Origin of the sequence: Streptomyces sp. NPDC005302 (assembly GCF_040607345.1) — a bacterium.
GTDB lineage: Bacteria > Actinomycetota > Actinomycetes > Streptomycetales > Streptomycetaceae > Streptomyces.
Genome location: NZ_JBEXGN010000024.1, coordinates 56,084 through 109,274 on the forward strand (window position 1 = coordinate 56,084; position 53,191 = coordinate 109,274).

A 53,191-nucleotide genomic window follows, 5' to 3' on the forward strand; every position below is an offset into this window, starting at 1 on the left:
GGGCGCCCAGCCGTCCGCTCATCCACTGGAGCGCCGCCGGGATCTCCCGCCGCCACGTGTTGAAGTTGTGGCCGCCGCTGTCGAGGATGATCGACGAGATCCGCGTCCGCCGGGTCGACTTCACGAGGTCTATGAAGCCCAGGGTGTTCTTGTAGTTGGACTCGCCCATCCTGCTGCTGCTGACGAGCAGTGAGGTGTCGGGCGCGGGCCGGTTCTTCAGGTACCAGCGCAGGTCGGCGCTGTCGCGCAGTTCCTTGTCGCCGTGGAAGAGGTCGCCCGTCGTGCGGTCGATGGGCGCTGTGTAGTACGGCGAGAGGCCCGCGCCCGCGGCGTACACCCCGGGGTGGTGGACGGCCAGCTTCAGCGCGCAGTAGCCGCCCGTCGAGTCGCCGATGACGCCCCAGCTCCCGGGCTTCGTGCCGACCCGGTAATGGGCCGAAACGGCCTCGGGCAGGTCCTTGGCGAAGAAGGACTCGGCCTGCGGTCCGCCGGGGACGTCCACGCACTCGGTGTCCCTCGGAGGCGCCACGGTCGGCCGCAGCATGACCAGGATCATCGGCTGGATCCTGCCGTTCTTGGCCAGCCGGCTCACGGTCTGCGGGTAGTGCAGCCCCTTGACGAGCGCGCCGGCGGTCCCGGGGTAGCCGGTCAGCACGGTGACGGCGGGGAACGTCCGCGTCCGGTAGCGCGGCTGGAAGTACTCGGGCGGCAGATAGACGTACGCCGGTGTGGCGATCCGGGTCGCACGGCCGACGATGTCGATCTTCTGGATCTGGCCGCCGGTCCAGGGCCGGGAACCGCCCGAGATGTTCACCCGCTGCGTGTCGACCACTTGGAGGGGACCGCCACCCGCACCGCGCGCGCCGTTGTGGTTCACGACCACACCCTCGCCGTGCTCCTGGCCGAGCAGGTCGGCCCAGCTGGCGTAGAACCCGAACGCCTGGTTGGTGCCGAGCCCGACGCAGGCGAACAGCGCCAACTGGGTGGCCAGCAGCAGGCCCACGCGTCCGCTGACGGCCCGCCAGGTGCGCCGCGCCAGCCGCGGCCACCACCACACCGTGCCCGCGAACAGCAGGACGGCGAGCACGACCGCCAGTACCAGCACCTTGTTGCTCGTGAGACCCATGAGCTGCTCCGCCCGCGCTTTCCGCCCCGGGCCGTCCCGCTCCTTCGCGAGGCCTTGCCCTGGACTTTCCTTGCCTTTTGAACCGGCTTTCCGGAGACGAGTGAACCTGTGTCCCCAAGACACCGTCCTAGAGGGCGCAATGTCGCCGGATGCCGGAATGGCACCGGATTCAAGGTCTCTCGCAGAACTACGGGATGCGATGTCTGTCAGGATAGATGGGGAATTGTCGGGCGAGGTTCCGAGCCGAACAGGACGGACGCGGCGCATACTTCGCGGTCCGAGCCCCGACGCCGTCCCCGCCCTGATCGCCAGGGCCTGCACGCTCGTCGGTCTCCTGGACATCGCCGCGGGCGTCTTCCCGCGCTTCCGTCACAGCCGTATGCACGCCCTCGCCGAGGTGCTGCCCGGCTCGTTCGGCCCGTTCGCCGCGGCCCTGTCGCTCAGCGCCGGCGTACTCCTGCTGCTGCTCGCCCACGGGCTGCGGCGCCGCAAGCGCCGGGCCTGGCGGGCCGCGGTGGTCCTGCTCCCGCTGGGAGCCGTCGCGCAGTTCGCGTACCGGCACTCACTGATCGGCGTCGTCATCTCGGCGGCGCTGCTCGCACCGCTGCTGCGCCACCGCGACGAGTTCGCGGCCCTGCCCGATCCGCGCAGCCGGTGGCGCGCGCTCGCCAACTTCGTCCTCATGGGCGCCGGTTCCCTCGTCCTCGGTCTCCTCATCGTCAGCGTCCACGAGAACCGCATGATCGGCGACCCGAGCCTGGCCGACCGCATCAGCCACGTCCTGTACGGCCTCGTCGGCTTCGAGGGCCCCGTGGACTACGCGGGACCCACCACCTGGACGGTCGCCTTCTCCCTCGGCGCCCTCGGCTGGCTGACCGCCGTCACCACCGTCTACCTCGCCTTCCGCCCCGAGCACCCCGCCGCCCGTCTCACCGAGGACGACGAGGTCAGGCTCCGCGCGCTGCTGGACCGGCACGGCAGCCGTGACTCCCTCGGCCACTTCGCGCTCCGCCGCGACAAGGCGGTCGTCTTCTCGCCCAGCGGCAAGGCGGCGGTGACCTACCGGGTGGTCTCCGGCGTGATGCTCGCCAGCGGAGACCCCATCGGTGACGTGGAGGCCTGGCCCGGCGCCATCGAGCGCTTCATGGACGAGGCCCGGGCCCACTCCTGGACCCCCGCCGTCATGGGCTGCTCCGAGACGGGCGGCGAGGTGTGGACCCGCGAGACCGGCCTCGACGCCCTCGAACTGGGGGACGAGGCGGTGGTGGATGTCGCGGATTTCTCCCTGGCCGGGCGCGCGATGCGGAACGTGCGCCAGATGGTGAAGCGCATCGAGCGGGCTGGTTACGAGACACGGGTACGGCGCATCCGTGACCTCGGCGAAGGCGAACTGGACCGGATACGGCGCGCCGCCGAGGACTGGCGCGGCACCGACACCGAGCGCGGTTTCTCCATGGCACTCGGCCGTATCGGTGACCCGTCCGACGGGGACTGTCTGATCGCCACCGCCCACAAGGCCGACGACCGGCCCGGCCCGTACGGCGACCTGAAGGCCGTCCTGCACTTCGTCCCCTGGGGCACCGACGGCGTCTCCCTGGACCTCATGCGACGCGACCGCGCGGCTGACCCCGGCATGAACGAACTGCTCATCGTGGCCGCGCTCCAGGCGGCCCCCCGCCTCGGCGTCGAACGGGTCTCGCTCAACTTCGCCATGTTCCGCTCGGCACTCGCCCGCGGCGAGAAGATCGGCGCCGGACCCGTACTGCGCGCCTGGCGCGGACTGCTCGTGTTCCTCTCCCGCTGGTTCCAGATCGAGTCGCTGTACAAGTTCAACGCGAAGTTCCGCCCCCGCTGGGAGCCGCGCTTCGTCGTCTACGCCTCCTCGCGCGACCTCCCCCGCATCGGCCTCGCCGCCATGCAGGCCGAGGGCTTCGTGAACCTCGCCCTGCCCCGCCTCATGCGCCGCCGCCCCCGGACCCGGCGCCCCTGCGCGCACGCGCCGTCGGAACGCGGCGTCAGAGCCGCATAGCCGTGACGCCGCCCCCGCCCCCGTCCGTACGCGTCCGGGGGCGCCACGCCCGGCCCGGGCCGATCCGGTCGGTCCGGTCCGGGCACAGGCTGGGCGTACCAGGCGTCGGCGGGCAGACGAGGCGGTGCGGACACGCCCTAGGCTGGGCGTATGAGCATTGAGCGCGGGCGCGGCCGAGTCGCGGGACTGCCGACGTGGGACCGCTGCGCGGTCATGGGGGTCGTGAACGTCACCCCCGACTCCTTCTCCGACGGCGGGCACTGGTTCAACACGACGGCAGCCGTCAAGCACGGCCTCGACCTGGTCGCCGAGGGCGCCGACCTGGTGGACGTGGGCGGCGAGTCCACCCGCCCCGGAGCCACCCGCGTCGACGAGGCGGAAGAGCTCAAGCGCGTCATCCCCGTCGTCCGCGGCCTCGCCGCGGAGGGCGTCACCGTCTCCGTGGACACCATGCGCGCCTCCGTCGCCGAGCGGTCCCTCGCCGCCGGAGCCGCCCTCGTCAACGACGTCAGCGGCGGCCTCGCCGACCCCGCGATGCTCCCGGCCGTCGCCGCGGCGGGCGCGCCCTTCGTCGTCATGCACTGGCGCGGCTTCCTGGCGGGCGGGAACGTGAAGGGGGTGTACGAGGACGTGGTCTCCGAAGTCGTCGACGAGCTGCACGCACGCGTGGAGGCCGTCATCGACGCGGGCGTCGCCGCCGACCGGATCGTCGTCGACCCCGGGCTCGGCTTCTCCAAGGACCCCGAGCACGACCTCGCGCTCCTCGCCCACCTCGACCGCCTCCACGCGCTCGGCCACCCCCTGCTGGTCGCCGCCTCCCGCAAACGCTTCCTCGGCCACGTCCTGGCCGACCCGAAGGGCGCACCGCCACCCGCGCGCGAACGCGACGCCGCCACAGCCGCCGTCTCCGCGATCGCCGCCCAGCACGGCGCCTGGGCGGTCCGTGTGCACGAGGTCCGCGCCACCGCCGACGCCGTGCGGGTCGCCCGCGCCGTCGAGGGTGCCCGCACCGGCGGGCCGTCCGGCACCGCCGGCCGTCCGGCCGCGGAGGGAACCCGGTGAGCACACCACAGACCGACGTCGAGCAGGTCGAAGGCGCCAACACGGCCTTCTACGAGGCGCTGGAGCGGGGCGACTTCGAGGCCCTCTCCGGCCTGTGGCTGGCCCCACTGGACACGTCCGACGACGACTTCGAGGGCGACGGCGCGGTCGTGTCCTGCGTCCACCCGGGCTGGCCCGTCCTCAACGGCCGCGGCGAGGTCCTCCGCTCGTACGCGCTGATCATGGCGAACACGGAGTACATCCAGTTCTTCCTCACCGACGTGCACGTCTCCGTCTCCGGCGACACCGCGCTCGTCACCTGCACGGAGAACATCCTCAGCGGGGGCCCGGCACCCGACGACGGCGAGGAACTCGGCCCGCTCGTCGGCCAGCTCGTCGTCGCCACGAACGTCTTCCGCCGCACCCCCGAGGGCTGGAAACTCTGGTCCCACCACGCCTCACCCGTGCTCGCCGAATCCTCCGAGGAAGAGGACGAGGACACCGCCGGTTGAGTGGGTACGGGCCCCGCAGGGACCAAGAAGTGGTTGGAATCACCACCTCGGGGTAGGGGCGGCTACCAACCCGTGAGCCGCCGCGTTCCCCAGGGGAAACGTCCGGTGAAGCCTCCTCGCCTTCGCCCGGACGCCCGCCCCCGAGGGCGAACGTTGTCAGTGCCCGCAGGTAGATTCGCCTGAGGCTGGTGTGCCGACCGCACTCGGTGCACGACGGCCGTTACCGACGATTGCAGGAGTGATTCGCGTGGATCGTGTCGCGCTGCGCGGCCTCAAGGCCCGCGGGCACCACGGCGTCTTCCAGAGGGAACGCGAGGAGGGCCAGACCTTCATCGTGGACCTGACGCTGGGCCTGGACATCCGGCCGGCCGCGGCCGACGACGACCTGGCGAAGACCGTGCACTACGGCATCGTGGCCGAAGAGGTCGTCGCCGTCGTCCAGGGCGAGCCCGTCGACCTCATCGAGACGCTCGCCGAGCGCATCGCCCAGACGTGTCTCAAGCACGACGGGGTCCTGGAGGTGGAGGTCTGCGTCCACAAACCGGACGCGCCGATCACGGTCCCCTTCGACGACGTGACCGTCACGATCACCCGGAGCCGAGTATGACCGCCGCGTCCTTCACCGAGGGTCAGAGCGACCCGACCGTACAGCCGGTGCCCGCCTCGGTCGTCGAGCGCGTGGACGCCGCCGACTCGACGCTGCAGAACCCCCGGCGCGCCGTGATCTCCCTCGGCTCGAACCTGGGCAACCGGCTGGAGACCCTCCAGGGCGCCATCGACGCCCTGGAGGACACCCCCGGCGTCCGGGTCAAAGCGGTCTCCCCGGTCTACGAGACGGAGCCGTGGGGCGTCGAACCGGACAGCCAGCCCTCGTACTTCAACGCGGTCGTCGTCCTGCGGACCACCCTGCCGCCGTCCTCGCTCCTGGAGCGGGCGCACGCGGTCGAGGAGGCCTTCCACCGTGTCCGGGACGAGCACTGGGGCCCCCGCACCATCGACGTGGACATCGTCGCGTACGCCGACCTCGTCTCGGACGACCCGGTGCTGACCCTCCCTCACCCGCGCGCCCACGAGCGGGCCTTCGTCCTCGCCCCCTGGCACGACGTCGACCCCGAGGCGCAGCTTCCCGGCCGCGGCGCCGTCGCCCAGCTCCTCACCACGGTCACGCGGGACGGCGTCGCTCCCCGCGCGGACCTGGAACTCCGGCTGCCCGAGTAGTCGTTAAGGTCAGGACGACCACGGGCCGGCCCGGCACAGGGCCGGCCCCGACGGGCTACCGAAGGGGCATCGTGAAAGAGCTGCGCATCAGGACACTGGCCGCGGTGTTCGTCGTGGCCGGAGTGCTGTCCTGGGCGGGAGCCCGCCTGTGGGCCGCGGTGGGCACGCTGCCCCGGGTCCCGCTGGCCGCCCCCATCGTGCTCGCCCTGATCGCGATCGTCCTCCTCGCGACGGCCCTGTCGCTGCGCGCCCGCCTCAAGGCCCAGCGCGAGCGGCGCCCCGGCGCGAAGGGCGTCGACCCGCTGATGGCGGCCCGCGCGGTCGTCTTCGGCCAGGCGAGCGCTCTGGTCGCCGCCCTGGTGGCGGGACTGTACGGCGGGACCGGTGTCTTCCTCCTGGAGTCCCTTGAGGTCCCCGCCCGCCGCGACCAGGCCATCTACGCCGGCTTCTCCGTCCTCGCCGGCATCGCCGTCATAGCGGCCGGCTTCTTCCTGGAGCGCGTCTGCAAGCTCCCGGAGGACGACGACGAACACCACGGCGGAGCGGCCCCGGCCGCCTGACGACGAGTCGCGCCACGGGCCCCGGCCCCGCCTGTGAGGGCGGGGCCGGGGCCCGTGGCATACAGCGACCGACGGCGGGGACGGCCAAGACAGAACCGGAGGCAGCAGACGCCGCTACGCGCTCTCTCCCGCGCTAGCGGGCCATGATGAGGCTCATCGCCTCGTTGCGGGTCGCCGCGTCCCGCAGCTGTCCGCGCACCGCCGAGGTGATGGTCTTCGCGCCGGGCTTGCGGATGCCGCGCATCGACATGCACATGTGCTCGCACTCGACGACCACGATCACCCCGCGCGGCTCCAGGATCTCCATCAGCGAGTCGGCGACCTGGGTCGTCAGCCGCTCCTGCACCTGCGGGCGCCGGGCGAAGACGTCGACGAGACGGGCGAGCTTGGACAGGCCGGTGATCTTGCCGCTGGCCGCCGGGATGTAGCCGACGTGGGCGACGCCCCGGAACGGGACCAGGTGATGCTCACAGGTGCTGAAGACCTCGATGTCCTTCACCAGGACCATCTCGTCGTGGCCCAGGTCGAACGTTGTCGTCAGCACGTCCTCCGGCTCCTGCCGCAGCCCGGCGAAGATCTCCTTGTACGCCCGCGCCACGCGCCCCGGCGTCTCTCTGAGTCCCTCGCGGTCCGGGTCCTCGCCGACGGCTATCAGGAGCTCGCGCACGGCGTTCTCGGCGCGCTTCTCGTCGAACTCGCCGATCACGGCCTCGCCGCCCAGCGTCACGGGGTCGGTCATCTGGTCCTCGTTCCTGTGGATCCTGCGCGTGCCGTCGACGCGTCCAAAAGGTGCGGGCGTACGAAAAAGCCGCGCCCCCCAAGGCTAGAACCTGGGGGGCGCGGCATGCATTCCGGCCCTGGTGGGAGCGCCGGGAGCCGAACGATGTCAGCTCTCGGTGCGGTCCTCCGGGCTGGTCTCCGTCGCCGGGACGGACTCCGTCGCGGTGGCGATGGAAGCCGTCGAGCCGTTCGCGCCGTTCGTCAGTGACAGCTCCTTGGGGGAGAGCACCGGCGGGCGGGTGGACGGAGTACGGCGGGAGGAGCCGGTCCACGCGGGGCGGGCCGGGCGCTTCACGATGGGAGCGAAGACCTCGGCGATCTGCTCCTTGCTCAGCGTCTCCTTCTCCAGCAGCTGGAGCACCAGCGCGTCCAGAACGTCGCGGTTCTCGACCAGGATCTCCCAGGCCTCGTTGTGCGCGTTCTCGATGAGCTTCTTGACCTCTTCGTCGACGAGCGCGGCTACCTCTTCCGAGTAGTCACGCGGGTGCGACATCTCCCGGCCCAGGAAGGGCTCGGTGTTGTCGCCGCCGAACTTGATCGCGCCCAGACGCTCGGTCATGCCGTACTGCGTGACCATCGCGCGAGCGGTGGTCGTGGCCTTCTCGATGTCGTTCGCCGCACCGGTGGTCGGGTCGTGGAAGACGAGCTCCTCGGCCGCGCGGCCGCCCAGCATGTACGCGAGCTGGTCCAGCATCTCGTTGCGCGTCGTGGAGTACCTGTCCTCGTCCGGCAGGACCATCGTGTAGCCGAGGGCACGGCCACGCGACAGGATCGTGATCTTGTGAACCGGGTCGGAGTTCGGGGAAGCCGCGGCGACCAGGGCGTGTCCGCCCTCGTGGTACGCGGTGATCTTCTTCTCCTTGTCCGACATGATCCGGGTCCGCTTCTGCGGGCCCGCGACCACACGGTCGATCGCCTCATCCAGCATGTCGTTGTCGATGAGCTTCTTGTTGCTGCGCGCGGTGAGCAGCGCAGCTTCGTTCAGCACATTCGCCAGGTCGGCACCGGTGAAGCCGGGAGTCCGGCGGGCCACCGCGGACAGGTCGACGCCCGGGGCGACCGGCTTGCCCTTCTGGTGGACCTTGAGGATCTCCAGACGGCCCTGCATGTCCGGGCGGTCGACCGCGATCTGGCGGTCGAAGCGGCCGGGGCGCAGGAGGGCCGGGTCGAGGATGTCGGGCCGGTTCGTGGCGGCGATCAGGATGACGCCGCCCTTCACGTCGAAGCCGTCCATCTCGACGAGCAGCTGGTTGAGAGTCTGCTCGCGCTCGTCGTGACCACCGCCGAGGCCGGCGCCGCGATGGCGTCCGACCGCGTCGATCTCGTCGACGAAGACGATCGCCGGGGCGTTCGCCTTGGCCTGCTCGAAGAGGTCACGGACTCGGGAGGCACCGACACCGACGAACATCTCGACGAAGTCGGAACCCGAGATCGAGTAGAAGGGAACGCCCGCCTCGCCCGCGACAGCACGCGCGAGCAGGGTCTTGCCGGTACCAGGAGGCCCGTAGAGCAGGACGCCCTTGGGGATCTTGGCGCCGACGGCCTGGAACTTGGCCGGCTCCTGGAGGAACTCCTTGATCTCGTGGAGCTCCTCGACGGCCTCGTCCGAACCGGCGACGTCCGCGAACGTCGTCTTCGGGGTGTCCTTGGTGATGAGCTTCGCCTTGGACTTCCCGAAGTTCATGACCCGGGAGCCGCCACCCTGCATCTGATTCATCAGGAACAGGAAGACGACGACGATGAGGACGAAGGGCAGCAGAGACAGCAGGATGCCCAGGAACGGGTTCTGCTTGGACGGCGAAATGGTGTAGCCGTCCGGGATCTGCTTGTTCTCGTACTTGTTCTGGAGTGTGTTGGCCAGGGTCACGCCCTGGTCGCCGATGTAACTCGACTGGATCTTCGAGCTGCCGTCAACCTTCTCGCCATCCTTCAGCGAGACCTTGATGACCTGCTCGTCGCCGGTGGTGATCTTTGCCGACTCGACCTTGTTCTGGTTGATCGCCTGAACGACCTGGCCGGTGTCCACCGTCTTGTAGCCGCCGGACGAACCGACGACCTGCATCAACACGACCACGGCAAGGACGGCCAGCACGATCCACATGACCGGCCCACGGAAGTATCGCTTCACGTCCATCCATACGGAGCGGTGCCGCCCCGTCCCTCCTGCCATAGTGAGTTTGATAAAGACTGTTCTTCGGACGGTACCCCAGCATTGTCACCCGAAGCCGCAGGGGACTGCTGGCAATCCCGCCCACGCATGCTCCAACGGCGCGAACGCCGCTGGGGTTCCCGAACGTCTTACGAGGACTCAGCCGCCCTCGCGGAGAGGGTGCTCAGCCGCCGTAGACGTGGGGCGCGAGCGTACCGACGAACGGGAGGTTGCGGTACTTCTCGGCATAGTCCAGGCCATACCCGATGACGAACTCGTTCGGGATGTCGAAGCCGACCCATTCCACGTCGATCGCGACCTTCGCCGCGTCCGGCTTGCGCAGCAGCGTGCACACCTTCAGCGAGGCGGGCTCGCGCGAGCCGAGGTTGGACAGCAGCCAGGACAGGGTCAGTCCCGAGTCGATGATGTCCTCGACGATCAGGACGTGCTTGCCCTTGATGTCGGTGTCGAGATCCTTGAGGATCCGCACCACACCGGAGGACTGGGTGCCCGCGCCGTACGACGACACGGCCATCCAGTCCATGGTGACGGGGGTGGACAGCGCACGCGCGAGGTCCGCCATGACCATCACGGCGCCCTTGAGCACTCCGACGATCAGCAGGTCCTTGCCCGCGTACTCCGCGTCGATCTTCGCGGCCAGCTCTGCCAGCTTCGCGTCGATCTCTTCCTTGGTGATGAGCACCGACTTGAGGTCGGTGCCCATGTCTTTCGCGTCCACCCGCATCACTTTCGGTCGTCCGTCCCACTTTTTTGGGCTCGCGCGGCCGGTCGGACCGCCCGGGACCCGGTACTGGGGTCCCGTGGAACCGCGTGAGCGGCCCCGGCGGAGGGTCCGGTTTTCAGCCTTGCCGAATCACCAGTCTGCCACCCTGGCGCTGAGCGACGACTTTGCCCGGGAGATTGATCGCTCCCTGGCCTCGCCAGCCGGTGATCAGCCGGTCGATCTCCTCGATGTGACGGGCGAACAGCGAACCGGCCGGGGCGCCCGCCTCGATGGCCGCGCGACGCAGGATGCGGCGCCGTACGGCGGGCGGCAGCGCGTAGAGCTTGGCGCACTCCAGGAGGCCCGCCGCGTCGCGTACGGAGGCCTCGGCCTGGCTGGCCCAGGCGTCGAGGGCGTCGGCGTCGTCCCGGGACAGCTGGGCCGTGCGGGCGAGTGCCTCCACGACTCCTTTGCCGAGGGCCTTCTCCAGGGCGGGCAGCCCTTCGTGGCGGAGCCGGGAGCGGGTGTACGCAGGGTCGGTGTTGTGCGGGTCGTCCCAGACGGGCAGCGACTGGACCATGCAGGCCTTGCGGGCCGTCTGCCGGTCCAGGTGCAGGAAGGGACGCCGGTAACGGCCGTCGGCCCCCGAGACCGCGGCCATGCCGGACAGGGAGCGGATGCCGGAGCCGCGGGCGAGGCCGAGCAGGACGGTTTCGGCCTGGTCGTCGCGGGTGTGGCCGAGAAGGATCGCGGTGGCGCCGTGGCGCTCGGCGGCGGAGTCCAGAGCGGCGTACCGGGCGTCGCGGGCGGCGGCCTCGGGGCCTCCGTCGCGGCCGACGGTGACGGCGATCGACTCCGCGGGGGCCAGGCCGAGTTCGGTGAGGCGCAGGACGACCTCGTCGGCGCGCACGTCGGAACCGGGCTGCAGACCGTGGTCCACGGTGATGCCACCGGCGCGGATGCCGAGTTTGGGGGCCTCGAAGGCGAGGGCGGAGGCGAGCGCCATGGAATCGGCGCCGCCGGAGCACGCCACGAGGACGAGGGGCGCGAAGGGTGCCGGGGGCGCGTCGCCGCCCTGACGCGGCCGGGGAGAGGCCGCGGGGGGCTGTTCGAGGGGAGCGCCGGCCGGCACGGTCATACTGCGGCGCGTTCCGGGGGCCGGGACGCGCTCGGCGTCGGGCACGCAGGAGCGCGCGGCACCGCGGGCGGGCGTACGCCGGGTGTCGGGGGTGGGCGGATGCTCGGTGAGGATGTCGTGGAGTACGCGGCGGACCGCCAGGCGTATCGCCGCGACCGCAGGATGGGGACCCATGTCCGGTTCCCTTCATGAAGTTTTCGGGGGGTTAGCCCGGGATCGGTCACTCAGAGTGTGTAGATGGTGACAGAACCGGGGCGTTCCCCGAGCATTGCACGCCTACCCATGCTCCACGGTCCCTCGGACGGGTGATTGGAGGGGCGTTTGCCTGCCGTCGGCCGGATCCGGCTCACGACCGTCCCGTAAGGTTCACGACTCCGCCTTGCGGTGCACCCGCGTGACCCAGTCCGCCGGTTTGGCGATCTCGGCCTTGGTCGGGAGGGTGTTCGGGGAGGTCCACACGCGGTTGAACCCGTCCATGCCGACCTCGTTGACGACCGCGCGGACGAAGCGCTCGCCGTCGCGGTACTGCCGGAGCTTGGCGTCCAGGCCGAGCAGCTTGCGCAGGGTCAGGTCGAGGCGGGAGGCACCCTTCGCCCGCCGCTGCTGGAACTTCTCGCGGATCTCGGCGACGGAGGGGACCACGGCGGGTCCGACGCCGTCCATCACGAAGTCAGCGTGTCCCTCCAGGAGGGACATCACGGCGGTGAGCCGGCTGAGGATCTCCCGCTGGGCGGGGGTCTGCACGATTTCCACAAGGGAACGGCCGCCGTCGTCCTCCTCGGTGTCGGGGCGCGAGCCGGCGAGCGACTGCGCGGCCTCGCGGACGCGCTCCAGGACGGTCATGGGGTCGACCTCGGTCTCCCCCAAGAACGACTGGATTTCGCCCTCCAGGTGGTCGCGCAGCCAGGGCACGGCCGAGAACTGGGTGCGGTGCGTCTCCTCGTGAAGGCACACCCAGAGGCGGAAGTCGTGGGGCTGGACGTCGAGTTCGCGCTCCACGTGCACGATGTTCGGGGCGACGAGCAGGAGCCTGCCACCGCCGTTGCCCGAACCCGCGGGGCCGCCGGCGGGCAGGTCCCGGGTCGCGGGCGCGAACGTCTCGTACTGCCCGAGGACCCGGGAGGACAGGAACGACAGCAGCATGCCCACCTCGACACCGGTGACCTTGCCGCCGACCGCGCCGAGGACGGCTCCGCCGGGAGTGTTGCCGCGCCGCTCCTGCATCTTCCCCAGGAGGGGCTTGAGGATCTCCCGGAAACCGGCGACGTTCGCCCGCACCCAGCCGGGGCGGTCGACGACGAGGACGGGGGTGTCGTGCACGACGTCGTCACCCATGCGGGTGAAGCCGCGGACGTGCTCCTCCGAGGACTTCGCGTGCCTGCGCAGTTCGGCGACGATGGCCCTGGCCTCGTCACGGCTCACTTCGGGGCCCGGCCGCACGAGCCGGGTCGCGGTCGCCACCGCGAGGTTCCAGTCGACCATCCCAGTAGATGCAGCACCACCGATGCTCGTCATGCGTCAACCGTACGTGAGCGGGTCCGCGTGCGGTGAGGGGTACGGCACCGGATGCGGCCGGGTGGGGGGCCGGTGGTGCTGGTGATGCCGGTGGGACGGAACGGGTCCGACACCGTCCGGGCGGCCCCCCGTTCGCTCGTCCTGGCGCCGTGGCGGGCCCCGTCCGTCCCGCCGCGTCGCGGCTACCGGCAGCCGCAGGACGCCAGCGCCGTCGCCGTGTGGTCGAGGGCGGACCGCGCGGCGAACGGATTGGGCGGGTTCGCCTCGTCGGACGTCATGAAGGCGAAGGCGAGGAGGCGGCCGTCCGCGTCGACGACCGTTCCGGCGAGGGTGTTCACGCCCGTCAGGGTGCCGGTCTTGGCGCGGACGACGCCGGTGGCCGTGGGGGCGTCGGCGTACCGGGTGCTGAGCGTGCCGGTGAAGCCGGCGATGGGCAGGCCGGTGAGGACCGTACGGAGTTCGGGGTGGTCCGGGTCGCCGGCCGCGGCCAGCAGGGCGGTGAGCAGGTCGGCGGAGACCTTGTCGGCGCGGTTCAGGCCGCTGCCGTCCGCGAAGTGCGCGCCGGCGAGCGGCAGTCCGAGCTTCTTCAGCCGGGCGTGGATCGCCTTCGCGTCGCCGTCGAAGCTGGGGTCGGCGCCGGTGGCGAGGGCGACCTGGCGGGCGAGGGCCTCGGCGATGTCGTTGTCGCTGTTGGTCAGCATGCGCTCGACGAGGGCGGACAGCGGCGGCGAGGAGACGGACGCGAGGGGCTTCGAGCGGCCCGTCGCCTTCGAGAGGCCCGGTGAGGTCGTGTCGATGCCGCGGGCGTGGAGCAGGTCGGCGAACTTCCGTGCCGCGTCGGCCGCCGGGTCCGGGGCACGGACGGCCGTACCGCTCGTGGTGTCGTCCAGACGGCCCTCGTCGACCATCAGGGGCGTCACCGCGGCGATGTTCTCGTTGACCCCGATGGGGTGAAGTACCGGGCCGGTGTAGAGCGAGGTGTCGTAGGAGAGCGTCACGTGCTTCATGTGACGGGACTTCAGCGCGGCGGCCGTCCGGTCGGCGAGGGTGCGCAGGCTCGCCCAGCCGTCGGTGACCTTGCGGGCGGTCAGCGTCGGGTCGCCGCCGCCGACCAGCACGACCTCCTTGGTGTCGGGCTCCAGGACCGTACGCGTGGTGATGCGGTGGTCGGGGCCGGGTGCCGCGAGGGCCGCGACGGCGGTGGCGATCTTCGTGGTGGAGGCCGGGGTCTGGACCTCGTCGGCGCCCTTGCCGTAGAGCCGCTTGCCGGTCGCCACGTCGACGACGACGGCGGTGCGCCGGGCGCCGAGGACGGGGTCGTCGAGCAGCGGGTCGAGGACGCTCTTGAGGGCCTTCTCGGCGGGGGCGGGCACGGCGCCCGTGGAGCGGCTCAGGCCGGCCAGGACGGAGGCGGCACTGGGGGCGGGCCGGGGTGCCGTCGCGGCGGCACCGGCCGCGCCCGCGTGATCTGTGCCACCCTCCGGTGCCCGCGATGCGGCCCAGTCGTGCTCCGCCGTACGCTGGCCGGTGGAGTCCCAGGGACCGGCCACGGTCACCGCACCGGCCGCGAGCGCCAGGCCCACGGTGGCGGCGACCGCTGTGAGCTGCGGTGTCGTGAATCGCACGGCGCCGGGCCGCACGGCTCGGGTGACCCGCACCACATGCGGTTTCACCGTCCGCGCGACCCGCACCAGATGCGGTCTCGCGGTCCGCCAAGCCCTCAGCTCTGGCACGATCACCAGCCCCTTTCGCGATCACCCACCTGCGTGAGGGACACTTAACCACCAGAACTATGTGCTGATCATGGAGGAGCCACCGGTGGAGTTCGACGTCACGATCGAGATTCCGAAGGGTTCACGGAACAAGTACGAGGTGGACCACGAGACCGGTCGGATCCGTCTGGACCGTCGACTCTTCACCTCGACCAGCTACCCGGCCGACTACGGCTTCGTCGAGAACACTCTCGGCGAGGACGGCGACCCGCTGGACGCCCTGGTCATCCTGGACGAGCCGACGTTCCCCGGCTGCCTCATCCAGTGCCGCGCGATCGGCATGTTCCGGATGACGGACGAGGCCGGCGGCGACGACAAGCTGCTGTGCGTCCCGGCGCACGACCCGCGTGTGGAGCACCTGCGCGACATCCACCACGTGTCGGAGTTCGACCGCCTGGAGATCCAGCACTTCTTCGAGGTCTACAAGGACCTCGAGCCCGGCAAGTCCGTCGAGGGCGCCGACTGGGTCGGCCGCACGGACGCCGAGGCCGAGATCGAGCGTTCCTACAAGCGCGCCAAGGAGTCGGGCGGTCACTGACCTGCCGTGGGCGGCCCCGGCCGCCCCGATTCCGAACGGGCCGTGCGATCCCCCCGGGGGCCGCGCGGCCCGTTCTCGTATCCGTACGCATACTGAGGCATACGGAGGTTAGAAGAAGATCCACAGACAGGCGAAAGGCGAGGCGGGAGTTGGTGGCGGACCCGGAAGCGGAAGACCGCAAGCCGCAGTCGGACGAGGCGAGGAGCGCCTTCAGTCCGCCTGTCGGTCTCGCGGCGACGGGATCGGCCACGGTGGACGACGAGTCGTCGACCACCTCGGAGTTCGCCCTCCCCAAGGGGCTCGACGTCGCACAGGCGCCGGCGCCCGAGCAGGAGGGTTCGGCGTTCAGCCTCCCGGCCACGTACAGCGCGCGGCAGGCCCCTCCCGCCTTCACCCCGCCGAACGGCACCCCCTCGGTCAGCCTGACCAAGGACGCCCCCTGGCAGGACCGGATGCGCACGATGCTGCGTATGCCGGTGACCGAGCGGCCCGCGCCGGAGCCCGTCCACAAGGGGGACGACTCGGGCCCCGCCGTCCCGCGTGTGCTCGACCTGACGCTGAGGATCGGCGAGCTGCTCCTCGCGGGCGGTGAGGGCGCCGAGGACGTGGAGACGGCGATGTTCGCGGTCTGCCGCTCCTACGGCCTCGACCGCTGCGAGCCGACCGTCACCTTCACGCTGCTGTCGATCTCGCACCAGCCGTCCCTGGTGGACGACCCGGTGACGGCGTCACGGACGGTCCGCCGCCGGGGCACCGACTACACCCGCCTGGCGGCCGTGTACCGGCTCGTGGACGATCTCAGCGACCCGGAGACCGCGATCTCCCTGGAGGAGGCCTACGGGCGCCTCGCGGAGATGCGCCGCAACCGCCACCCGTACCCCGGATGGGTGCTCACGGCGTCCGGCGGGCTGCTGGCCGGTGCGGCCTCCGTGCTCGTCGGCGGTGACGCGATCGTGTTCGTCGCGGCGGCGCTCGGCGCGATGCTCGGCGACCGGCTCGCGTGGCTGTGCGCCGGGCGCGGGCTGCCGGAGTTCTACCAGTTCACCGTCGCCGCCATGCCGCCCGCCGCGATAGGGGTGGCGCTCACAGTCGCGCACGTCGACGTGAAGGCGTCCGCCGTGATCACCGGTGGGCTCTTCGCGCTGCTGCCGGGGCGGGCGCTCGTCGCGGGCGTGCAGGACGGTCTGACCGGCTTCTACATCACCGCGTCCGCGCGCCTGCTCGAAGTCATGTACTTCTTCGTCGGCATCGTCGCCGGCGTCCTGCTCGTGCTCTATTTCGGCGTGAAGCTGGGCGCGGAGCTGAACCCGGACGCGGCGCTGAACATCTCCGAACGGCCGCTGCTGCAGATCGCCGCGTCCATGCTGCTGTCGCTGACCTTCGCGGTGCTGCTCCAGCAGGAGCGGTCCACCGTGCTGGCCGTGACCCTCAACGGCGGAGTGGCCTGGTCGGTGTATGGGGCGATGCGCTACGCGGGCGACATCTCCCCGGTGGCCTCCACGGCCGTCGCCGCGGGCCTGGTCGGGCTCTTCGGGCAGCTGTTGTCGCGCTACCGGTTCGCCTCGGCGCTGCCGTACACCACGGCCGCGATCGGGCCCCTGCTGCCCGGTTCGGCCACCTACTTCGGGCTGCTGTCGATCGCGCAGAACAACGTCGACAAGGGGCTGGTCTCGCTCACCAAGGCGGCGGCCCTCGCGATGGCCATCGCGATCGGCGTGAACCTCGGATCGGAGATCTCGCGGCTCTTCCTGCGGCTGCCGGGCGGCTCCGCCGGCGGCCGTCGGGCCGCCAAGCGGACGCGCGGATTCTGAGGTCCGCGGCCGCCGCGAGGGCGGCCCGGCGGCCTCAGTTCCGGCCGTTCCCCTGGCCGTAGGGGTACTGCTCCGAGCCGTACTGCTGCTGGGACGGGTCCTGCGGGTACGGCCGGCGCCTGCCCTGACGCGGGTCGTAGCCCTGCTGGGGCTGCTGGGGCTGCTGGGACTGCCCCTGGTCGTAGCCCTGCTGGTAGCCCTGATCGTACTGCTGCTGGTCGTAGCCGCCCTGTCCCTGGCCGTACTGCTGCTGCGGCTCCTGGTACTGCTGCTGCGGGTAGCCGTAGGCCTGGTGCTGGTTCTGGTGCTGGTTCGCGTAGGGGTCCTGGCCCTGGTTGCCGTACGGGTCGTGGCCCTGGGCCTGACCCTGATGGCCGTACGAACCGTCGTGGCCGTTGTTCCCGTACGCCTGGTCGTGGCCCTGGTAGCCGTACGGGTCCTGGCTCTCCTGGACCGGCGGTACGCGCAGCGGCCGGGTCGCGTCGTCCATGACGGGCGCGGCGGGGCGGGTGTGGGCGGCCGGGGGCAGGTCCTGCTCCCGCGGCGGGTTCTTCTTGGCCTTGGACCGGGCGCGCAGGAACTCGATGGCGATCGGGACGACCGACACGAGGACGATCAGGATGAGGATCGCCTCGATGTTCTTGTGCACGAACTCGATGTTGCCGAGCCAGGAACCGAGCAGTGTGACACCCGCTCCCCACAGGACGCCGCCGATGACGTTGAACGTGATGAAGGAGCGGTACTTCATACCGCTGACGCCGGCGATGATCGGCGTGAACGTGCGCACGATGGGCACGAAGCGGGCCAGCACCAGGGACTTGGGCCCGTACTTCTCGAAGAACTCGTGGGCCTTCACCACGTTCTCCTGCTTGAACAGGCGGGAGTCCGGGCGGGTGAACAGGGAGGGACCGACCTTCTTGCCGAAGAGGTAGCCCGCCTGGTCGCCGAGGATCGCGGCGACGCAGATCAGCAGGATCGCCGCCCACAGCGGGAAGTCCAGGGTGCCCGCCGTGATCAGCAGACCGCAGGTGAAGAGCAGCGAGTCGCCCGGCAGGAAGAAGCCGATGAGCAGACCGGACTCGGCGAAGACGATGAGCAGCAGACCCCAGATGCCGAAGTTGTCCAGGAGCGTGTTCGGATCCAGCCAGCTTGGACCTAGGGCAAGCGTCGTCACGGTTCCGGGCTCCTGAGGGGTGAAGGGAGGTGCGGCGGTCCTGTTCGGCCGACCAAAGCTATCAACGCAATGGGTCCACCCCAGGTTCCACCCGTGGCTCCAGGATGCACTGTGCGCCGACTGCGACAAAGCTGTGAGCCATGGGCATCGAAGAATACGGAGGCGGCCAGGGTCCCCAGTCGGACATTCTGGTCGTGACGACGAACGACGTACCCGGTTACCGCGTCGAGCGGGTCATCGGTGAGGTCTTCGGCCTCACCGTGCGCTCGCGTCATCTGGGCAGCCAGATCGGCGCGGGTCTGAAGTCGATGATCGGCGGTGAGCTCAAGGGGCTCACCAAGACGCTGGTCGAGACCAGGAACCAGGCCATGGAACGGCTCGTCGAGCAGGCACGCACGCGTGGCGGCAACGGCGTGCTGATGTTCCGTTTCGACGTGAGCGAGGCGGCGGACGTCGGCACGGAGGTGTGCGCCTACGGCACGGCCGTGGTCCTCGTGAAGGAGTAGCGCGGGAGTAGCGCGGGAGTAGCGCGGGAGTAGCGCGAACGCCGGCCGCGGGAAACGCGGACGGCGGGTACGGGTAAGGGGCGGCCGTCATGGACGGTCACCCCTTACTCGTCTTCGTACGGCCGGACCGCACCTCTCTGCCGGCGGCCGGACCTCGCCCGTGCGCCTATGGCCGGTCCGGCGCCCGTGTGGCTACGGCCGGTCCTCGCCCGTGGCCCCTGTGCCCGCGCCCGGTCGTCACCCGTGTCCTCACCCGCCGGCGCGGGCCGCGTTCGCCGCGATCGCGGTCCTCAGGTGCTCGGCCAGCCCCGGCCGCATGGAGTCGTAGAACTCCTTGAAGCGCTCGTCGGCGACGTACATCACGCCGAGCCCCTGGTGGATCTCGTAGGTGCAGTCGTAGAACCACCGGGTGATGTGCTGCCGGTGCTCCTCGGCCAGGTCCATGGCCCGCTCGCCCTCGGGCAGTTCACCGGCCTCCATGAGGGCGCCGTACCGCTCGCCCCACGACGCCACCTCCGCCTGCATGCGTTTCCAGTCGTCCTTCGTGTAGCGGGCCGCGCGGCGCTGCGACTCGGCGTAGGTGTCCGTGCCTCCCCAGCGGCGTTCGGCCTCCTCCGCGTGTGCCTCCGGGTCCTTGTCCCCGAAGACCTCGAACCGCTCCTCCGGCGTCAGGTCGATACCCATCGTCCGTGCCTCCATGGCGTGCTCCACGGCCGCCGCCATCCTCTGCAACTTCTCGATCCGGGCCGTCAGCAGGCCGTGCTGACGGCGCAGGTGGGTGCGCGCGTCGGCCTTCCCGTCGGCCTGATCGTCGAGCAGGGCGGCGACCTCGTCGAGCGGAAAGCCGAGCTCCCGGTAGAACAGGATCCGCTGCAGCCGGTCGAGGTCGGCCTCGCTGTAGCGCCGGTGCCCCGCGTGGCTGCGTCCGCCGGGTGCGAGCAGGCCGATCTCGTCGTAGTGGTGCAGCGTGCGCACCGTGATCCCGGCGAAACCGGCGACCTGGCCCACTGAGTAGCTCAACGTCCGCTCCTTCCTCGGTACGCGCCTCACGATGGGGCCTCACGCGACGTGAGGTGCAAGCCCCGGCCCACCGTCCGGTCCGGGCCCTCCCCGTCGCCCGCTCGGCCGTCACACCCCGCCGACCGCTCGGGATGTTATGTCCGTTTCGCGCGCTTAGGGTGAGCCCGTGACCGACGAAGCGGCTCCCCCGGGGCCCGCCCCCTCCCGGGCGATGCGCGCACGGACCCTGCTGCCGTTGTTCCTCCCGGCCGTCGTCGTCGGCGCGGTCGCCAGTCTCCTCTTCGTGGGCGTGAGCGAGCTGGCCGACCAGCTCAAGGACGTGCTGTGGTCGACGCTGCCGGACGCGCTCGGCGTCGGCCGCTACTCCTCCCTGTGGATGATCGTCATGCTCACCGCCACCGGCGTCCTGGTCGGCCTGGTCGTGTGGAAGGCCCCGGGGCACGCGGGCCCCGACCCGGCGACCCTGGGGCTCCAGGCCTCCCCGATGGCCCTCGTCATCCTCCCGGGGCTCCTTGTGGCGACGGCGCTGATGCTGGCCGGCGGTCCGAGCCTCGGCCCGGAGAACCCGATCATCGCGGTCAACGTGGCGCTGGCTTTCTGGGCGGGCCGCAGATTCGCGCCGGCCGCCCCGGGCGAGCTGTGGGTGACCCTGGCCGAGGCCGCGACCATCGGCGCCTTGTTCGGTACGCCGGTCGCGGCGGCGCTGGTCATCTCGGAGGCGCTCGCCGGACGCCAGGTGAAGGGCATGCTGTGGGACAACCTCTTCGCCCCGCTGACGGCGGCGTCGGTGGGCTCGATGACGACGGCGCTGATCGGCCATCCCAGCTTCGACCTGGATCTGCCCCCGCTCGGTGACCCCGGCTGGACCGACGTCCTGTCCGCGCTGGTGATCGCCTCCGCCGCTGCGGTGCTGGGCATGGCCGGGGTCTACGTCTTCCCCTATGTCCACAAGGTCTTCAGGCGCCTGCGTCACCCCATGGTGGCGCTTCCCGTCGGCGGCCTCGTCCTCGGCCTGCTCGGCTGTCTGGGCGGCTCCCTGACCCTGTTCAAGGGCCTGGACCAGGTCGCGGAGCTGGCCAAGAACCCGGACGGCTACTCGGCCGGCCGGCTGGCGCTGATGACCGTGGTGAAGCTGGCGGCCCTGGTGGTCGCGGCGAGCTGCGGTTTCCGCGGCGGCCGTATCTTCCCGGCGGTGTTCGCCGGCGCGGCGTTCGGGCTGTGCGCCCACGCGCTCGTGCCCTCGGTCCCGGCGTCGCTGGGCCTGGCCGCCGGGGTGCTCGGCATGCTCCTCGCGATCACCCGGCAGGGCTGGGTCAGCCTGTTCACGGCGGCCGTCCTGGTGTCCTCGCCCTCGATCATCGCCCTCCTGTGCATCGCCTCCCTGCCGGCCTGGCTGCTGGTGACCGGCCGGCCCCAGATGCAGCTGCGCGAGGACGGGACCGCGATCCGATGACCCGATCCGTGAACCGCGGGAGTGCCCGCATCCGATGAACGAAGGGGACGCTCCGTCCCGCAGAACGATGGGAGAAGCCCATGCCGCTCCACAAGGGCCACCAGGCACACGAGGAAACCCCGATGTCCGTCAACCCGTTCTACGGGGAGACCAACCCGGTCAGCGGCATGGTCGAGGCGCCGCCCAAGCACCGCCTCCCGGACGGCCCGCTGCCGCCCACCACCGCGCTCCAGATCGTGCACGACGAGCTGATGCTGGACGGGAACTCCCGGCTGAACCTGGCCACCTTCGTCACCACCTGGATGGAACCGCAGGCGGGGATGCTGATGGCGGAGTGCCGCGACAAGAACATGATCGACAAGGACGAGTACCCGCGCACGGCCGAGCTGGAGCGGCGCTGCGTGGCGATGCTCGCCGAGCTGTGGCACGCGCCCGATCCGTCGACGGCGGTCGGCTGCTCGACGACCGGGTCGAGCGAGGCGTGCATGCTCGCCGGCATGGCGCTCAAGCGGCGCTGGGCGCAGCGGAACGCCGACCGCTACCCCGGCGCCCGGCCCAACCTGGTGATGGGGGTGAACGTCCAGGTCTGCTGGGACAAGTTCTGCAACTTCTGGGAGGTCGAGGCACGCCAGGTCCCCATGGAGGGCGACCGGTTCCATCTCGACCCCCAGGCGGCGGCCGAGCTGTGCGACGAGAACACCATCGGGGTCGTCGGCATCCTCGGCTCCACCTTCGACGGGTCGTACGAGCCGATCCAGGAGCTGTGCGCGGCGCTGGACGCGCTCCAGGAGCGCACGGGCCTCGACATCCCCGTCCATGTCGACGGCGCGTCCGGCGCGATGGTCGCGCCCTTCATCGACGAGGACCTCATCTGGGACTTCCGGCTGCCCCGGGTGTCGTCGATCAACACCTCGGGCCACAAGTACGGCCTGGTGTACCCGGGTGTCGGCTGGGCGCTGTGGCGGACCCCCGAGGACCTGCCCGAGGAGCTGGTCTTCCGGGTGAACTACCTGGGCGGTGACATGCCGACCTTCGCGCTCAACTTCTCGCGCCCCGGAGCACAGGTCGTCGCGCAGTACTACACGTTCCTGCGCCTGGGCCGCGAGGGCTACCGGACGGTGCAGCAGACCACCCGGGACGTGGCGCGGGGTCTGGCCGAACGGGTCGACTGCCTGGGCGACTTCCGGCTCATCACCCGGGGCGACGAGCTGCCGGTCTTCGCGTTCACGACCGCCCCCGAGATCACCTCGTACGACGTGTTCGACGTGTCCCGGCGGATGCGTGAGAGCGGCTGGCTGATCCCGGCGTACACGTTCCCCGAGAACCGGCAGGACCTGTCGGTGCTGCGTGTGGTGTGCCGCAACGGCTTCACCTCCGACCTGGCCGAGCTGTTCATCGACGACCTGAAGCGGCTGCTGCCCGAACTGCGCCGCCAGTCCCACCCGTTGCCCCAGGACAAGAGCACGGCGACGAGCTTCCACCACTAGGGCGAGCCGCTCGCGCTCACCCGGTCGGGCCGCCGGGGCGGGTCAGCGGGTCGGGTCAGCGGGCGTCCTCCGGGTGCCGCTCGCCCGTCGCGTACGGGTTCTCCTCGCCCTGCGCGAGGATCCCGACGAACGGCGCGCCCTCCCCGGCGAAGGTGTACGCGCCGGCCTCGACGCGGGCGATCAGGCCGCGGGTCCACGCCGCGTCGGCATCGGCGGAGTGGACCCACAGGTTCATGATCTCGCCGATGTGGCCGAGCTGTTCGGGGCCGCCCTCGGGCACGTAGTGCCCGGTGACGGCCGCCCGCCACTCCTCGATCCTCCCGACGCGCTCCTTCAGAAGGGCCACGGCCTCCGCGCGCGGGAGGTCGACCATGAAGCCGATGCCCGCCGACCGCACGTCCATCTTCTGGTCGTACGCCGTCAGGGAGGCGCGCAGCAGCGCCAGGAACTCCTCGGTGCCGCTGTCCGTGATCTCGTACTCGGTGCGGGGCGGGCCGCCGGCCGTGGACGGCGCGATCTCGTGGGCGTGCAGCAGTCCCTGCTTGGCCATCTGCTTGAGCGCGTGGTAGATCGAGCCGGGCTTGGCGTTGGACCACTCGTGCGCGCCCCAGTACTCCAGGTCGTTGCGCACCTGATAGCCGTGGGCCCGCCCGTGCTGGCGCACCGCGCCGAGCACGAGGAGACGGATCGCTGACATGCCGCCCAGCCTAAGGCGGCCGGGGAGGTCAGCCCCAGGAGGTGCCCTGCTCCTGCGCGACCAGTTCGAAGGCCGTCTTCCCGTCCAGCGACTCGCGGATGATGTCGGCGTGACCCGCGTGACGGGCCGTCTCGCGGATCAGGTGCAGGGCCACCCAGCGCATCGAGACGCGGCCCTCGGGCGGGAACCAGGGGTCGTTCGGGAGCGCGAAGGTGTCGTCGAGGCTCGGCACCGAGCGCAGGAACGCCTCGGTCTCGGCGGCGACCTTCTCCCAGTAAGCGAGCTGCCCGGCGATGGTCTCCCCCTCGGCCAGGACGAAGCACTCGTGCCAGTTCGACTCGTCGCGCCGCACGGCGGGCGCCTCGCCCCGGGCGCGCGCGATCCATGTCTGCTCGACCTCGGCGACATGCTTGAGCAGCCCCGACAGGGACAGTTCGCTCGCGCTCGGCCGGCTCGCGGCCTGTTCCTCGGAGAGTCCGAGGAGCGCCCGGCGGACACCGCCCCGCTGCTCCTCGATGAAGGCGAGCAGTGCCCCGCGCTCGTCGCCCTGCTCCTCGGCTCGCACATGCGTGACCATGACCGGCCCCTCTCGTCCCATCGGGTCCTCTTGCCTGACACCGATGGACGCTACGGGCCCTTGCGGTCAGGTTCTGTCCGCAAGGGCCCGGGTGCGCGAGAAGGAGCGTCCCGCGGTCAGAAGGGGAAGCGGCTGCGGCCGTGCTGCACGGAGATCCACTTCGTGGTGGTGAACGCGTCGACCGTCGTCTCGCCGTTCAGGCGGCCGGTGCCGGAGTGCTTCTCGCCACCGAACGGGACGAGGGGCTCGTCGTGGACGGTGCCGTCGTTGACGTGGAACATGCCGGTGTCGATCTGCTTGGCGAAGTTCACGCCGCGCTCGATGTCGGCGGTGTGGACGGCGCCGGACAGCCCGTACGGGGTGTCGTTGACGAGGCGGACGGCCTCCTCCTCGCCGTCGAAGGGGACGAGGAAGACGACGGGCCCGAAGACCTCCTGCCGCAGCAGCGCGGAGTCGGCGGGCAGACCGGTCAGGACGGAGGGAGAGACCAGGTTGTCCGTGGTCGTGCCGTGCACCAGAGCGGTGCCGCCCTCCGCGATCGCCTGCTCGACGGCACCCGCCAGGGCGTCCGCCTGCGAGGAGTTGATGACCGGGCCGATCACCGTCTGCGGGTCGCTCGGGTCGCCGACCTTCAGGGCCCGCACCTTGGCGACGAACTTCTCGGTGAACTCGGCCTCGACGGAGCGATCCACGAGGACACGGTTCGCGGCCATGCAGACCTGGCCCTGGTGGACGTAGCGGCTGAAGACCGCCGCGTCGACCGCGTAGTCGATGTCGGCGTCGTCCAGCACCACCAGGGCGCTGTTGCCGCCCAGTTCGAGGACCGAGCGCTTGAAGTTCGCGGCGCAGACCGTGGCGACGTGCCGGCCGACCTTGTCGGAGCCGGTGAAGGAGATGACCTTCGGCACCGGGTGCTCGATGAAGGCGTCGCCTATCTCGGCTATGTCGGTGATGACGACGTTCAGCAGGCCGCCCGGCAGCCCCGCGTCCTCGAAGATCTTCGCGACCAGGGACCCGCCGACGATCGGCGTGTTCTGGTGCGGCTTGAGGACCACGCCGTTGCCGAGCGCGAGGGCCGGGGCGACGGACTTGACCGACAGCAGGAAGGGGAAGTTGAAGGGGCTGATCACGCCCACGACGCCCACCGGGACGCGGTAGAGGCGGTTCTCCTTGCCGTCGACCGGCGAGGGGATGATCTTGCCTTCGGGACGCAGCGCCAGTTGGACCGACTCGCGCAGGAACTCCCGGACGAGGTGCAGCTCGAACGCGGCCTTGAGGCGGGTGCCGCCCAGTTCCGCGATGATCACCTCGGTGATCTCGGCCTCACGCTCGTCGATGAGGGCGAGAGCCTTCTCGAAGACGGCGCGGCGCGCGTACGGGTTGGTGGCGCCCCATTCCTTCTGGGCGCGCTCGGCGGCGCGGTAGGCGTCGTCGACCTCCTCCACCGTGGCGATGGTGATCGAGGCCAGCTTCTCGCCGTCGTACGGGTTGAAGTCGATGATGTCCCAGGAGCCGCTACCCGGGCGCCACTCGCCGTCGATGTACTGCTGGGCCAGGTCGGTGAAGTAGGACGACATGCGCTCCCTCAATCCCTGTGCTGCCGAGGCAGGCTCCAGGCCCGGGGCAGCGGACATCCGATCACGGTCTGATCACACGTCATCGTACTTGTGTTTCAAGGGAGTTGAAGGTGACCTGGCAAGTCCGTGGCGGCGATCAGGAGAGCTGGAGGAGACCCCGCAGCAGATCGCGGCTCTCGGACGGCCCGGGGCTGTCCTGCTGGAGCTGCTTGAGCGCGCTCTCGTACTGCGTGACGTCCTCGCGCTTGTCCAGGTAGAGCGCGCTGGTCAGCTGCTCCAGGTAGACGACGTCCGAGAGGTCGGACTCCGGGAAGCTGAGGAGGGTGAAGGAGCCGCTCTCGCCGGAGTGCCCGCCGAAGCTGAACGGCATCACCTGGAGCCGGACGTTGGGCTGTTCCGAGACGTCGATCAGGTGCTGGAGCTGTCCGCGCATCACCTCGCGGTCGCCGTACGGGCGGCGGAGCGCGGCCTCGTCGAGGACGATGTGGAATTCCGGGGCGTTCTCGGCGACGAGGTACTTCTGCCGCTCCAGACGCAGCGCGACGCGGCGGTCGACGTCGGCCGCGGAGGCGCCCTTCATGCCGCGCCGGACGACCGCGTGGGCGTACGCCTCGGTCTGCAACAGGCCGTGCACGAACTGGACTTCGTAGACGCGGATCAGGTGCGCGGCGCCTTCGAGGCCCACATAGGTGGGGAACCAGCTCGGCAGGACGTCGGAGTAACTGTGCCACCAGCCCGCGACGTTGGCCTCCTTGGCGAGCGAGACCAGGGAGGTGCGCTCCGCCTCGTCGGTGATGCCGTAGAGCGTCAGCAGATCCTCGACGTCGCGCGTCTTGAAGCTCACCCGTCCCAACTCCATGCGGCTGATCTTCGATTCGGAGGCGCGGATCGAATAGCCGGCCGCTTCACGGGTGATGCCGCGCGCCTCACGCAGGCGCCGCAGATGTGACCCCAGCAGCATGCGCCGCACCACCGAGCCGCTCGACTCACCAGCGCTCACGTTCGTCCGCCTCCCCAACCGTCTTCCAGACGCCGCAGTCTGCCACTAAAACACTTCAAGCAGTACTCGTTCGGTTACGGAAACGGAAAGGAGCCAAAGGAGGCGCGCAATAACAGATCAACAGAGCGTCAACAACGGGAATTTTGCGCCAGAAGAAATGCACAGGAACCAGGAGAGGAAGGTCCAATCCGGGCGCGTGCACGTGCATCTGCCCTTGCATCTGCTGTGCGCATTCGGAACCATGGTCCCCGCGCCACCGCTGCATCGCAACGACCGCGAACACCCGGGAGTGCCTCGCATGGGGACGAATGGATCGACCATGCTCGAACCCTTACGGCAGGGACTTCCGCCTCTCGATCCCGCGGCCGTGTGCAGCGCTGCTTCGTGCGCTCTGCCCGCCCGCTTCGAAGCGGTCCGCGAGGCGCGGCAGTTCACGCGCAGGACGCTGGAGCAGTGGGACATCGGCGAACGGTTCGACGACGTCTGCCTGGTCGTCTCCGAACTCGTCACCAACGCACTGCGTCACGCCCTGCCCTCGGACACCCCGCGTGACGACCAAGGGCCGCCCGTACGGCTGCACTTGATGCGCTGGACCTCACGACTGGTGTGCGCAGTGCGCGACCCCAGCCACGAGAGTCCGGTCGCCGGCGACTCGGACGACTTCTCCGCGGAATCCGGCCGCGGCCTCTTCCTCGTCGACTCGTTCGCCGACGGCTGGGGCTGGCACCCGCTCGCCGGGACGCTCAGCGGCAAGGTGGTCTGGGCTCTGTTCCGGCTGCCGCCGCAACCGGCACCAGCCGCTCCCCCCTGTGCGTGAAGAACCGCGGCGCCTTCCGGCGCCGCGGTTCTACGCGCGTCACGGAACGCTGCGTGACGACTACCCTCGGTCGATGCCGGCCCTCCCGTGGCCGGGCCCCGCCGCGCGTTCCACGATCACATCCGTCATCCGGCGATCAGGTGGTCGAACTCGCCGTCCTTGATGCCCAGGAGCATCGCTTCTATCTCGGCGCGGGTGTAGACGAGCGCGGGCCCCTCGGGGAACCGCGAGTTCCGCACCGCCACGTCGCCGCCGGGCAGCCGCGCGAACTCCACGCAGGAACCCTGCGAGTTGCTGTGCCTGCTCTTCTGCCAGGCCACACCGTCGAGTTCGGTCGCGGCCATGCCGTTGTACACGTCGTCAGCCATGCCGTTGTACACGTCATCCAGGTCGAACACGTCGTGGTCCACAGGTCGCTCCCCGGTCGTGCAGTGGCTGAGGTGGCCATAGATGCAGTGGTCAACTGACTCGGATCATAGCTCTGTTCATGTGCAGATGCATGGGCAGATGCACGTGCACGGGGGGTGGTCCTGCGGTTACAGCTTCAACCGGTTCTTGACTACCGACCGTTGTGCCGACGGCTACGGCCTGCAGCCCGTGAGCACGGACTACATCTCGTCCAGCGCATTCCCCAGAGCCCGCATCACATGCGACCTCCAGCCCCCGTCCATGATCTTGCGCGCCATCATCTGTGCGGGATCGTCCGGATCGAATCCCTCGTGTACTAGGAAGAGACGCGTGCCGCGCCCTTCCTGTTCCAGTGTCCATGTGATGGTCCAGTGGACAGAGCCGGAGACATCCGCGTCGGCCCACCGGACGCTCAGCATCCGCTCCGGCTCGAAGGCGAGAACGCGCACGTCGACGGTGCCGGAGAAGTTCGTGTTGGGGCGCGGGACGGACGTCAGCGTGTACCGGTGGCCGACTTCGAGCCGGAAGCCCGCCGAGCCCGGCATCTGCCAACGCGCCAGCAGTTCGGGCTCGGTGAGGGCGCGCCAGACCTTCGCCGGCGGATGCGGCAGGAACTGGTCGACGCGGATCGTCGTGAGGTCATCATCCGGAACGTTGTTCATGTCCCGGCATCGTCGCTCATGCGGTCCAGGAGGTCGCCGAGGCCCTTGAGCCTGTCGCGCCAGAACCGCTCGTACGGATGGAGCCAGTCCTGGACGTCGGCCAGCGGAGCGGCCTCCAGGCGGTAGATGCGCTGCCGGCCCGCGCGCTCCTCGGACACCAGTCCGGCCTCCCTGAGCACCCGGAGGTGTTCCGAGAGGCTCGGGCGCCGCATGGCGAAGTGATCGGCGAGGGCCTGGACGGGCTGAGGTCCGCGCTCCCGCAGCAGCCGGAGCACCTCACGCCGGGTGCCGTTGGCCAGCGCGGCGAAGAGCAGGTCCTCGCGGACACCGGACGGCGAGGCGGCGAAGGGCGGTCCGCCGGTGCCGGGCGCCGAGGGGGAGGTCGAGGAGGCGGTGACGGGGGCCGAGGGGGAGGCGGCGGCGGTGACGGGGGCCGAGGCAGCCACCGAGCCGGAGCCGGGCGTGGGCGTGCCCGCCGGTCGGCCCGCGCCGGGTTCCTTCACCCGGTCCGGACCGGTCACCGCTCCACTCCGGTCACCGTCATGGCGCGCTCCGCACCCTTCTTCTACGAGGCCGCGTCGAGGGCCTTCTCCGTGATCAGCATCAGACCGTTGCCGTCCGGGTCGCGGAACGAGGCCATCCGGCCCCAGGGGAGGTCGTCGGGACCTTCCACCGGCACCCCGGCTTCGGCGAGCCGAGCGCAGTCGGCGTCGACGTCGGTCGTGACCAACATGATCCCCCGGCTCCCGCCCGGCGTGAAACCGCCCATGCCCGGGCCCGACAGCGTGAAGACCGTCTGCGCCCCGGCGGGTGCGACCTGCAGCCAGCGGCCGGGCGGCATCTCCCGGTCGACGGCGACCTCGAAGCCGAGGACCTCCGTGTAGAAGCGCAGGGCCTTGTCCTGGTCCGCGACGGGAAGCGTGACGAAGGAGGCGTGGGTGATGTTCATGAACCCAAGATAGGTAGGAGATTCCCTACCCGTCAACCGTAGGAAATCTCCTACCTATGGCATCCGACGGCGGACTCCGGGAACTCTCGGACTGTCCTGGTAACTTGCGGCCGTTCAGGCGACGCGGCATCCGACCCACCCTTGGGGGCTTCAGTGACTACGGCGACCTTCCCGTTCCGCCGGGCACGGCTCACGGCCGCGGCCGCGGGCCTGGCGGCGGGACTCGCGCTGACCGGCTGCAGCAGCGGCGGCGACGGCGGCTCCGACAGCACCCCGACGAGCGCCGGCACATCCGCCACGGCGGACACCGGTACGGACGACGGCGGCACCGGCGGCACCGGCGGCTCCGGCGGCGCGTCCTCCCCGGGCGGCGACCTGTCGGGCAGCTGGCTGACCACGGCGGGCGGCAAGGCCGTCGTGCTGATGGTCAACGGCAAGCAGGCGGGTCTCTTCGCGACCGGCGGCACCATGTGCAGCGGCTCCGCCGCCGAGAAGTCCGGCACGCGGACGATCCGTCTCGCCTGCACGGACGGCAGCAAGGACCGCACCCTCGGCACGGTCGACTCCGTCAACGGCACCACCCTGCAGGTCACTTGGCAGGGCGCGCTCGGCAAGGAGACGTACACGAAGAGCGAGGGCGGCAAGCTGCCCACCGGCCTGCCGACGGCGAGCCTCGGACTGGGATCCTGACCGAGCCGGCTTCGGGCGCGACGGCAGGACGGCACGACGGCACGACGCAGGGAGCGTGCCGCCCCGGCCGCGCGCCCGGTCGGTCCGGTTCGGTGGCCGGAGGGGCCGATTCGGTCGGCACCGGGGCGTACCGCGGGCAGAAACGGGCGATAACGGTCCCGGTCGGGTGAACGGTGAGGGGTGCGCGACATCGGCGGACCGGCGTGCGTGATGATCCATGCACATCGCTCCGACCCCCAGGGGAACCCATGCGCGCTCTGCCCATCGCCGTCACCGTCCTCGCCGCCGCCCTCGCCCTGACCTCGTGCGACGACGGCGGCTCCAGCGGCTCCGGGAAGTCCGGCGACCCGGCCGGCTCCGGTTCCGCGACGAAGGCCGCCACCGCGGCCTGCGCGATCGGCGACGCCGGTCTCCAGGTCGGCCCCGCGAACGCCGCGACGGCCGCCGGGGACACGGGCAACATCCCGGTCACCCTCACCAACAAGGGCGCGCGCTGCACGCTGAAGGGTGTCCCCCGGCTCTCCGTGAAGGCGGCGGCCGGGAGTGCGGTGGAGATCGGCGCCGACGACTCCGCGCAGCCGGAGGAGCTGACCCTCGCCAAGGGCGACACCGCGTCCTTCACCATCACCTACGTACGGGGCGCGGAGGGCGACGCGAAGACCCTGGCCGCCAAGACCCTCACGATCGGCTTCCCCGGCGCCGGCGCCACCCAGGACTTCCCGTGGTCCTACGGCCCGGTCGCGGGCAAGGGGTCGGCTGGCGCGCCGAACGCGAGCGTGACGCCGTTCCAGCACGCGGGCGACTGAGCGCGTACCGCTCTGCCGCCGCGCCAGCGCCCGGCAGTCGAGCCCCCGCCGGCCGGTGGGGGCTCGTCGCGCAGTTCCCCGCGCCCCCTCAACACCACCCCAGCACCCCCGGCCGTCCGTCCCCCGCCCGCCGGTGGGCGCCGATCGCGCAGTTCCCCGCGCCCCTCAACACCAACCGGCCCGCCGTCCCCCGCCCGCCGGTCGGGGCTCGTCGCGCAGTTCCCCGCGACCCTCAACACCAACCGGGCCGCCGTCCCCCGCCGGCCGGTAGGGGCTCGTCGCGCAGTTCCCCGCGCCCCTCAACGGCCCTTGGGGGCGGGGGCTCAGCGGGGTTCGTCGGGCGGGGCCGGGAGGTGGCGGCGGGCGGCGACCTGGGCTCGGTCGGCGGCGGCGGCGCCCTCGTGCCAGCCGGCCTCGTCGGTGATTCCGCGCATCCGGGTCGTCACGGTCTGCGGGAACATCTCGTCCAGGTGGTTCGCCACCGCCACGTCGCGGGCCGCGAGCACCGGCAGCAACTCCCCCTCCGTGGCGGTCACCTGACCCTCGGCGACCGACGCGAGCCGGTCGCCGATGCGGTGCGCGTACGCCGCGAGGAACGACTGCCGGAAGGTCTTCGTACGCTTGCGGCCACCTGCCCGCTGGGCCGCCTCGGCCTTGGCCATCGCCCCCGTGGCCTGCACCAGGAGCGAGGTGTAGAGGAGTTCGACGGCCTCCAGGTCCGCTTCGAAGCCGACCACGGTCGAGAAGCCGAGGGCGTCGTTCCACACGGCGCGGCAGCGGTTGGCCCCGGCCACCGCGTCCAGGAGGACCGCCTTGGCCGTCTCGTAGGGCGGCTCGACACCGATGCGGCAGGCGCCGGGCCCGTCCTTCGCGTGGGTCCGGGCCGCCAGCAGCGCCTCGTCGATGCTGTGCCGCGCCATCAGCTCCTGCGCCTTGGCACTGAGCGCCTCCGCCTCTTCCGGGAAGCCGGTCGCCTCCGCCTTGGCGAGGAGGGCGCGGATGCGGCCGAGCATGCGCGTCTCGCGCGGGGCGGACGCCGGGGCCGCCGTGTGCGGTGTCTCCAGCGGCTCGATGGACGGCAGGCGCAGGAGCAGGCGGCACAGCTCCAGGGCCGCGGTGGCGTGCGAGAAACGGTCGGTGCGGACGTCGTGCGGTGTGGTGGCCAGCTCGTCGAGCTGCGCGGCCCAGCGCGCGCCCCGGGGTGAGCGGTCGGCGTCCTGCTCCTGGAGGATCAGGGACGTGACCAGGCGTACGTGAAGGTCGTCCAGGTCGCGCCGTACGAGCCGTACGACGTCGGCGGGCTGCCAGCCGCGCCGCCAGGCAGCCGTGACGAACTCCCGTCCCCGCCGCGCGAGTTCGGCATCGGAGCCGGGGTCGGCGGCTAGCAGGGAGGCGCCGGTGTCGAGGGCCGCGTCGGAGTCGGCGTAGAGAGCGGCCTCGAAGGCGCGCTCCACGGTGCTGGACGTACTCATTCCCCGATCGTTTCACGGGCACGGCGATGCCCTCGGGGTATGGCCTGCCCCACCCTCGGGACGCCCCCTGGTGGTCGTGTCCGGGAGACCGGCGGACGGTTCGCTGGAGCCATGACGCACACCGCCGCACGGACCGCCGTCGCCGTACGCTCCCAGGCGCCCCCGCGCAGTACCCCGGCCCCCGCCGCCTCGGAGGGACGGGCATGCTGAGCCTGCGATCCCTGCGGACACGGTGGCCCTCGTTCCTCGGCTGCTTCGTCGCCGTCGCGCTCGGGGTCGCGGTGATGACGGCGATGGGTCTGGGCCTGGCCGCCGCGGCCGACGCGCCTCCGCGTCCGCCGACACGCTTCGCGCACTCGCCGGTCGTGGTGATGGGCCGGGACACGGTCACGGTGGAGGTGCGACGAGGTCCGGACACGGATCGGGTGTCGAAGCCGCTCGCGCATCCACACCCTGTGGACGGCGAACTCCTGGCCGCACTGAGGAACCTGGGACGGGTGCGGACCGACGGCGCGGCCCGCGACGCGGTCGGCGTCGACGCGCCCGCCCCGGCCGTACGACGTCTCGTCGGCGACCGCGCCCGTGTGCTGACCGGTGACGACCGGCATCTCGCCGACCCGTCCGCCGCCCGGGACGCCGAGGCGCTGGTCGGCGTGGACGCGCTGCTGGGCACTGCGGCCGGGGTGACGGCCTTCGTCGCGGTCTTCGTGACGGCGTCGACCTTCGCGTTCGTGGTGGCGCTGCGGCGAAGGGAGTTCGGGCTGCTGCGGCTCGCCGGGGCGCTGCCCGGGCAGGTCCGGCGGACGGTGCTCGGGGAAGCGCTCGCGGTGGGGCTGGTGGCCTCCTCCCTCGGCTGCGTGCTGGGCGGCGCCGCGGCGCCCACGCTGGTACGGGAGTTGGTGGAAGGCGGGGTGGCGCCGCCCTGGTTCGCCCTGCGGGCAGCGACGTACTGGCCGTACGGAGTCGCCTTCTCCACCGGGGTGTCGGTGGCGCTGGCAGGCGCCTGGGCGGCGGCTCGGCGCGCCGGGCGGACCGGTCCGCTGGAGGCGCTGCGCGAGGCGTCGGTCGACACGGGGGTGATGCCCGGGTCCCGGCGGGCGGCCGGGGCGGTCCTGCTGGTGGCCGGGCTCGGCCTGACGGCCTGGACGCTGTACGCGGACCCGGCGGCCCTGCTGAAGCGCAAGACCTACACGACCCAGCCGATGGTCCTCGTCACGGCGGTCGCCGTGCTGGCACCCGCGCTGGTCGGTCCGCTCGTCCGGCTGCTTCCGCTGCGACGGCTGCCCCGCGCGTACGGCGTCCTGGTCCGTGCGAACGCCGCCGGGTCCGTCCGGCGCACCGCCGCCGTGGCCGCGCCGGCCCTGGTGACGGTCGCGCTGGCCGGATCGCTGCTCGGTTCGGCGGCGACGGTGACCGGCGCGCGGACCACGGAGGCGCGGGAACGGACGGCGGCTCAACTCGTCGTCACCGGAGAGCGGTTGAGGCAGGTACGGGTACCCGGCGCGACGGTGTCCGGGACCGCGTCGACAGCCGTCTTCGTCCGCGAGGACGGGACCGCGCTCGTACCGTCGGACGCGCGGGCGGTGGACGACGTGGCGGCGTTCGCGTCGGTGACCCGGCTGCCGGTGGTCGCGGGGGACGTGCGCGATCTCGACGACCGGTCGATCGTCGTCGACGCGGAGTGGCGGCGCCGCGAGGTCGGCTCCTGGGTCGACGTCCGGCTCGGCGACGGGCGGCCCGCGCGGCTGCGGATCGCGGCCGTGCTGGCGCGGGGCACGGGCGGTGGCGGCGCGTATGTGACGGTGGCCAACGCGCCGGGGGCCCACGTCGACCGGCTCGACGTGCGGATGCGGCACGGGGCCGACCCGGCGGCGGTCGCGAGCGGGCTGCGCGCGTCCGGCGGCACGGTGCGGACGGCCTCGGAGTGGCTGGCCGCGACCGGACCGCGCTCCGGGCCGCAGACCCGGCTCGGGTTCCTGGTGGTCCTCGGCATCGCGCTCGTCTACGCGGGCATCGCGCTCGCGGGCACGTGTCTGATGGCCACGTCCGCGCGGGGCGCGGAGCTGCGGTCCCTGCGCCTGGCGGGCGCCACCAGGGGCCAGGTGCTGGGCGTGGTGGCGGGCGAGGCGGCGCTGGCGGTCGGCGTCGGAGCGGCCCTCGGGGCCGCGGTCGCCGCGGTGAACCTCGCCGGACTCGCGGGAGCCCTCGGCCGGCTGTCGGCGCCCGTGACGGTGACCGTGCCGTGGGTCCCGCTGACCGGATGCGCCGGGGTGTGCCTGGCGATCGGCGTGGCGGCCTCGGTGGCCGGGGCCTGGCGACGGGCGTGAGGGAGCGCCGGCGCACCGGCGTGCTCGGTGAAGGGGCCCGTGGCGGAGCCCTCCGGTGCGAGCGCCCGGGCTCCCCACCATCGATTCCCTTCCGGCGATTCCCCCCTCCATCGACTCCCCTCCGTCGATTCCCTCGATATTTTCCGCCGTGCACATCCCGTCCCGCCTATCCCGACGTGCACATCCCATCGAAACTCACGGGCGGACACTCCTCCGCGGACCACGACCACTGTCAACTTCGGGTTGACACTCCAGGCACTGTCAACCTAGCGTTGACACATGACGACGAACCCACCCGGCAAGGCATCCGTACGGCTCGACGACCTCATCGACGCCATCAAGAAGGTGCACACCGACGCGCTCGACCAGCTTCAGGACGCGGTGATCGCGGCCGACCACCTGGGCGACGTCGCCGACCACCTGATCGGGCACTTCGTGGACCAGGCACGGCGTTCGGGTGCGTCCTGGACGGACATCGGCAAGAGCATGGGAGTCACCCGGCAGGCCGCGCAGAAGCGGTTCGTGCCCAAGGCGGAGGGGGACCTGGACCCCAGCCAGGGCTTCGGCCGCTACACCGAGCGGGCCCGCAAGGTGGTCATGGCCGCGCACGAGGCGGCCAAGGCGGCGGGGAACACCGAGGGGCTTCCCGAGCACCTCGTCCTCGGCCTGCTCAGCGAGCCCGACGCCTTCGCCGCGCGGGCGATCATCGCGCAGGACGTCTCCCTCGACACCGTCCGCGAGGCCGCCACCGCCGCCCTGCCGCCCGCCGCCGACGAGGTCCCCGAACTGGTCCCCTACGGTCCGGCCGCCAAGAAGGTCCTGGAACTCACCTTCCGCGAGGCCCTGCGCCTCGGGCACAACTACGTCGGCACCGAGCACATCCTGCTCGCCCTGCTGGAGTTCGAGAACGGCACGGGCGTGCTCAGCGGTGTGGGCGTCGACAAGGCGAGGGCCGAAGCCCACATCACCGCCCTGCTCGACCAGATCGTGGGGCAGGAGCCGGCCGCGGACGAGACCGCGTAGGGACTCGGCGAAGCCGCCGGTCGCGTCGCCGGGCCGCGTTGTCAGACCCCCCTGCGAGACTCGGAAGCATGACCGAGCGCTGGGCTCTCGCGCCGGCCGAGGACGGCGGCGCGCAGATCGCCGCCCTCGGCCCGGACGGGCTGCCCATCGGGCCGGTCCGCCGGGAGCCCGACCTCGCCGAGGCCGTGCGGACCCGGCCGGGCGTGACCCGGTGGGTGTGGCGGTCGACGGCCGACGTGTACCCGCGTCTGCTCGCCACGGGGGTGCGAGTAGAGCGGTGTTACGACATGGAGGCCGCCGAGACCCTGCTGCTCGGACACGAGGGGCGGCTCGGCGAGCCCCGGTCGGCGGCCGCCGCGCTGGCACGACTGCGCGGCGGCCCCGTGCCGCCGGACCCGCCGCAGCGTTCCGCCGAGCCCGGTTCGCAGTCCTCCCTCTTCGAGCCGCGTCCGGTCCACCTGCCGCTCGCGGACCTCCTCGCCGTCTACGCCGACCAGCAGCGCCGCCACGACACCAGCGCCCACCCCGAGCGGATGCGGCTGCTGACGGCCGCCGAGTCCGCGGGGATGCTGGTCGCCGCCGAGATGAACCAGTCGGGCCTGCCCTGGAGCGCGGACGTCCACCGTGAGGTCCTGCACGAACTGCTCGGCGAGCGCTACACCGGAGGCGGTGAGCCGCGCCGCCTCGCCGAGCTGACCGACGAGATCTCCGCCGCCTTCGGCAGACGCGTCAGACCCGACCTGCCCGCCGACGTCGTCAAGGCGTTCGCCCAGGCCGGGATCAAGGTCAAGTCCACCCGGCGCTGGGAGATCGAGTCCATCGACCACCCGGCCGTGAAACCGCTCCTGGAGTACAAGAAGCTGTACCGGATCTGGGTCGCCCACGGCTGGTCCTGGCTCCAGGACTGGGTCCGCGACGGCCGCTTCCGCCCCGAGTACCTGCCGGGCGGAACCGTCACCGGGCGCTGGGTGACCAACGGCGGCGGCGCCCTGCAGATCCCCAAGGTGATCCGCCGGGCGGTCGTCGCCGACCCCGGCTGGCGTCTCGTCGTCGCCGACGCCGACCAGATGGAGCCGCGCGTCCTCGCCGCCATCTCGCGCGACCCCGGTCTGATGGAGGTCGCCGGCCGCGAGAGCGACCTCTACCAGTCGGTGTCGGACCGGGCCTTCTCCGGCGACCGCGCCCAGGCCAAACTCGCCGTGCTCGGCGCGGTGTACGGACAGACGTCCGGCGACGGGCTCAAGAACCTCGCGCTCCTGCGCCGCCGTTTCCCCCGGGCCGTGGCCTACGTGGACGACGCGGCCCGCGCGGGCGAGGAGGGCCGTCTCGTCCGGACCTGGCTCGGCCGGACCTGCCCACCGGCGGCCGGCGCACGGGAGGACAGCGGCGACGAGGCGGGCATCCCGCAGGACGATCCCGCCGAGACCCCCGCCGGCCAGGGCGGCCAGGGCTGGGTGCCGGGGTACGCGTCCTCCGACTCCCGCGCCCGCGGCCGCTTCGCGCGCAACTTCGTCGTGCAGGGCAGCGCCGCCGACTGGGCCCTGCTGATGCTGGCGGGGCTCCGCCGCACCTGCGAGGACCTCGCCGCCGAGCTGGTCTTCTTCCAGCACGACGAGGTGATCGTGCACTGTCCCGCCGAGGAGGCCGACGCCGTGGTGGCCGCCATCCGCGACGCGGCCGAACTCGCCGGCCGCCTCACCTTCGGGGAGACCCCGGTCCGGTTCCCGTTCACGACAGCGGTCGTCAGCTGCTACGCCGACGCCAAGTAGCCGATCCACACGGCCCGCCGACGCCGGCCCGCACCGACCACCCGCGCTCCCGAACCGGCGGTCGTCGCTCCAGCCTCCACAGCTCCCGGCGGCGGCAGTCCCGTGAGCCGCACACGGCGGCGGCCGTTGAGCCACCGGCCGTCCCCGGGAGCGGCAATGCGGCTGTCGGCGGGAACTGACGGTCGTCGGTCTCGCCGTGGGCCGTCCCGGTGTCGGTGACCCGGCCGTCCGTCGGCCGGCATCACGTCGCCAGCAGTCTTCTCAGTTCACCCACGACCGGGCTGTCCGTGGCCTCCAGTGATTCCAGGGCCGACGCCCACTCCCGGTACGCGGCCCGCGTGTCGCCCTGTTCACGCAGCAGCAGCCCGCGCTGGTGCCGGGCGAGACCGCCGGTGTACCGGTCGGCGCGGCGGTCGGCGCGGCAGCACAGCAGGTCGCACTCGCGCGCCGCCCGTTCCCGGTGGCCCACGCCGCGCAGGGCGCGCACCAGGCCGAGCCGGGTCTGCGACTCCCCGTGCCAGTCGCCGTGACTGCCCAGCACCCGCAGACTCTCCTCGAAGTGCGGTACGGCGGCGGCCGGTTCGCCGAGTGTGAGGTGCGCGTAGCCGATGTTGCAGTGCGCGGAGTGCCGGATGATCACGTCCTGCACGGCCTCGCCGATCGCGAGGCTGCGCTTGTGGTGGTCGATGGCGGCGCGCGGATCACTGTGCTCGTACAGGTTGCCGAGGTGGCTGTAGGTGATGGCCTCCATGTGCGGATCGCCCAGCTCACGGGAGAACTGCAGGCTCTGCAGCAGGGCCTCACCGGACTCGTCGTAGCGGCCGAGGCCTTCGAGGAGCATGCCCCGGTTGTTCAGGCCGCGCCGTACCCAGGACAGCACTCCGAGGCGGCGCCAGATCGCCAGCGCCTCGTCGTTCAGGGCGAGGGCCTCCCCCGCCCGGCCCGTCATGAAGTGCAGCCCTCCGAGGTCGCCGAGCGCGTACGCCTCGGCCGCCTCGTCGCCGAGCAGCCGCGCCCCTTCGAGGGCCGCCCGCTGGAGCCGCTCCAACTCGGCCACGTGACCGCTGCGTTGGACGTACGGGTTGAGCATGCGGGCCAGCAGGGGGACGTACGGGGAGGTGCGTGCGTACCGCTCGGCCAGCGCGACCGCGTTCGCCAGCTCGGAGTCGCCCCAGGCGAAGGCCTCACGGGCCGAGCGGAAGGCGGGTGTGGCCGCGAGGTCCGCCGTGTGCCCGGCGGGCTCCGAGGCGGTCGGCCTGCTGCGGTCCTCGCGGTCGAGCCCGGGTTCGAGGATCGCCTCCAGGGAGCGGGCGGCGACCGAGGCGTACCAGCGCAGGGCCCGCTCGGCGACGATCGCGTCATGCCCGCCGGGGCCGGCGCCGCGCCGCACGCCGGGGTCATCCGGTTCACGCTCGCCGGAGACGGCGCCGGGGAGGCCTCCGGTCCGGCCGGTGCCGGGCCGGTCGGTGGCGGGGTCCGGGGCCGGGCCCGTCGCGAGGACGCACTCCGCGGCGCCCGCGATCTCGCGGGCGAAGTCCCGTACGAGGTCGTGGGGCGCGTAGCGGCCGTACGCCGTCTCCTCCAGGAGGGCGACGTCGACGAGGCGGTCGAGGGCGGCCTCGGCGCGGCGCTCGCCGGTGCCGGTGAGACGGGCGAGCAGGGCGGCTCCGTAGACGGGCAGGTCGAGCGCGCCGATCCGGCACAGGGCGAGCGCCGCGTCCCGGTCCGTCTCTCGGTCGGAGGCGCGCAGCGCGTCGTGCGCGACGGCCAGGGAGCGGCGCACGCTCAGGTCGTCGTATTCCAGGTGGTGCAACCGCCCCTCGGTGGCGGCCAGTTGACCGGCCAGCGCGTCGGGGGTGAGGGCGCTGCGCGCGGCGAGGCGGGCCGCGACGACGCGGAGGGCGAGGGGCAGCCGGCCGGTGAGTTCGACGAGGGGGTGCGCGCCGTCGAGTCCGTCCTGGCGGCCCGAGACAGCGCGGAGCAGGGCCGCGCTGTCCTCGTCCGTGAGGGGGGCGAGCGGGAAGCGGTGGGCGCCGTCCAGGGCGGTGAGCGGTGAGCGGCTCGTCACGATCACCGCGCAGTCCGGCCCCGCCGGCAGCAGCGGGCGCACCTGGGCGGCGTGGGACGCGTCGTCGAGGACCAGGAGGGTGCGGGTCGGCGCGAGCGTCGAGCGGAGCAACGCGGCTGCCGCGTCCGCGTTCTCGGGCACGCGGCGGGGTTCCACGCCCAGGTCGCGCAGGAGTGCGGCGAGGGCCTGGCCGGCGGTGATCGGGGTCATGCCGGGGGTGGCGCCGTGCAGGTTCACGTACAGCTGACCGTCGGGGAAACGTTCCCTCAGCTCGTGGGCCACGTGCAGCGCGAGGGCGCTCTTGCCGACGCCGGCCATGCCGCTGATCACGGTGACGGGGGTGGAGGCGGGGGCGGCGCAGTGGGGGTGCCATCCGTTGCCGGACCGGGGCGGGAGCTCCGGGAACGCGGCCGGCCGCTGCGGGCGCAGGATCCGGACCAGCTGGTCGCGGAGGTCCACGCGGCCCATGAAGTGCGCCGGGGGCGGCGGCAGTTGGGCGGGGCAGGACGGCGGGGCGGGTTCCTCCCCGTCGCGGTGCGCGGGTCCGGTCTCGGCACCCGCGCGGTCCGCTTCCGGCACCCGCTCACCGGCGGGGGCGGTGTTCGCGTCCCGGTCCGTCGCGCGCAGGATCTCCAGGTGGGCCTCGCGCACCGCGGGGCCGGGCTCGATGCCGAGCTCCTCGATGAGCCGGGCCCGCAGGTCGCGGTGGACGGCGAGGGCCTCGGCATGGCGTCCGGTGCGGTGCAGGACGAGCATCAGCAGCCGGTGGAAGGACTCGCGGAGCGGATGTTCGGCGATCCGGGCGGCCAGTTCGGGGGCGAGACCGTCGAGCCGGGCAACGGTCGGCGCGAGGCGCAGCTCCGCCTCGTACCCCCATTCCATGACGAGCAGCCGTGCCTCCTCCAGGCGCTGGACGAGGGCGTGTCCGCCGGTCCCGGGCGGCAGGCCGCTCAGCGGGGTGCCGCGCCAGAGGGCGAGTGCGGCGGCGGATTCCCGCAGCGCGCGCTCCGGGTCGTGTCCGGCGTGCGCGTCGCGCGCCCCGGTGGCGTGCCGCTCGAAGAGACGGACGTCCAGTTCGCCCTCGGCGACCCGCAGGACGTAGCCGGGCGGTACGGCGCGCAGCCGTTCCGGGTCGTCGAGGAGCCGGCGCAGCCGGGTCACGTGGTTGTGCAGCGAGGCCTGGGCGGAGGCAGGGGGCGCGCCGCCCCACAGCGCGTCCTTGAGGGCGTCGACGGAGACGACCCGGCCCGGTTCGAGGAGGAGTGCGGCCAGCAGGGCACGGGTCTTGGCGCTGCCGATCGGGACGACCTCACCGTCGGCGCCGTGGAGGACCGGCGGCCCCAGCAGCCCGAACCGCAGCCCGTTCCGCATCACACCGCCCCACTGCCTTCCTGCCCGGCCCCGGTGGCCACGCTCCACGACGCGTTCGCGTGCCCTGAGGACGGCGTGCGCCGACCGACCGACCGTTCCCTCCTGGGAACGTTGGCCTCATGTTAGCGATCCGTTGGTGTGGCCTGATGTGATCACTACATCGGATCTGGCCCGACGGTGCGCGCGTACTACGCGTAACTCGGGGGAGTGTCGCCGCCGCGGCCGGATTCGGGACGTGGCAGGCCCCGGTCGTCGAGGTGAGCGACCGGGGCCTCCGTCTGTCGTGTGCCGGGCTTCCACCGGCGCCCCCGTGGGGCGGACGCGGGACGCCCGGGGCGGGCCCGCGCGGCGGGTGCGCCTGCAACCGCTCGCGCGTTGTGGCCCGGTCCGGACGGCTGTCCCTAGATGACGGGCGGGCGCCCGAGCCGGGTGAGACGCCAGACCGTGCGCCAGCGCATCGGGCGCCGTTCGCCGCCGGACTGCCGCAGCCCCTCCGCGAATCCGCCGAACCACGCCTTCAGCCCGCCGGCCGACCGGGTGCGCAGGAGGGTGAGCACCATCCAGATGCCCAGGTGGACCGGGATCAGCGGCAGGGGCAGCCGGCGGCGGGTGAGCCAGACCCGGTTGCGGGCGGTGACCCGGTAGTAGATGGCGTGGCGGGCCGGCGAGGTCTTGGGGTGCTGGAGGAGCAGCGTGGGCTCGTAGAGGACGGTCCAGCCGGCGTCGATGGCCCGCCACGCGAGGTCGGTCTCCTCGTGCGCGAAGAAGAACTCGGCGGGCCAGTCCCCCGTCTCGGCGAGCATCGGCATGGACAGCGCGTGGCCGCCTCCGAGGAAGCCGGTGACCGGTCCGCCGCGCATCGGGTCCTTCGCCCCGACCCTCGGCACGTGGCGGCGCTGCGTCTCGCCCAGCTCGTCGGCGATGCGGAAGCCGACGATGCCGAGGCGCGGCCGGGCCGCGTACAGGTCGCGCACCGTGCGCAGGACGTCGCCGTCGACGAGGAGGCCGTCGTCGTCGAGTTCGACGACCACGTCCACGTCCCCGAACTCACGCAGCCGGGCGAGCCCCACGTTCCGGCCACCGGGGCAGCCGAGGTTCTCGTCGAGTTCGATCGCGGTCACCTCGCCCGGCAGGCCGAGGCGCTCGCCGAACTCGGGCAGCGGACAGCCGTTGCCGACGATCACGATCCGGGTGGGTGCGAGGTCCTGCTTGGCCACCGAGGTCAGCAGGGCGTCGACCTCGGCGGGACGGTTGCCCATGGTCACCACGGCAACGGCGATCCGCGGCCCCTCCTCCGCCTGTGACACGACACCCACCCCATCCCGGCCGACAACTGTGCCGCGATGCTAGCCGTTCACCGGAAAGCCCCCTCACGTACGCTCCCGGGCCCACGGCGCGTACGTCCGGTTCTGGACCCATACGTCCACCGCCGGGCACCGCTTCCTCCGGATCTTCTTACGCGTACTCTCATGTGACGGGCCGTCATATCACGTCAGTGCGCCACCGGCGGGGCCACGCACCCCGTCTCCGGGTACGGCCCCGTGACCTCCGTCCACACCTGGTCGGCGTCCAGCATCCCGGAGACGCAGGCCGTCGCGCCGATCCGGATTCCGTAGAGCGTGCCCGGCACCTTCTCCGAGTGGTCCACCTTCCAGCGCGACCACGGCTCCTGGACGCGCAGGTCTGCAGGCGGGAACCCGAGGGCGGCGAGCGCGGGGCGTACGGCGTCCGGACCGATGCGGCCCTGGGCGCGGAGCCTCTCCAGTACGGGCCGGACCTTCGCGGCCTGTTTCCTCGCCCTCTCCCGGTCCGCCGCGGTCATCTCGCCGGGCCGCCGTCCGACGTTGTTCTCCTCGTTGTGCGGCGCGCTGTCGCCGCGGTCCGGCTCGGCGTGCGGGCTCGAAGGGGCGGCGGACGAAGAGGCCACCGACGAGGGCGAGTCGGGAGCTTCGCCGGGTGCCGCGGCCGGACGGTGGGTGCCGCAGCCGGTCAGACAGAGGACCGCGGTCAGGGCGGTCGCGGCGGTCAGGGCGGAGACGGCCGGGAGGCGCTTGCGCGAGGACATGCCGTCCAGGGTGGCAGAGGGGCCGCCGGGACACCTGAGTACGCGCACTCAGCGCAAACCGGCCACGGGCGCAAAGGAGTTGGTGGGGACAGGCCGAAGAGCGGCCGGTGCCACGCTGCTCGCTCTCCCCCCACAGGTCCCATGCCCAGACCTGGGCGTGAACCCCACATGAAGGAAAAGAAGTTGAGACGCAGCAGACTGAGGAAGGCGCGTGTCCCGGTCGCCTCGGCCATCGCGATAGCGGTGGCCTGCGGCATCGGCACGACGCAGGCCTACGCGAACGCGGCCCCTCCGGGCGCGGCCGACGGCTGGTCCGCCACCCCCAAGTCCGTGCCGGCGGACGGGAAGGCTCCGGCGAAGAGCCGGCCGGACGCGGTCCCCTCCGAGCAGCGCGCCGAGCTGCTCGGCAAGGACTACACCGCGTCGGCCGACCGGGCGTTCACCACGTCCGGCGACGGCACCGGCTTCCACGTGATGATCGCCGACGAGAAGAGCGGCTACGCCTGGAAGACCGCCGCCTCGCTGTCCGAGCCGGGTTTCGAGACGGACACCTGGATCGGCAACGCCTGCCTGACCGGCTCCGGCCGGTACGCGGCCGTGGCCTACGCGCCGCGCACCTTCACCAACAAGCCCGACCTGCTGAGCCGCGGCGCGTTCACCGCGATCGTGGACCTGAGGTCCGGAGCCGTGCGCAAGCTCCCCTTCCAGGCCACCCTCGGCTACTTCTCGCCCGGCTGCGGCACCACCGAGAACGCGGTGTTCTCGCAGTTCACCGACGAGGCCACGTCCCGGAAGAACGAGACGCGGCTCGTCTCGGTCACCGCGGCGACCGGCAGGTCCGTGGCCACGAAGGTGCCCGGCCAGGTCACCTCGGCGGTCCCCGTCGGCGGCGCGATCGTCGGCGCCCGCGGAAACCGGGTCGTCCGTGTCCAGGGCGGCGCGGTGCGGACCGTGGCCGTCACGCACGCCGTTCCCTTCCAGCTGCAGCCCGACGCCGACGGCGGCGTCACGTTCATCGACCGGCTGCCCGGCGGCGCCGAGAAGTCCTCCGCCGACGACCGGGCCGCCGTCTCCCGCGTCACCGCGAGCGCGGTGCGCACACCCACCGACAAGGGCCGCGCCGCCCAGCTCGCGGAGGGCTCCCTCACCGCGTTCGACCTGGCGCGCACCCCCGCCGGCGCGGTGTACGTGACCGGCTCGGCGAAGACGGGCGGATCGCTTCCCTCGACCGTCCGCAACCCGGGCGGCATCGCGAAGGACGCCCGGATCTCCAGCCGCGGCGGGGCCGCGGTGACCACCGCGTGGGCGGACGGCAAGGACTCCCGGATCTCCCAGAAGGACTCCTTCTCGGCGCGCACCGCCCGCATCACGCTGAAGGCACTCGACACCGGGAAGAGCACCGTCCTCGACGCCGCGCCGGGCAACCGGATCGGTGACGCGGCCGCCCAGCGCGCCGCGACGGCGATGAGCCCCGCGCTCGCCGCGCCCGCCGGGTCCGCGCCGGGGAAGGGCACGTCCGGGAAGTCCGGCAAGGCGAGCCCGATGGCCGCCCCGGTCGACACCGACCGCACGTGCTCGGTGCCGCGCAACGACCCGAAGAAGCAGGCGTTCCAGCCGACCCCGCGGCAGATCGAGTGGGCCGTGGACCAGGCCGTCGTCGGCACCCTCAACAAGGGCGCGACCCGCGCGGCGAACTGGAAGAACACCGGCATGGGCGCCTACGCGCCGCAGACCATGTTCCCGCTCCAGGCGCTGAGCGGTGGCAGCGGCGCCAACTGGCACATCCCCGCACAGGTGATGCTCGGCGTCACCGCGCAGGAGTCGAACATGTGGCAGGCGACCCGGTACGCCGTCCCCGGCGTCACGGCGAACCCGCTGGTCGGCAACTTCTACGGCGTCTCCTACTCCTCCGACGGCACCCAGACCGACCCGTGGGCCATCGACTGGAGCAAGTCCGACTGCGGTTACGGCGTCACCCAGGTCACCGACGGCATGCGGCTGCCGGGCAAGGGCCAGCCGACGAAGACCCCCGCGCAGCAGGAGGCGGTCGCCCTCGACTACGCGGCGAACATCGCGTCCGGCGTGAACATCCTGGTCGAGAAGTGGAACCAGACCCGTGCCGACGGGATCACCATCAACGACGGCAGCCCGCAGTGGATCGAGAACTGGTTCGCCGCCCTGTGGTCGTACAACACGGGCTACCACCTGAAGGCGGACGCGGGCAGCAACGCCGGCAAGTGGGGCCTCGGCTGGACCAACAACCCGGCCAACCCGCTGTGGAAGGAGAACCGCACACCGTTCCTGGAGAACGCGGCCGGCGGTGACGACTACAGCCACGCCGCGCACCCGCAGGACTGGCCGTACGAGGAGAAGGTCATCGGCTGGGCGGCGCGCCCGATCTCGGCGATGTTCGCCCCCGGTGACTTCCAGCCCGGCTACCGCGCGGCCTGGTGGACGACGACCGCCGCGCGCACCGCGGCCAAGCCGCCCATCTCGCTGTTCTGCGACAGCAGCAACAACTGCAACCCGTCGAAGATCAGCGACAGCGCCACCAACGACACCGGCGGCGGCCCCTGCCTGCTGCCCGGCGACCCGAGCACCTCGGACCCGCTCTACCTGAAGTGCTGGTTCACCAAGGCCGCCACCTGGAAGAACTGCACCTCGGCCGCCCTGTGCGGCAACGCGCTGCACCGGTTCGACGACACCTATCCCGAGCAGCCGGACGCCAACTCGTATCCGCCCGACTGCTCGTCCGGTCTGCCGTCCGGCACCTTCGTAGTCGACGACGTCGACAACGGTGTCGTACCGGCCGGATCCAGTGGCAGATCGTGCGGGGCCGTCTCCTCGGCGGGCACCTTCGGCTTCGGCTTCGGCACCGCCTCCGGCCGGATCGACCTGCATCAGATCGGCGCCGCGTACGGCAACCACTTCTGGTTCTCGCACACCAACAAGAGCGGAACGGCCGACGCGACCAAGCTCCAGACCACCGGAACCTGGACGCTGAACCAGTCCACCCGCGGCTGGATGCGCGTGTGGATCCACCTGCCGGACCACGGCGCGCACACCCGCCAGGCCCTGTACAAGGTGGGCGGCTCCAACTCGACCAGCCCCAACCGGACACTGCTCCAGCGGGTGATGAAGAACCAGTGGGTCTCCCTCGGGGTCTTCAACTTCACCGGCACCCCCACGGTCTCCCTGTCGAACGTCACCCAGGACGGCAAGGGCACCGAGGACGTCGCCTGGGACTCCGTCGGCTTCCAGCCGATGAGCGCCAAGCCCGCCAACCAGGTCGTCTCGATGGGCGACTCGTACTCCTCGGGCGAGGGCGCCTCGGCGAACGGCGGCGACGACTACTACCCCGAGTCCGACTACTACGACTCCTCGCAGCCCGACACCGAGGACAAGTGCCACCGCTCCAAGTTCTCCTGGTCCCGGCAGGCCACGCTGCCCGGCTACACGAAGTCGATCGGCGCGATGGCCGACGACCGCGACGCGGCCATGGACTACCACTTCATCGCCTGCTCCGGCGCCCGTCACTTCAACATCCTCAACCAGGGCCAGAGCAGTGAACTGCCGCAGATCCAGCAGGGATACCTCGACCAGAACACCACGCTGGTCACGCTGAACATCGGCGGCAACGACGCCCGGTTCGCCGACATCGTCCAGGAGTGCATCACGGCCCTGACCGTGTGCAACAACAACTCCATCGACGCCGTCGACCCGGACACCGGCTCGAAGACCGGCCAGTCCACCGGGTCCCTGGAGGAGTGGGCGCCCAAGTGGCTCCACGAACAGATCAGACCCCGTCTCGCGAGCACGCTCAACGCACTGCACCAGAAGGCGCCGAACGCCAAGATCGTGCTGATGGGTTACCCGAAACTCCTGGAGAAGGAGGGGAGTTGTGTCCTCGGCATCGGCACCGAGGAGGCTCCGTGGCTGAACGGCATGGCCGACACGCTCGCCACCGAGATGCAGGGCGCGGTCGACGACGCCAACACGCTGTACAACGCCAAGGCCGTGTTCTCCGACCCCCGCGACGAGTTCGCCGGCAAGGCGATCTGCGGTGACCCGGAGGACGTGAACGGCATCGTCCTGTCCGGCCACTCGAAGGCCGACAACCGGGACTGGGACTGGCTGCCGGGCAACGTGGCACCGTCCATGAAGTCGTTCCACCCGAAGATCGCGGGCGCCCGGCTGTACGCCGACAGCCTGCAGCACTCGCTGTGAGCCGCCCGACACGGCTGCGCACCGCATGAGTTGAGATGAGGGCGGGGGTCCGGGTGCACGCACCCGGGCCCCCGTCCCCGTGCCCGTCCCTGTGCCTGTGCCTGTGCCTGTGCCCGTCCCATGGAAGGCTGCCACCATGACGAACCGCGCCACCGCCGGCCGCCCCACCCGCTGGGCGAAGGGCACCGCCGTCGCCGCGGTGTCCGCCGTCGTCTGCTACGGGATCTGGACCTCCTGCCGCTCCTGGGCGCAGGGCGTGCGCGCCGCGAGCGAGGACGCCTTCCTCGCCGGGTCCCTCGAATCGCTGCTCGCCGGGATCGCCGGCGTCCTGTCCATGCCGCTGCTGCTGTGGGCGGGGATGCGCCTGCTCGGCGAACGCGGCAACCACCTCCTGCTGCTCGCGGGCACGGTGGCGTGGTTCCTGATCGGCGGACACGTCGTCGAGGACGCCGTCGGCAACGCGGCCACGGCCGCGTTCCTGGCCCTGTTCGCCGTCCTGGGCGGCCTGGCGGCACTCGCGCAGCCGCGCCCGGCGTGAGCGGTCCCGCGCGAAGGGCCGGACGCGGTGGCACCCGGCGCGGTGTTCCTATGCGCCTCGCCGACCGCCTATGCGTGTGACCACCCGATTCATGGCCGCCGCGGGACCGGCACGGTCAACTGGTGTTCAACGCCAGTCGACTGCACCGCCCCCGACCTGATCGGCGGGCGGGACCATGGAGGCGGTCCCCATGACAACACCCTTGGCCGACTACGCGATGTTCGTCGGCAAGCGCATCGCGATCGTCGAGCACATGCAGAACCACCCGTTCGTCCTCGGTCTGCACCAGGCCCGCGAGCACGGTCTGGAGGTGTGGCTGCTGACCGGCGACCGGTCCTGGTACACCCACGGGCACGACTGGGACGCGCACCCGCTCGCCGCCGCGGTCGACCGGGTCATCGACGTCGACACCACCGACCTCGAAGCGGTGCTGTCCGTGGTGACCGGCGAGGACGGCACACCCCTCGTGGACGGCCTCACGTCGTTCTCCGACTACCACACGGTGCTCGCCGCGCAGGCGGCCCGCCGCCTCGGCCTGCCCGGCCCCGACCCGGCGGCCGTGGAGCGGGCCAACACCAAGGACCGGCTGCGGGTGGCGCTCGGCGACGTGCCCTACAACATTCCGCACATGCTGGTCAGCGACCCCGGACAGCTCGACGAGGCGGCCCGCCGGCTGGGCTTCCCGATGATCGCCAAGCCGCCGGCGGAGGCGATCAGTTACGGGGTGCGCCGCGTCGACGACATGGCCCAGCTCGTCGAGGCCTGGCAGGAGCTGTCCGGCATCCGGCGGAGCCTGCGCGGCCAGCCGCGCTCCGGGGACGTCCTGCTGGAGACGTACGTGAAGGGCGTCGAGGTCAGCGTCGAGACCATGACCGTGAACGGGCACACGCACGTCTTCGGCGTCACCTCGAAGGACCTCTTCGGCGACCCGGCCTACATCGAGTGCGGCCACACCTTCCCCGTGCCGCTCCCCGACGAGGAGCGCGACCAGCTCTACGCGGCGGTCGTCGGCACCCTGGAGGCCATCGGCTACGACCACGGCCCCTGTCACACCGAGGTGCGGCGCACCGAGTCGGGCTGGCGCGTCATCGAGGCCAACCCGCGCACCCCGTCGAGCTGCATGACGATGCTCGTCACCGACGTCACCGGACGCAGCCCCATCCTGGACGCCTGGCTCCTCACGATCGGCGAGGTCCCGGCGATCGAACCGGTCCGGCACTCCGGCGGCGCCGCCGTGCGCATGATCTACCCGCAGCGGCGCGGCGTGCTGGAGCGGGTCGACGGCGTGGAGGCCGCCGCCTCGGTGCCCGGCGTGCAGGTGCTGCTGCACGTGGAGAAGGGCGACCACCTGCTCCAGCGGATGGACAACTCCGCCTGTGTCGGCTTCACCTACTGCAGCGGACCCGACCGGCTGGAGGCGCAGGCCCTCGCCGACAAGGCCGCCGCCCACCTCGACTTCGTCGTCGAGGACGGGACGCGGGAGCTGTGACCGGCACCGGTCCGTATGCGGCCGGCCGCGGTGACGTGCGGCCGGTGGCGGACGCCGCCGGCCTGCCGGGCGCCGGCTGGGACGGACTGCTCGGCGCGGAGGACTTCTTCCAGACCTCGCGCTGGCTCGCGGTGCAGGAGCGCAACTCCGGCACCACGATGGACTTCCTGATGCGGCACCGGGACGGCGGTCCCGTCGCCGGGCTGGTCGCCGCGTGGGCCGACGACTCGGTGCCGTGGCTGCTGGCCCGGCCGGACGCGATGCTCTCCCGTGCGCTGGAGGACGGCGGGACGCCCGAGGCGCAGGCCGTCCTGCGGGAGGTCGCCGGGGGCGATCCCGCCGCCCTGCTGCCGTCCCTGGTGTGCGGCGGCCGGCACCTGGGGCGCACCCGTGCCCTCGCGGGCCCGCACGCAGAGCCCGGAGACGTCGAGGCCCTGGTGGAGCGAGCCGAACAACTCGCGCGGGAGCGGGACGCGGCGAGCGTCTGCTTCCCCCATGTCGACGTCCGTGACGCCGCGTTGGTGGACCTGCTGCACGCACGCGGCTACCGCTCGCACCTGTCGGCGCACTACGCCTGGCTGCCCATCCCGCCCGGCGGCTGGGACGAGTTCCTCGCCCGGATGAGCAAGCACCGGCGCCGCCGGGTGCGTCTGGAGCGCCGGGCGCTCGCCGAGGCGAAGGTCGAGGTGCACCTCGAACCGCTCACCAAGGCGCTGGCGCCGCGGCTGGGCGAGCTCGACTGCAACCTGCTGCGCAAGTACGGCAACCCGGCGAGCCCCGAGCACTCGGCGGGGCTCCTCAGCTGGATCTCCGAGGTGATGGGCGACGACGCGATGGTCTCGGTGGCGCGCCAGAACGGCAGCATCATCGGGTTCGGCATGGTGCTGCGGTCCCGGGCGCGCGGCGAGGAGCAGTGGTTCGGCCACCGCGCCGGATTCGACTACGAGGCCCAGGGCAAGCTGCCGCTCTACTACGACGTCCTGTACTACCGCGTCCTCGAAGCGGCCGCCCGCGAGGGCGTGTCCGTCCTGCACGCCGGGATCGGCAGCATCGAGGCGAAACTCGCCCGCGGCTGCCTGGCCAGCGAGGAGCACGCGTTCCTCCTCCGGCTGGACCGCACGGGATCCGGCGCCGCGGCCTCGGTGCCCCGCCCGGTGACGGCCCGGACCACGGCCGGAGCCGGAAGCCCCGCCCGGGGGACGGACGCTCCCCCGCGCACCTCCGACCGGGAGACGACCACACGATGAGCACGGGAACGGAACGACTCACACGCGCGGGTGCCGGCTGGAACGCCGCCGTCGGAGCCGTGGTCAACCCCTCGACCGCGCGCGGCGGCACCCTGCGGCTGGTGTCCTCGGCCGACGTGGACTCCCTCGACCCGGCCCGCACGTACTACGTCTGGGTCTGGCTGCTCCAGCGGATGCTCAACCGCACCCTCATGGCGTACCCCACCGACGCGGGCCCCGCCGGGCTCGTACCCGTCCCGGACCTCGCCGAGGGCCCCGGGCAGGTCGGCGACGGCGGCCGCACCTGGACGTACCGGCTGCGCCCCGGCCTGCGCTACGACGACGGTTCGCCGATCACCTCCGACGACCTGCGCAACGCCGTGCAGCGGGTGTTCGCACAGGACGTGCTGCCCGGCGGACCGACCTACCTCATCCCGCTCCTGGACGATCCGGCGCGGCCCTACCCGGGCCCGTACCGCACCGACGAACCGCTGGAGTCGGTGCTCACGCCCGACGACCGCACGATCGTCTTCCGGCTGCGGCGGCCGTTCTCCGACTTCGACCACCTCATGGCGCAGCCCGCCGCCGCGCCCGTGCCGCGCCGCGCCGACCTCGGCGCCGAGTACGGGGAGAACCCGCGCTCCAGCGGCCCGTACCGCATCGCCGCGCACCGGCCGGGACGCTTCCTGCACCTGGAGCGCAACCCCTACTGGGACCGGGCGGGCGACCCGGTCCGCCCGGCGCTGCCCGACCGGGTCGAGCTGACCATCGGGGTGGACGTCGACGAGCTCGACCGGCGCCTGATCGCGGGCGAGTTCGACATCAACCTCGAAGGCCGGGGGCTTCAGCACGCGGCGCAGAGCCGCGTCACGGCGGACGGTGTGCTGCGCTCGCGCACCGACAACCCGCGCACCAGCTTCCTGCACTTCGTCTCGATCCAGCCGCACGTCCCGCCCTTCGACAACGTGCACGCGCGGCGGGCCGTGCACTACGCGGCGGACAAGATCCTGCTCCAAGAGGCGCGCGGCGGACCGGTCATGGGCGGTGACCTGACCACGGCGCTCTTCCCGCCCCGGCTCCCCGCCCACCAGCCCCTCGACCCCTACCCCACCGGACCCGGCCTGCGCGGCGACCTCGACGCGGCCCGCGCCGAACTCGCGGCGGCGGGACTGCCGGACGGCTTCGAGGCGGTGATCGGCACCCAGCGCGGCAAGTTCCGCCTCGTCGCCGACGCCGTGGTGGAGTCGGTGGCCCGCGTCGGCATCCGGCTGACCGTGAAGGAGCTGGACGTCGCCAGCTACTTCAGCCTCGGCGCCGGACACCCGGACACGATCCGCAGGCACGCCCTCGGGCTCGTCGTCACCGACTGGGGCGCCGACTTCCCCACCGAGTACGGCTTCCTGGCGCCGCTCGTCGACGGCCGGCAGATCCGCCGCAACGGCGGCAACTGGAACATCTCCGAACTCGACGACCCGCGCGTCAACGACCTCGTCGACCGGAGCCTGCACACCACCGACCCCGCCGAACGGGCGCGCCACTGGCGGGAGATCGAGCGCCTGGTGATGGACCACGCCGTGATCCTTCCCCTGGTCCACGACAAGACCCTGCACTTCCGCAACCCGTGGGTCACGAACGTCTACGTCCACCCCGCCTTCGGGCTGTACGACGTCCAGGCGATGGGCGTCGCCCCCGACCGCGCCGAGAGCACCGACCGGGAGAACACACCGTGAACGACAGCACCCGGGGCCTGCGCCTCAGCCCGCTGGCCGCCGACGACGAGACCACCGTCCGCCAGTGGCTGACGCTGCTCGACGACGCGGCCGGGGACGTACCGGGAGCCGCGCCGCCGTGCGCCGCCGACATGACGGGCTCGCTGCGCTTCCCGCCGCCCGCGACCAAGCTGGAGGACTGGGTCGTCCGTCACGAGGGCCGGGGCGACCGTGTCGTCGGCGCGCTGCGGCTCGCGCTGCCCGACGGCGCGGACGTCGCCCGGGTCGACCAGCTCCTCGTCCACCCGGAGCTGCGACGCGGGGGCATCGGGCGGGCGCTGTACGGCCGGGCGGCCGAACTCGCCGCCGGACACGGCCGTTCCGTGCTCTCCGGGACCGTCGTGGAGGCGCTGCCCGGCGGCCCCGTGCGGGACACCGCTCCCGCGGCCTTCGCCTCCTCGGTCGGCGCGCGGCGGGCGGCGGCGCCGGCCGGTGTGCACCAGTGGCTGGACCTCGCCCGCCACGACCCGCTCGCCTCCGGACTCCCCGCCGTCCCCGCGGGCTACTCGCTGGTGACCTGGGGGACGATCACGCCCGACGCGTACGCGGTACGGGTCTCGGTGCTCGAACAGTCGCTGGGCGACGAGTCGTTCGACGAGGACCAGGAGGTCGGGACCAGCTACGCGCGGGAGTTCGAGACCATGCGGGTGGGGCGCGGCCGGAAGGCGTACCACACCGGTGTGCTGCACGAGGCGAGCGGAAAGCTGGCCGGATACACCAGCGTCTCCAAGACCACCGGAAATCCCGGCTACGCGCTCCAGGGCATGACCGTCGTCCACCGCGCTCACCGGGGCCACCGGCTGGGCGCGCTGCTGAAGCTCGCGAACCTGGAGTACGTGCTGCGGCACGAACCCGCCGTCCGGCTGATCGAGACGGCGAACGCCGAGGACAACACCGCGATGATCGCGGTCAACGCCGCCCTCGGTTTCACCCCGACGGACCGCTGGACGACCTGGACGGGCCTGGTCGGGGCAACCGGATCCGGCTGACCGGCCGCCCTCGGGCGGGAAACCCCGCGGCCGGGGGGGGGGGCCGGGGGGGGGGGGGGGGGGGGGCGGGGCGGGGGGGGGGGGGGGGGGGGCGCGCCCGCGCGGGGGGGGGGGTGGGAGGC

General features: G+C 72.1%; 44 protein-coding genes (1 of these 44 only partly in view). 23 read left to right on the top strand and 21 right to left on the bottom strand.

Translation table 11 applies throughout. The features are described from left to right. On the bottom strand, positions 1-1,126 hold the 5' portion of the coding sequence (locus ABZT74_RS28760; protein WP_355878770.1) for an alpha/beta hydrolase-fold protein. The gene continues 5 nt to the left of window position 1, outside the view; 1,126 of the gene's 1,131 nt are visible here — the first part of the coding sequence; the start codon lies at positions 1,124-1,126; its stop codon lies beyond the left edge, outside the window. A 223-nt stretch (positions 1,127-1,349) separates the two neighbouring features. On the opposite strand from ABZT74_RS28760, the gene ABZT74_RS28765 reads away from it, so the two are divergent. The 6 genes from ABZT74_RS28765 (at position 1,350) to ABZT74_RS28790 (ending at position 6,486) form a co-directional block, all read left to right on the top strand. Further along, positions 1,350-3,155: a phosphatidylglycerol lysyltransferase domain-containing protein gene (locus tag ABZT74_RS28765; RefSeq protein WP_356176112.1), complete on the top strand. Its 1,806-nt coding sequence runs from the start codon at positions 1,350-1,352 to the stop codon at positions 3,153-3,155. Between the two features lie 150 nt (positions 3,156-3,305). Further along, positions 3,306-4,217: a dihydropteroate synthase gene (gene folP / locus ABZT74_RS28770; RefSeq protein WP_355878776.1), complete on the top strand. Its 912-nt coding sequence runs from the start codon at positions 3,306-3,308 to the stop codon at positions 4,215-4,217. After that, on the top strand, positions 4,214-4,708 hold the full coding sequence (locus tag ABZT74_RS28775; RefSeq protein WP_356176115.1) for a nuclear transport factor 2 family protein: 495 nt from the start codon (positions 4,214-4,216) through the stop codon (positions 4,706-4,708). Before folP ends, ABZT74_RS28775 begins: the two co-directional genes overlap by 4 nt. Before the next feature lie 247 nt (positions 4,709-4,955). Continuing rightward, positions 4,956-5,315 (top strand): dihydroneopterin aldolase, encoded by a 360-nt coding sequence (folB, locus tag ABZT74_RS28780; RefSeq protein WP_081218610.1) that lies wholly within the window; start codon positions 4,956-4,958, stop codon positions 5,313-5,315. Next, a complete protein-coding gene (gene folK, locus ABZT74_RS28785) occupies positions 5,312-5,926 on the top strand; it encodes a 2-amino-4-hydroxy-6-hydroxymethyldihydropteridine diphosphokinase (protein ID WP_164372925.1) in 615 nt (204 codons plus the stop codon). The genes folB and folK overlap by 4 nt, the downstream gene beginning before the upstream one ends. Before the next feature lie 71 nt (positions 5,927-5,997). Continuing rightward, positions 5,998-6,486, top strand: coding sequence for a DUF3180 domain-containing protein (locus ABZT74_RS28790; RefSeq protein WP_355878785.1), 489 nt, complete (start codon positions 5,998-6,000; stop codon positions 6,484-6,486). Positions 6,487-6,619: 133 nt separating this feature from the next. Here ABZT74_RS28790 and folE read toward each other — a convergent pair whose 3' ends face one another. The 6 genes from folE to dacB all read right to left on the bottom strand — a co-directional run bounded on the left by folE (position 6,620) and on the right by dacB (position 14,531). Beyond that, the gene (gene folE / locus ABZT74_RS28795; RefSeq protein ID WP_355878788.1) at positions 6,620-7,225 is read right to left on the bottom strand and encodes a GTP cyclohydrolase I FolE; all 606 of its coding nucleotides are present in this window, start codon (positions 7,223-7,225) and stop codon (positions 6,620-6,622) included. Between the two features lie 147 nt (positions 7,226-7,372). Continuing rightward, positions 7,373-9,400, bottom strand: coding sequence for an ATP-dependent zinc metalloprotease FtsH (gene ftsH, locus ABZT74_RS28800; RefSeq protein WP_355878886.1), 2,028 nt, complete (start codon positions 9,398-9,400; stop codon positions 7,373-7,375). Positions 9,401-9,599: 199 nt separating this feature from the next. Further along, positions 9,600-10,160, bottom strand: a complete 561-nt coding sequence (gene hpt / locus ABZT74_RS28805) for a hypoxanthine phosphoribosyltransferase (RefSeq protein WP_081218605.1) — start codon at positions 10,158-10,160, stop codon at positions 9,600-9,602. 115 nt (positions 10,161-10,275) lie between these two features. Further along, entirely contained in the window at positions 10,276-11,451 is a 1,176-nt protein-coding gene (gene tilS / locus ABZT74_RS28810) for a tRNA lysidine(34) synthetase TilS (protein ID WP_356439398.1), read from the bottom strand. A 192-nt stretch (positions 11,452-11,643) separates the two neighbouring features. Next, on the bottom strand, positions 11,644-12,792 hold the full coding sequence (locus tag ABZT74_RS28815) for a zinc-dependent metalloprotease (RefSeq protein WP_356176121.1): 1,149 nt from the start codon (positions 12,790-12,792) through the stop codon (positions 11,644-11,646). 182 nt (positions 12,793-12,974) lie between these two features. Further along, the gene (gene dacB, locus ABZT74_RS28820; protein ID WP_356439401.1) at positions 12,975-14,531 is read right to left on the bottom strand and encodes a D-alanyl-D-alanine carboxypeptidase/D-alanyl-D-alanine-endopeptidase; all 1,557 of its coding nucleotides are present in this window, start codon (positions 14,529-14,531) and stop codon (positions 12,975-12,977) included. A gap of 79 nt (positions 14,532-14,610) precedes the next feature. On the opposite strand from dacB, the gene ABZT74_RS28825 reads away from it, so the two are divergent. Further along, the gene (locus ABZT74_RS28825) at positions 14,611-15,102 is read left to right on the top strand and encodes an inorganic diphosphatase (protein ID WP_355878800.1); all 492 of its coding nucleotides are present in this window, start codon (positions 14,611-14,613) and stop codon (positions 15,100-15,102) included. 152 nt (positions 15,103-15,254) lie between these two features. Next, a complete protein-coding gene (locus tag ABZT74_RS28830) occupies positions 15,255-16,913 on the top strand; it encodes a threonine/serine exporter family protein (RefSeq protein WP_356439404.1) in 1,659 nt (552 codons plus the stop codon). 34 nt (positions 16,914-16,947) lie between these two features. On the opposite strand, the gene ABZT74_RS28835 is transcribed toward ABZT74_RS28830, so the two are convergent. Then, entirely contained in the window at positions 16,948-18,087 is a 1,140-nt protein-coding gene (locus ABZT74_RS28835) for a VTT domain-containing protein (RefSeq protein WP_356439407.1), read from the bottom strand. A 140-nt stretch (positions 18,088-18,227) separates the two neighbouring features. Between ABZT74_RS28835 and ABZT74_RS28840 the strand changes: the two genes are divergently transcribed. Continuing rightward, positions 18,228-18,593: a YbjQ family protein gene (locus ABZT74_RS28840; protein ID WP_355878808.1), complete on the top strand. Its 366-nt coding sequence runs from the start codon at positions 18,228-18,230 to the stop codon at positions 18,591-18,593. A 249-nt stretch (positions 18,594-18,842) separates the two neighbouring features. Here ABZT74_RS28840 and ABZT74_RS28845 read toward each other — a convergent pair whose 3' ends face one another. Beyond that, positions 18,843-19,613 carry a MerR family transcriptional regulator gene (locus ABZT74_RS28845; RefSeq protein WP_356439410.1) on the bottom strand — a complete coding sequence of 257 codons (771 nt, stop codon included), beginning with the start codon at positions 19,611-19,613 and terminating at the stop codon, positions 18,843-18,845. Between the two features lie 211 nt (positions 19,614-19,824). Between ABZT74_RS28845 and ABZT74_RS28850 the strand changes: the two genes are divergently transcribed. Together ABZT74_RS28850 and ABZT74_RS28855 are read left to right on the top strand one after the other, a co-directional pair. Then, a complete protein-coding gene (locus tag ABZT74_RS28850) occupies positions 19,825-21,066 on the top strand; it encodes an ion channel protein (protein WP_356439464.1) in 1,242 nt (413 codons plus the stop codon). 80 nt (positions 21,067-21,146) lie between these two features. After that, positions 21,147-22,553: a glutamate decarboxylase gene (locus ABZT74_RS28855; RefSeq protein ID WP_355878814.1), complete on the top strand. Its 1,407-nt coding sequence runs from the start codon at positions 21,147-21,149 to the stop codon at positions 22,551-22,553. Between the two features lie 55 nt (positions 22,554-22,608). Here the strand turns inward: ABZT74_RS28855 and ABZT74_RS28860 are convergent, their stop codons facing one another. From ABZT74_RS28860 to ABZT74_RS28875, 4 genes are all read right to left on the bottom strand, one after another. Beyond that, entirely contained in the window at positions 22,609-23,250 is a 642-nt protein-coding gene (locus ABZT74_RS28860) for a PadR family transcriptional regulator (protein WP_355878817.1), read from the bottom strand. 28 nt (positions 23,251-23,278) lie between these two features. Continuing rightward, the gene (locus ABZT74_RS28865; protein ID WP_356176133.1) at positions 23,279-23,827 is read right to left on the bottom strand and encodes a DinB family protein; all 549 of its coding nucleotides are present in this window, start codon (positions 23,825-23,827) and stop codon (positions 23,279-23,281) included. Between the two features lie 116 nt (positions 23,828-23,943). Continuing rightward, the gene (locus ABZT74_RS28870; RefSeq protein WP_356439413.1) at positions 23,944-25,404 is read right to left on the bottom strand and encodes an aldehyde dehydrogenase family protein; all 1,461 of its coding nucleotides are present in this window, start codon (positions 25,402-25,404) and stop codon (positions 23,944-23,946) included. A 136-nt stretch (positions 25,405-25,540) separates the two neighbouring features. Continuing rightward, positions 25,541-26,365: a helix-turn-helix transcriptional regulator gene (locus ABZT74_RS28875; protein ID WP_356176198.1), complete on the bottom strand. Its 825-nt coding sequence runs from the start codon at positions 26,363-26,365 to the stop codon at positions 25,541-25,543. A 337-nt stretch (positions 26,366-26,702) separates the two neighbouring features. On the opposite strand from ABZT74_RS28875, the gene ABZT74_RS28880 reads away from it, so the two are divergent. Next, on the top strand, positions 26,703-27,221 hold the full coding sequence (locus ABZT74_RS28880; RefSeq protein WP_355878820.1) for an ATP-binding protein: 519 nt from the start codon (positions 26,703-26,705) through the stop codon (positions 27,219-27,221). Between the two features lie 125 nt (positions 27,222-27,346). Here ABZT74_RS28880 and ABZT74_RS28885 read toward each other — a convergent pair whose 3' ends face one another. From ABZT74_RS28885 to ABZT74_RS28900, 4 genes are all read right to left on the bottom strand, one after another. After that, the gene (locus tag ABZT74_RS28885; RefSeq protein WP_355878903.1) at positions 27,347-27,589 is read right to left on the bottom strand and encodes a DUF397 domain-containing protein; all 243 of its coding nucleotides are present in this window, start codon (positions 27,587-27,589) and stop codon (positions 27,347-27,349) included. 240 nt (positions 27,590-27,829) lie between these two features. Continuing rightward, the gene (locus ABZT74_RS28890) at positions 27,830-28,291 is read right to left on the bottom strand and encodes an SRPBCC domain-containing protein (protein ID WP_356439416.1); all 462 of its coding nucleotides are present in this window, start codon (positions 28,289-28,291) and stop codon (positions 27,830-27,832) included. After that, positions 28,288-28,605 (bottom strand): metalloregulator ArsR/SmtB family transcription factor, encoded by a 318-nt coding sequence (locus ABZT74_RS28895; protein ID WP_081221716.1) that lies wholly within the window; start codon positions 28,603-28,605, stop codon positions 28,288-28,290. The genes ABZT74_RS28890 and ABZT74_RS28895 overlap by 4 nt, the downstream gene beginning before the upstream one ends. 251 nt (positions 28,606-28,856) lie before the next feature. Next, complete coding sequence (locus tag ABZT74_RS28900; RefSeq protein WP_356439419.1) at positions 28,857-29,240, bottom strand: VOC family protein; 384 nt, start codon at positions 29,238-29,240, stop codon at positions 28,857-28,859. Positions 29,241-29,393: 153 nt separating this feature from the next. Between ABZT74_RS28900 and ABZT74_RS28905 the strand changes: the two genes are divergently transcribed. Beyond that, on the top strand, positions 29,394-29,930 hold the full coding sequence (locus ABZT74_RS28905) for a hypothetical protein (RefSeq protein ID WP_356439422.1): 537 nt from the start codon (positions 29,394-29,396) through the stop codon (positions 29,928-29,930). 248 nt (positions 29,931-30,178) lie between these two features. Then, a complete protein-coding gene (locus ABZT74_RS28910) occupies positions 30,179-30,736 on the top strand; it encodes a DUF4232 domain-containing protein (protein WP_356176147.1) in 558 nt (185 codons plus the stop codon). A gap of 323 nt (positions 30,737-31,059) precedes the next feature. Here the strand turns inward: ABZT74_RS28910 and ABZT74_RS28915 are convergent, their stop codons facing one another. Beyond that, complete coding sequence (locus ABZT74_RS28915) at positions 31,060-32,208, bottom strand: DUF2786 domain-containing protein (RefSeq protein WP_356176150.1); 1,149 nt, start codon at positions 32,206-32,208, stop codon at positions 31,060-31,062. A 203-nt stretch (positions 32,209-32,411) separates the two neighbouring features. Here ABZT74_RS28915 and ABZT74_RS28920 point away from each other — a divergent pair, with 203 nt between their 5' ends. The 3 genes from ABZT74_RS28920 to ABZT74_RS28930 all read left to right on the top strand — a co-directional run bounded on the left by ABZT74_RS28920 (position 32,412) and on the right by ABZT74_RS28930 (position 37,327). Continuing rightward, positions 32,412-34,535, top strand: a complete 2,124-nt coding sequence (locus ABZT74_RS28920) for an ABC transporter permease (RefSeq protein WP_356439425.1) — start codon at positions 32,412-32,414, stop codon at positions 34,533-34,535. A gap of 279 nt (positions 34,536-34,814) precedes the next feature. Then, positions 34,815-35,558 (top strand): Clp protease N-terminal domain-containing protein, encoded by a 744-nt coding sequence (locus ABZT74_RS28925; RefSeq protein ID WP_356439428.1) that lies wholly within the window; start codon positions 34,815-34,817, stop codon positions 35,556-35,558. Positions 35,559-35,626: 68 nt separating this feature from the next. After that, the gene (locus tag ABZT74_RS28930; protein ID WP_356439431.1) at positions 35,627-37,327 is read left to right on the top strand and encodes a bifunctional 3'-5' exonuclease/DNA polymerase; all 1,701 of its coding nucleotides are present in this window, start codon (positions 35,627-35,629) and stop codon (positions 37,325-37,327) included. Between the two features lie 241 nt (positions 37,328-37,568). Here the strand turns inward: ABZT74_RS28930 and ABZT74_RS28935 are convergent, their stop codons facing one another. The 3 genes from ABZT74_RS28935 to ABZT74_RS28945 all read right to left on the bottom strand — a co-directional run bounded on the left by ABZT74_RS28935 (position 37,569) and on the right by ABZT74_RS28945 (position 42,831). Then, the gene (locus ABZT74_RS28935) at positions 37,569-40,766 is read right to left on the bottom strand and encodes a BTAD domain-containing putative transcriptional regulator (RefSeq protein WP_356439433.1); all 3,198 of its coding nucleotides are present in this window, start codon (positions 40,764-40,766) and stop codon (positions 37,569-37,571) included. Between the two features lie 401 nt (positions 40,767-41,167). Continuing rightward, the gene (locus tag ABZT74_RS28940; RefSeq protein ID WP_355878849.1) at positions 41,168-42,082 is read right to left on the bottom strand and encodes a glycosyltransferase; all 915 of its coding nucleotides are present in this window, start codon (positions 42,080-42,082) and stop codon (positions 41,168-41,170) included. 176 nt (positions 42,083-42,258) lie between these two features. Beyond that, a complete protein-coding gene (locus ABZT74_RS28945) occupies positions 42,259-42,831 on the bottom strand; it encodes a hypothetical protein (RefSeq protein ID WP_356439435.1) in 573 nt (190 codons plus the stop codon). A 183-nt stretch (positions 42,832-43,014) separates the two neighbouring features. Here ABZT74_RS28945 and ABZT74_RS28950 point away from each other — a divergent pair, with 183 nt between their 5' ends. The 6 genes from ABZT74_RS28950 (at position 43,015) to ABZT74_RS28975 (ending at position 53,069) form a co-directional block, all read left to right on the top strand. Beyond that, entirely contained in the window at positions 43,015-47,058 is a 4,044-nt protein-coding gene (locus ABZT74_RS28950; protein ID WP_356439439.1) for a NocE, read from the top strand. 136 nt (positions 47,059-47,194) lie between these two features. Beyond that, on the top strand, positions 47,195-47,596 hold the full coding sequence (locus ABZT74_RS28955) for a hypothetical protein (protein ID WP_356439442.1): 402 nt from the start codon (positions 47,195-47,197) through the stop codon (positions 47,594-47,596). A 190-nt stretch (positions 47,597-47,786) separates the two neighbouring features. Further along, positions 47,787-49,085: an ATP-grasp domain-containing protein gene (locus ABZT74_RS28960; RefSeq protein ID WP_356439445.1), complete on the top strand. Its 1,299-nt coding sequence runs from the start codon at positions 47,787-47,789 to the stop codon at positions 49,083-49,085. After that, on the top strand, positions 49,082-50,332 hold the full coding sequence (locus ABZT74_RS28965) for a GNAT family N-acetyltransferase (RefSeq protein ID WP_356439447.1): 1,251 nt from the start codon (positions 49,082-49,084) through the stop codon (positions 50,330-50,332). Before ABZT74_RS28960 ends, ABZT74_RS28965 begins: the two co-directional genes overlap by 4 nt. Continuing rightward, positions 50,329-52,041 carry an ABC transporter substrate-binding protein gene (locus tag ABZT74_RS28970; protein ID WP_356439449.1) on the top strand — a complete coding sequence of 571 codons (1,713 nt, stop codon included), beginning with the start codon at positions 50,329-50,331 and terminating at the stop codon, positions 52,039-52,041. The genes ABZT74_RS28965 and ABZT74_RS28970 overlap by 4 nt, the downstream gene beginning before the upstream one ends. Continuing rightward, on the top strand, positions 52,038-53,069 hold the full coding sequence (locus ABZT74_RS28975) for a GNAT family N-acetyltransferase (RefSeq protein WP_356439452.1): 1,032 nt from the start codon (positions 52,038-52,040) through the stop codon (positions 53,067-53,069). The genes ABZT74_RS28970 and ABZT74_RS28975 overlap by 4 nt, the downstream gene beginning before the upstream one ends. Positions 53,070-53,191: the final 122 nt, after the last annotated feature.

Excerpts from the sequence above, each read along its gene's own strand:
- tilS (WP_356439398.1), bottom strand. The coding sequence starts at position 11,451 with ATGGGTCCCCATCCTGCGGTCGCGGCGATACGCCTGGCGGTCCGCCGC.
- ABZT74_RS28890 (WP_356439416.1), bottom strand. The coding sequence starts at position 28,291 with ATGAACAACGTTCCGGATGATGACCTCACGACGATCCGCGTCGACCAG.
- ABZT74_RS28900 (WP_356439419.1), bottom strand. The coding sequence starts at position 29,240 with ATGAACATCACCCACGCCTCCTTCGTCACGCTTCCCGTCGCGGACCAG.
- ABZT74_RS28970 (WP_356439449.1), top strand. The coding sequence starts at position 50,329 with ATGAGCACGGGAACGGAACGACTCACACGCGCGGGTGCCGGCTGGAAC.
- ftsH (WP_355878886.1), bottom strand. The coding sequence starts at position 9,400 with ATGGACGTGAAGCGATACTTCCGTGGGCCGGTCATGTGGATCGTGCTG.
- ABZT74_RS28815 (WP_356176121.1), bottom strand. The coding sequence starts at position 12,792 with ATGACGAGCATCGGTGGTGCTGCATCTACTGGGATGGTCGACTGGAAC.
- ABZT74_RS28865 (WP_356176133.1), bottom strand. The coding sequence starts at position 23,827 with ATGGTCACGCATGTGCGAGCCGAGGAGCAGGGCGACGAGCGCGGGGCA.
- ABZT74_RS28910 (WP_356176147.1), top strand. The coding sequence starts at position 30,179 with ATGCGCGCTCTGCCCATCGCCGTCACCGTCCTCGCCGCCGCCCTCGCC.
- ABZT74_RS28955 (WP_356439442.1), top strand. The coding sequence starts at position 47,195 with ATGACGAACCGCGCCACCGCCGGCCGCCCCACCCGCTGGGCGAAGGGC.
- ABZT74_RS28880 (WP_355878820.1), top strand. The coding sequence starts at position 26,703 with ATGGGGACGAATGGATCGACCATGCTCGAACCCTTACGGCAGGGACTT.
- ABZT74_RS28945 (WP_356439435.1), bottom strand. The coding sequence starts at position 42,831 with ATGTCCTCGCGCAAGCGCCTCCCGGCCGTCTCCGCCCTGACCGCCGCG.
- ABZT74_RS28875 (WP_356176198.1), bottom strand. The coding sequence starts at position 26,365 with ATGCTGCTGGGGTCACATCTGCGGCGCCTGCGTGAGGCGCGCGGCATC.
- ABZT74_RS28855 (WP_355878814.1), top strand. The coding sequence starts at position 21,147 with ATGCCGCTCCACAAGGGCCACCAGGCACACGAGGAAACCCCGATGTCC.
- folK (WP_164372925.1), top strand. The coding sequence starts at position 5,312 with ATGACCGCCGCGTCCTTCACCGAGGGTCAGAGCGACCCGACCGTACAG.
- ABZT74_RS28850 (WP_356439464.1), top strand. The coding sequence starts at position 19,825 with ATGCGCGCACGGACCCTGCTGCCGTTGTTCCTCCCGGCCGTCGTCGTC.
- ABZT74_RS28960 (WP_356439445.1), top strand. The coding sequence starts at position 47,787 with ATGACAACACCCTTGGCCGACTACGCGATGTTCGTCGGCAAGCGCATC.
- hpt (WP_081218605.1), bottom strand. The coding sequence starts at position 10,160 with ATGCGGGTGGACGCGAAAGACATGGGCACCGACCTCAAGTCGGTGCTC.
- ABZT74_RS28885 (WP_355878903.1), bottom strand. The coding sequence starts at position 27,589 with ATGGCTGACGACGTGTACAACGGCATGGCCGCGACCGAACTCGACGGT.
- ABZT74_RS28930 (WP_356439431.1), top strand. The coding sequence starts at position 35,627 with ATGACCGAGCGCTGGGCTCTCGCGCCGGCCGAGGACGGCGGCGCGCAG.
- ABZT74_RS28920 (WP_356439425.1), top strand. The coding sequence starts at position 32,412 with ATGCTGAGCCTGCGATCCCTGCGGACACGGTGGCCCTCGTTCCTCGGC.
- ABZT74_RS28840 (WP_355878808.1), top strand. The coding sequence starts at position 18,228 with ATGGGCATCGAAGAATACGGAGGCGGCCAGGGTCCCCAGTCGGACATT.
- folE (WP_355878788.1), bottom strand. The coding sequence starts at position 7,225 with ATGACCGACCCCGTGACGCTGGGCGGCGAGGCCGTGATCGGCGAGTTC.
- ABZT74_RS28925 (WP_356439428.1), top strand. The coding sequence starts at position 34,815 with ATGACGACGAACCCACCCGGCAAGGCATCCGTACGGCTCGACGACCTC.
- ABZT74_RS28935 (WP_356439433.1), bottom strand. The coding sequence starts at position 40,766 with ATGCGGAACGGGCTGCGGTTCGGGCTGCTGGGGCCGCCGGTCCTCCAC.
- ABZT74_RS28870 (WP_356439413.1), bottom strand. The coding sequence starts at position 25,404 with ATGTCGTCCTACTTCACCGACCTGGCCCAGCAGTACATCGACGGCGAG.
- folP (WP_355878776.1), top strand. The coding sequence starts at position 3,306 with ATGAGCATTGAGCGCGGGCGCGGCCGAGTCGCGGGACTGCCGACGTGG.
- ABZT74_RS28860 (WP_355878817.1), bottom strand. The coding sequence starts at position 23,250 with ATGTCAGCGATCCGTCTCCTCGTGCTCGGCGCGGTGCGCCAGCACGGG.
- ABZT74_RS28915 (WP_356176150.1), bottom strand. The coding sequence starts at position 32,208 with ATGAGTACGTCCAGCACCGTGGAGCGCGCCTTCGAGGCCGCTCTCTAC.